Annotated in this window: 52 protein-coding genes and 3 pseudogenes; 20 read left to right on the top strand and 35 right to left on the bottom strand. The window is 60.9% G+C overall.

Translation table 11 applies throughout. From position 1 onward, the window contains the following. The 4 genes and pseudogenes from DBO86_RS24445 to purM form a co-directional block, all read right to left on the bottom strand. A pseudogene (locus DBO86_RS24445) lies at positions 1–182 on the bottom strand (transposase); the annotation flags it as partial. A gap of 243 nt (positions 183–425) precedes the next feature. Further along, the gene (locus DBO86_RS24450) at positions 426–1,142 is read right to left on the bottom strand and encodes a DUF3108 domain-containing protein (RefSeq protein WP_104729490.1); all 717 of its coding nucleotides are present in this window, start codon (positions 1,140–1,142) and stop codon (positions 426–428) included. A gap of 8 nt (positions 1,143–1,150) precedes the next feature. Next, on the bottom strand, positions 1,151–1,795 hold the full coding sequence (gene purN, locus DBO86_RS24455; RefSeq protein ID WP_084342005.1) for a phosphoribosylglycinamide formyltransferase: 645 nt from the start codon (positions 1,793–1,795) through the stop codon (positions 1,151–1,153). After that, positions 1,795–2,853, bottom strand: coding sequence for a phosphoribosylformylglycinamidine cyclo-ligase (gene purM, locus DBO86_RS24460; RefSeq protein ID WP_104729489.1), 1,059 nt, complete (start codon positions 2,851–2,853; stop codon positions 1,795–1,797). Before purM ends, purN begins: the two co-directional genes overlap by 1 nt. A gap of 239 nt (positions 2,854–3,092) precedes the next feature. Between purM and DBO86_RS24465 the strand changes: the two genes are divergently transcribed. Together DBO86_RS24465 and DBO86_RS24470 are read left to right on the top strand one after the other, a co-directional pair. Continuing rightward, entirely contained in the window at positions 3,093–4,133 is a 1,041-nt protein-coding gene (locus tag DBO86_RS24465; protein WP_108235117.1) for a DUF2066 domain-containing protein, read from the top strand. 73 nt (positions 4,134–4,206) lie between these two features. Then, positions 4,207–5,277 carry an AI-2E family transporter gene (locus tag DBO86_RS24470; protein ID WP_108235118.1) on the top strand — a complete coding sequence of 357 codons (1,071 nt, stop codon included), beginning with the start codon at positions 4,207–4,209 and terminating at the stop codon, positions 5,275–5,277. Here DBO86_RS24470 and DBO86_RS24475 read toward each other — a convergent pair. The 13 genes from DBO86_RS24475 to DBO86_RS24530 all read right to left on the bottom strand — a co-directional run bounded on the left by DBO86_RS24475 (position 5,250) and on the right by DBO86_RS24530 (position 13,366). Next, positions 5,250–6,308, bottom strand: coding sequence for a phage integrase (locus DBO86_RS24475; protein ID WP_108235119.1), 1,059 nt, complete (start codon positions 6,306–6,308; stop codon positions 5,250–5,252). The two genes, DBO86_RS24470 and DBO86_RS24475, sit on opposite strands and share 28 nt — an antisense overlap. Continuing rightward, positions 6,308–7,603: a hypothetical protein gene (locus DBO86_RS24480; protein ID WP_108235120.1), complete on the bottom strand. Its 1,296-nt coding sequence runs from the start codon at positions 7,601–7,603 to the stop codon at positions 6,308–6,310. The genes DBO86_RS24475 and DBO86_RS24480 overlap by 1 nt, the downstream gene beginning before the upstream one ends. Before the next feature lie 149 nt (positions 7,604–7,752). Further along, positions 7,753–8,925: a zonular occludens toxin domain-containing protein gene (locus tag DBO86_RS24485; protein WP_108235121.1), complete on the bottom strand. Its 1,173-nt coding sequence runs from the start codon at positions 8,923–8,925 to the stop codon at positions 7,753–7,755. Continuing rightward, the gene (locus tag DBO86_RS24490) at positions 8,926–9,243 is read right to left on the bottom strand and encodes a DUF2523 domain-containing protein (RefSeq protein ID WP_108235122.1); all 318 of its coding nucleotides are present in this window, start codon (positions 9,241–9,243) and stop codon (positions 8,926–8,928) included. A gap of 1 nt (position 9,244) precedes the next feature. Next, a complete protein-coding gene (locus DBO86_RS26140) occupies positions 9,245–10,600 on the bottom strand; it encodes a virulence factor TspB C-terminal domain-related protein (RefSeq protein WP_167399161.1) in 1,356 nt (451 codons plus the stop codon). A gap of 137 nt (positions 10,601–10,737) precedes the next feature. Beyond that, positions 10,738–10,944 (bottom strand): major capsid protein, encoded by a 207-nt coding sequence (locus tag DBO86_RS24500; protein ID WP_108235123.1) that lies wholly within the window; start codon positions 10,942–10,944, stop codon positions 10,738–10,740. 11 nt (positions 10,945–10,955) lie between these two features. After that, the gene (locus DBO86_RS24505; protein WP_108235124.1) at positions 10,956–11,159 is read right to left on the bottom strand and encodes a hypothetical protein; all 204 of its coding nucleotides are present in this window, start codon (positions 11,157–11,159) and stop codon (positions 10,956–10,958) included. Between the two features lie 9 nt (positions 11,160–11,168). Further along, a complete protein-coding gene (locus tag DBO86_RS24510; RefSeq protein ID WP_108235125.1) occupies positions 11,169–11,348 on the bottom strand; it encodes a hypothetical protein in 180 nt (59 codons plus the stop codon). Positions 11,349–11,363: 15 nt separating this feature from the next. Beyond that, complete coding sequence (locus DBO86_RS24515; RefSeq protein ID WP_108235126.1) at positions 11,364–11,744, bottom strand: DNA-binding protein; 381 nt, start codon at positions 11,742–11,744, stop codon at positions 11,364–11,366. Positions 11,745–11,925: 181 nt separating this feature from the next. Next, positions 11,926–12,321 carry a hypothetical protein gene (locus DBO86_RS26360; protein ID WP_208630563.1) on the bottom strand — a complete coding sequence of 132 codons (396 nt, stop codon included), beginning with the start codon at positions 12,319–12,321 and terminating at the stop codon, positions 11,926–11,928. Further along, on the bottom strand, positions 12,318–12,530 hold the full coding sequence (locus DBO86_RS24520; RefSeq protein ID WP_108235127.1) for a hypothetical protein: 213 nt from the start codon (positions 12,528–12,530) through the stop codon (positions 12,318–12,320). The genes DBO86_RS26360 and DBO86_RS24520 overlap by 4 nt, the downstream gene beginning before the upstream one ends. Then, positions 12,527–12,823, bottom strand: a complete 297-nt coding sequence (gene pflM, locus DBO86_RS24525; protein ID WP_108235128.1) for a lysogeny maintenance protein PflM — start codon at positions 12,821–12,823, stop codon at positions 12,527–12,529. Before pflM ends, DBO86_RS24520 begins: the two co-directional genes overlap by 4 nt. Before the next feature lie 318 nt (positions 12,824–13,141). Continuing rightward, a complete protein-coding gene (locus DBO86_RS24530; protein ID WP_425266822.1) occupies positions 13,142–13,366 on the bottom strand; it encodes a DNA-binding protein in 225 nt (74 codons plus the stop codon). Between the two features lie 434 nt (positions 13,367–13,800). Here DBO86_RS24530 and DBO86_RS24540 point away from each other — a divergent pair, with 434 nt between their 5' ends. Together DBO86_RS24540 and hda are read left to right on the top strand one after the other, a co-directional pair. Then, entirely contained in the window at positions 13,801–14,190 is a 390-nt protein-coding gene (locus DBO86_RS24540; protein ID WP_108235131.1) for a hypothetical protein, read from the top strand. A gap of 170 nt (positions 14,191–14,360) precedes the next feature. Further along, positions 14,361–15,065, top strand: coding sequence for a DnaA regulatory inactivator Hda (gene hda / locus DBO86_RS24545; protein WP_108235132.1), 705 nt, complete (start codon positions 14,361–14,363; stop codon positions 15,063–15,065). 96 nt (positions 15,066–15,161) lie between these two features. Here the strand turns inward: hda and DBO86_RS24550 are convergent, their stop codons facing one another. The 3 genes from DBO86_RS24550 to arsC are packed head-to-tail and all read right to left on the bottom strand — an operon-like array spanning position 15,162 to position 16,518. After that, positions 15,162–15,569: a DUF2069 domain-containing protein gene (locus DBO86_RS24550; protein WP_072425414.1), complete on the bottom strand. Its 408-nt coding sequence runs from the start codon at positions 15,567–15,569 to the stop codon at positions 15,162–15,164. Between the two features lie 2 nt (positions 15,570–15,571). Beyond that, positions 15,572–16,168, bottom strand: coding sequence for an NAD(P)H:quinone oxidoreductase (gene wrbA / locus DBO86_RS24555; protein WP_045735176.1), 597 nt, complete (start codon positions 16,166–16,168; stop codon positions 15,572–15,574). After that, positions 16,165–16,518 (bottom strand): arsenate reductase (glutaredoxin), encoded by a 354-nt coding sequence (arsC, locus tag DBO86_RS24560; protein WP_039964772.1) that lies wholly within the window; start codon positions 16,516–16,518, stop codon positions 16,165–16,167. The genes wrbA and arsC overlap by 4 nt, the downstream gene beginning before the upstream one ends. 142 nt (positions 16,519–16,660) lie before the next feature. Here arsC and DBO86_RS24565 point away from each other — a divergent pair, with 142 nt between their 5' ends. Next, the gene (locus DBO86_RS24565) at positions 16,661–17,878 is read left to right on the top strand and encodes a YihY family inner membrane protein (RefSeq protein WP_074860680.1); all 1,218 of its coding nucleotides are present in this window, start codon (positions 16,661–16,663) and stop codon (positions 17,876–17,878) included. 225 nt (positions 17,879–18,103) lie between these two features. Next, the gene (locus DBO86_RS26945) at positions 18,104–18,304 is read left to right on the top strand and encodes a hypothetical protein (RefSeq protein WP_074860691.1); all 201 of its coding nucleotides are present in this window, start codon (positions 18,104–18,106) and stop codon (positions 18,302–18,304) included. Positions 18,305–18,352: 48 nt separating this feature from the next. Here DBO86_RS26945 and DBO86_RS24575 read toward each other — a convergent pair whose 3' ends face one another. Both DBO86_RS24575 and DBO86_RS24580 read right to left on the bottom strand, forming a co-directional pair. Further along, positions 18,353–18,745, bottom strand: a complete 393-nt coding sequence (locus DBO86_RS24575; RefSeq protein WP_108235133.1) for a hypothetical protein — start codon at positions 18,743–18,745, stop codon at positions 18,353–18,355. A gap of 114 nt (positions 18,746–18,859) precedes the next feature. Then, on the bottom strand, positions 18,860–20,263 hold the full coding sequence (locus DBO86_RS24580) for a pilus assembly protein PilZ (RefSeq protein WP_108235134.1): 1,404 nt from the start codon (positions 20,261–20,263) through the stop codon (positions 18,860–18,862). A gap of 30 nt (positions 20,264–20,293) precedes the next feature. On the opposite strand from DBO86_RS24580, the gene DBO86_RS24585 reads away from it, so the two are divergent. Further along, positions 20,294–20,770, top strand: a complete 477-nt coding sequence (locus DBO86_RS24585; RefSeq protein WP_104729484.1) for a TlpA disulfide reductase family protein — start codon at positions 20,294–20,296, stop codon at positions 20,768–20,770. Positions 20,771–20,812: 42 nt separating this feature from the next. Here the strand turns inward: DBO86_RS24585 and DBO86_RS24590 are convergent, their stop codons facing one another. Genes DBO86_RS24590 through napE form a run of 5 tightly spaced genes read right to left on the bottom strand, consistent with a single transcriptional unit; the run spans position 20,813 to position 24,875 of the window. Beyond that, positions 20,813–21,409, bottom strand: a complete 597-nt coding sequence (locus DBO86_RS24590; RefSeq protein ID WP_003461527.1) for a cytochrome c3 family protein — start codon at positions 21,407–21,409, stop codon at positions 20,813–20,815. 11 nt (positions 21,410–21,420) lie between these two features. Next, positions 21,421–21,906 carry a nitrate reductase cytochrome c-type subunit gene (locus DBO86_RS24595; protein ID WP_108235135.1) on the bottom strand — a complete coding sequence of 162 codons (486 nt, stop codon included), beginning with the start codon at positions 21,904–21,906 and terminating at the stop codon, positions 21,421–21,423. A gap of 11 nt (positions 21,907–21,917) precedes the next feature. Then, positions 21,918–24,422, bottom strand: coding sequence for a nitrate reductase catalytic subunit NapA (gene napA / locus DBO86_RS24600; protein WP_108235136.1), 2,505 nt, complete (start codon positions 24,420–24,422; stop codon positions 21,918–21,920). Next, positions 24,419–24,679: a chaperone NapD gene (locus DBO86_RS24605; protein WP_108235137.1), complete on the bottom strand. Its 261-nt coding sequence runs from the start codon at positions 24,677–24,679 to the stop codon at positions 24,419–24,421. The genes napA and DBO86_RS24605 overlap by 4 nt, the downstream gene beginning before the upstream one ends. A gap of 28 nt (positions 24,680–24,707) precedes the next feature. Next, complete coding sequence (napE, locus tag DBO86_RS24610) at positions 24,708–24,875, bottom strand: periplasmic nitrate reductase, NapE protein (protein WP_039964770.1); 168 nt, start codon at positions 24,873–24,875, stop codon at positions 24,708–24,710. 235 nt (positions 24,876–25,110) lie between these two features. On the opposite strand from napE, the gene DBO86_RS24615 reads away from it, so the two are divergent. The 4 genes from DBO86_RS24615 to DBO86_RS24630 all read left to right on the top strand — a co-directional run bounded on the left by DBO86_RS24615 (position 25,111) and on the right by DBO86_RS24630 (position 29,266). Then, positions 25,111–26,283 (top strand): MFS transporter, encoded by a 1,173-nt coding sequence (locus tag DBO86_RS24615; RefSeq protein WP_108235138.1) that lies wholly within the window; start codon positions 25,111–25,113, stop codon positions 26,281–26,283. A 112-nt stretch (positions 26,284–26,395) separates the two neighbouring features. Next, positions 26,396–27,001 carry an outer membrane beta-barrel protein gene (locus tag DBO86_RS24620; protein ID WP_108235139.1) on the top strand — a complete coding sequence of 202 codons (606 nt, stop codon included), beginning with the start codon at positions 26,396–26,398 and terminating at the stop codon, positions 26,999–27,001. A 208-nt stretch (positions 27,002–27,209) separates the two neighbouring features. Beyond that, positions 27,210–27,887 carry a response regulator transcription factor gene (locus tag DBO86_RS24625; RefSeq protein ID WP_003461521.1) on the top strand — a complete coding sequence of 226 codons (678 nt, stop codon included), beginning with the start codon at positions 27,210–27,212 and terminating at the stop codon, positions 27,885–27,887. After that, the gene (locus tag DBO86_RS24630; protein ID WP_108235140.1) at positions 27,884–29,266 is read left to right on the top strand and encodes an ATP-binding protein; all 1,383 of its coding nucleotides are present in this window, start codon (positions 27,884–27,886) and stop codon (positions 29,264–29,266) included. Before DBO86_RS24625 ends, DBO86_RS24630 begins: the two co-directional genes overlap by 4 nt. Positions 29,267–29,524: 258 nt before the next feature. On the opposite strand, the gene DBO86_RS24635 is transcribed toward DBO86_RS24630, so the two are convergent. The 3 genes from DBO86_RS24635 to DBO86_RS24645 form a co-directional block, all read right to left on the bottom strand. Further along, the gene (locus DBO86_RS24635; RefSeq protein WP_108235141.1) at positions 29,525–29,815 is read right to left on the bottom strand and encodes a type II toxin-antitoxin system RelE/ParE family toxin; all 291 of its coding nucleotides are present in this window, start codon (positions 29,813–29,815) and stop codon (positions 29,525–29,527) included. Further along, positions 29,812–30,084 (bottom strand): CopG family ribbon-helix-helix protein, encoded by a 273-nt coding sequence (locus tag DBO86_RS24640; protein ID WP_108235142.1) that lies wholly within the window; start codon positions 30,082–30,084, stop codon positions 29,812–29,814. Before DBO86_RS24640 ends, DBO86_RS24635 begins: the two co-directional genes overlap by 4 nt. A 252-nt stretch (positions 30,085–30,336) precedes the next feature. Further along, the gene (locus tag DBO86_RS24645; RefSeq protein WP_039964767.1) at positions 30,337–31,335 is read right to left on the bottom strand and encodes an AraC family transcriptional regulator; all 999 of its coding nucleotides are present in this window, start codon (positions 31,333–31,335) and stop codon (positions 30,337–30,339) included. Between the two features lie 163 nt (positions 31,336–31,498). On the opposite strand from DBO86_RS24645, the gene DBO86_RS24650 reads away from it, so the two are divergent. From DBO86_RS24650 to DBO86_RS24660, 5 genes and pseudogenes are all read left to right on the top strand, one after another. Beyond that, complete coding sequence (locus DBO86_RS24650; protein WP_003461515.1) at positions 31,499–32,638, top strand: acyl-CoA dehydrogenase family protein; 1,140 nt, start codon at positions 31,499–31,501, stop codon at positions 32,636–32,638. Between the two features lie 108 nt (positions 32,639–32,746). Continuing rightward, positions 32,747–33,277, top strand: a pseudogene (locus DBO86_RS26950) (AMP-binding protein); the annotation flags it as partial. Positions 33,278–33,482: 205 nt separating this feature from the next. Further along, the gene (locus tag DBO86_RS26955) at positions 33,483–33,620 is read left to right on the top strand and encodes a hypothetical protein (RefSeq protein WP_231976634.1); all 138 of its coding nucleotides are present in this window, start codon (positions 33,483–33,485) and stop codon (positions 33,618–33,620) included. Next, the gene (locus tag DBO86_RS26960) at positions 33,607–34,056 is read left to right on the top strand and encodes an acyl-CoA synthetase family protein (protein ID WP_003461513.1); all 450 of its coding nucleotides are present in this window, start codon (positions 33,607–33,609) and stop codon (positions 34,054–34,056) included. Before DBO86_RS26955 ends, DBO86_RS26960 begins: the two co-directional genes overlap by 14 nt. An 80-nt stretch (positions 34,057–34,136) precedes the next feature. Further along, positions 34,137–35,318, top strand: a complete 1,182-nt coding sequence (locus DBO86_RS24660) for a CaiB/BaiF CoA transferase family protein (protein WP_074861331.1) — start codon at positions 34,137–34,139, stop codon at positions 35,316–35,318. A 111-nt stretch (positions 35,319–35,429) separates the two neighbouring features. On the opposite strand, the gene DBO86_RS24665 is transcribed toward DBO86_RS24660, so the two are convergent. The 3 genes from DBO86_RS24665 to DBO86_RS24675 form a co-directional block, all read right to left on the bottom strand. After that, complete coding sequence (locus DBO86_RS24665; protein WP_074861328.1) at positions 35,430–35,924, bottom strand: SprT family zinc-dependent metalloprotease; 495 nt, start codon at positions 35,922–35,924, stop codon at positions 35,430–35,432. Between the two features lie 112 nt (positions 35,925–36,036). Then, complete coding sequence (locus tag DBO86_RS24670; protein WP_003461508.1) at positions 36,037–36,636, bottom strand: Yip1 family protein; 600 nt, start codon at positions 36,634–36,636, stop codon at positions 36,037–36,039. Positions 36,637–36,802: 166 nt separating this feature from the next. Then, entirely contained in the window at positions 36,803–37,396 is a 594-nt protein-coding gene (locus DBO86_RS24675) for a DNA-J related domain-containing protein (RefSeq protein WP_074861326.1), read from the bottom strand. A gap of 100 nt (positions 37,397–37,496) precedes the next feature. Between DBO86_RS24675 and ttcA the strand changes: the two genes are divergently transcribed. From ttcA to DBO86_RS24690, 4 genes are all read left to right on the top strand, one after another. Then, positions 37,497–38,321, top strand: coding sequence for a tRNA 2-thiocytidine(32) synthetase TtcA (ttcA, locus tag DBO86_RS24680; protein ID WP_108235143.1), 825 nt, complete (start codon positions 37,497–37,499; stop codon positions 38,319–38,321). Positions 38,322–38,440: 119 nt separating this feature from the next. After that, complete coding sequence (locus DBO86_RS27125; protein ID WP_255311643.1) at positions 38,441–38,572, top strand: hypothetical protein; 132 nt, start codon at positions 38,441–38,443, stop codon at positions 38,570–38,572. Positions 38,573–38,837: 265 nt separating this feature from the next. Continuing rightward, positions 38,838–39,896, top strand: a complete 1,059-nt coding sequence (locus DBO86_RS24685) for a 3-deoxy-7-phosphoheptulonate synthase (protein WP_074861323.1) — start codon at positions 38,838–38,840, stop codon at positions 39,894–39,896. Positions 39,897–40,065: 169 nt separating this feature from the next. Continuing rightward, complete coding sequence (locus DBO86_RS24690) at positions 40,066–40,869, top strand: DNA-3-methyladenine glycosylase I (protein ID WP_003461501.1); 804 nt, start codon at positions 40,066–40,068, stop codon at positions 40,867–40,869. Here the strand turns inward: DBO86_RS24690 and DBO86_RS24695 are convergent. Then, the gene (locus tag DBO86_RS24695) at positions 40,859–41,110 is read right to left on the bottom strand and encodes a YheU family protein (protein WP_039964765.1); all 252 of its coding nucleotides are present in this window, start codon (positions 41,108–41,110) and stop codon (positions 40,859–40,861) included. The genes DBO86_RS24690 and DBO86_RS24695 overlap by 11 nt on opposite strands. Positions 41,111–41,206: 96 nt before the next feature. Continuing rightward, positions 41,207–41,646, bottom strand: a pseudogene (locus tag DBO86_RS24700) (IS1595-like element ISAchd1 family transposase); the annotation flags it as partial.

Raw genomic sequence — 41,646 nt, forward strand, 5'->3', positions numbered from 1 at the left:
GTTTATAGACCTTATTCCAGTTCCCGAACGCTTCGGGTAGATCTCTCCAGGGGCATCCCGTGCACATGCTACAGCATGCCCTCCACGGTCATTCGTAGATCACGCTTGTGGTAGATGGCCTTGCGCAGCAGAATTTCCCGCAGCTTCGACCAATGCTCATCACTGAGCAATAATCGGGGCATTGTAAACTCGTATCGATGTTGGACTAGAGCTTCAACGATGCGAGTTTTCTCTTATATATCAACTGGTTAGGGAAAAACGGCAACAGCCTCTAGTGGTTACGGGCCCTAGAAGCAAAAAACCAGCGGAGATATTTTCTGCTGGGGATTTTTGTTTTTTGTCTTTCAGATCATGGCGTTAGCGATCTGCATCAACAGATTAAGCCAACACCTTGGCAATGGCCCGGTTTTTTATTTGGTTGCAGATCAGTCGCGACGACCTTCCACCGGCTTGCCGGCGACGGTGCCGTCCTTGAGCATGATCTGGTATTCCTTGCCGTCGGTTTCCACCTGATGCAGGCGTACCAGCAGGTGGCCCCAGTCCTTGGCGAACCACAGCACGGTCTTGCGGGTGCTTTGTGTGGGGTCACGCACGCGCTCGACCTTGATCGCATCGATCAGGCCAGCCTTGGTGCGTACCACTTCTTCGCCCAGTACACGGAAGTCATAGGTTTCGATTTCGTCACCGTCGACCACCTGGTAACTCACGCTCTTTTTGCCCGCCGCGACGTCCTGCTGCAGGGCGACCTGATAGGTTGACTTGTCCAGCAGGCCACGGTTGAGCGGAAAGGTCACGGCATCGCCACGGTCATTGCCGATGACTTGTTTCTGCTCCCAGTCGAAGTCCTGCTCGACCTTCTTGCCTTTACCCAGGCCGCTGCGGTTGAGGCGGTAGGTCAAGGGCAGCAGGGCACCGTTGTCGACGCGGAAGGTGCTTTCTTCGGTAAGGCTGGCAACCAGCATCGAAGCTTCGAAGTTGAGGGTCCAGCGGCCGTCTTCCTCACGCTTGAGGCTGCGTTCGGCGCTGCCGCTGACCGGCAGTTGCTTCCAGTCCGCCGTGTAGCTGGCGGAGAAAGGCTGCAGATCCTCGGCAAGGGCTGGCAGGGCGAACAGGGTCAGGGCGAACAGCAGGGCGCGACGCATAGAGTCTCCTAGGTTCGAATCAGGTGGCCGCTGGCGGGCAGCGGCTGGCCATCCAGCATTGCGCCTTGAGCGCCAAGACGCAAGCGGCCTTCGGCAAACCAGCGTACAGCCAGAGGATAGATCTGGTGTTCCTGCTGATGCACGCGGCGCGCAAGGCTTTCGGCCGTGTCATCGGCCATTACGGGCAGCACTGCTTGTACGACCAGGGGGCCACCATCGAGTTCCTCGGTGACGAAGTGCACGCTGCAGCCGTGTTCGCTGTCGCCGGCTTCGATAGCTCGTTGATGAGTGTGCAGGCCTTTGTGCTTGGGCAGCAGTGACGGGTGGATATTCAGCAGGCGGCCTGCATAGTGCTGAACGAAGCCAGGCGTGAGGATGCGCATGAAACCGGCCAGCACCACCAGGTCAGGCTGGTGGGCATCGATGGCCTGGATCAGGGCGGCATCGAAGGCTTCGCGGCCGTCGAACTGCTTGTGATCAAGCAGTTCGGTGGCGATCCCGGCCTGTTTCGCCCGCTCCAGGCCGTGGGCACCGGCGCGGTTGCAGATAACCGCGGCGATGCGGGCCGGATTGCCGTCGTGGGCGACGCTGTCGATCAGCGCTTGCAGATTGCTGCCTGAGCCGGAGATCAGGACGACGACATTGCAGGGCATCAGTGGGCTTTCAGGTTGTTCAGCTGCACCTGGGCTGCGCCTTCGGCTGCTTCGGTGATCTGACCGATGACCCAAGGTTGCTCGCCGCTGGCGCGCAGGTTGGCCAGGGCGGCTTCGACCTGATCCTGTGCCACGCAGATGACCATGCCGACGCCACAGTTGAGTACGCGGTGCATCTCGTGCTCGTCGACGTTGCCTTGTGCCTGCAGCCAGTCGAACACGGCCGGGCGATTCCAGCTGGCCACGTCGATCACCGCCTGGGCGCCTTGCGGCAGTACGCGCGGGATGTTGTCCAGCAGGCCGCCGCCAGTGATGTGGGCCATGGCCTTGACCGCGCCGGTGTCCTTGATCAGCTTGAGCAGCGGCTTGACGTAGATACGGGTCGGTGCCATCAGCAGGTCGGCCAGGGCCTTGCCATCCAGTTGCACCTGCTCGATATCGGCGCCGGAGACTTCGATGATCTTGCGGATCAGCGAGTAGCCGTTGGAGTGCGGGCCGGAGGAGGGCAGGGCGATCAGCGCGTCACCGGTAACGACCTTGGAGCCGTCGATGATTTCGCTCTTTTCCACCACGCCGACGCAGAAACCGGCCAGGTCGTAGTCTTCGCCTTCGTACATGCCCGGCATCTCGGCGGTTTCGCCGCCGACCAGGGAGCAGCCGGCCAGCTCGCAGCCGGCGCCGATGCCGGTGACCACGGTGGCGGCGACGTCGACGTTGAGCTTGCCGGTGGCGTAGTAGTCGAGGAAGAACAGCGGCTCGGCGCCACAGACCACCAGGTCGTTGACGCACATGGCGACCAGGTCCTGGCCGATGCTGTCGTGCTTGTTCAGGTTCAGCGCCAGGCGCAGCTTGGTGCCGACGCCGTCGGTGCCGGATACCAGCACCGGTTGTTTGTAGCCGGCCGGGATCTCGCACAGGGCGCCGAAGCCACCCAGGCCACCCATGACTTCCGGACGCGCAGTGCGCTTGGCGACGCCTTTGATGCGTTCGACCAGGGCTTCACCGGCATCGATGTCGACGCCTGCGTCCTTGTAGCTGATGGAGGGTTGCTTGCTCATAGATCCGGGCCTTTGGATGGGGAGTTCGTGTAGGCGCCGACGTGGCGCAGGCTCATTCAGGGAACCTGGCGCGCGTACCGGCTGGCGAAGGCGCGCGATTTTATCAGGCTTGCCCGGTAGCGGCCACTCGCGTGCATGCGCTTCGTCGCAGGCGCTGGTTGCCGGGGCGGGGGCGGCTGTTTAAGGTATAGGCCTTTGTGCCCCGCCGCCGTGCAGCCATCCCTTGCGAGAGTCCCCCGATGCGTTTTTCCATCCGCCTGTTGTTCGTCTGTCTGTCGCTTCTGAGCCTGCCGGCATTGGCCGCGCCGGTTGCCGGTCTGTACCAGGTGCGTGAGCCTGTGGCTGACCAACAGCCGGAAAGTCGCGATGCTGCCATGCAAAAAGCCCTGCAGACTCTGGTGTTGCGCCTGACCGGCGACGCCAAGGCGTTGCAGAACCCGGCGCTGGACGGCCTGCGCAAGGAACCGCAGCAGATCGTCAGCCAGTTTGGTTTCGAGGGCGATGCGTTGCTGGTCGAATTCGATCCGGCCAGCACGGATCAACAGCTGCGCCAGGCTGGCCTGGCCCTGTGGGGCGCCAATCGACCGGCGATTCTCGTCTGGTGGCTCAACGAAGCGCCAGAAGGCAGCCAGCTGGTCGGCGAGAGTCAGAGTGCGTCGGCGCTGCTGCGCGAGGCGGCTCAGCACCGCGGCCTGCCGCTGCGTTTGCCTCTGGCTGATTTGAGCGAGCAGGCACTGGGCAATGCCGATGTGCTGCTGGCCAACGATCCACAGGCGCTACGTGAGGCCTCCGAGCGTTATGGCGCCGATGCCTTGCTGGCCGTGCAGGCGACCGAAAGCGGCGGCAGTTGGCAGGCGACCTGGCGCCTGTGGCTGGGCGACGAGCGTGAACAGGGCAAGGCTGAGGGCGCCGATCAGGCTGCGCTGGCCGATGCAGTGCTGCTGGCCGTGGCCGAGCGCCTGGCGCCGCGGTTCGTCGTCAAGCCTGGCGCGGCGCACAGCCTGACGCTGGTTATCGAAGGGGCTGACCTGGGGCGTTTCGCGGCGCTGGAGCGCTTGCTCGAACCCTTCGCCGCGCGTTTGCAGGAGATCGACGGTCAGCGTCTGGTCTATCAGGTCAGCGCCAGCCCGGAGCAGCTGCGCGCGCAGCTGGCACTGGGGCAGTTGCAGGAAGTCAGCGAGCCGCTCGACGCCGCAGCGCCGGTAGAGGCTCCTGAAACGGGCGCAACCGAGGCTCCGCAGGTGAAACCGCGCACCGATCAGTTGCGCTTTCGCTGGTAGAATTGGCGCCGGCTGGATCACAGCCCAGTTACGCGGCGCCTTCCTGGCGCCGTTTCGCATCGAGGACGCGAGCATGACCGATTCCACCCGCTGGCTATGGATGGCTGGGCTGTTTCTGCTCGGCTGGCTGCTGTACCTGTTGCACCCGATTCTTTCCCCGTTCCTGATCGGCATCCTGTTGGCCTACATGGGCGACCCGCTGGTCGACCGTCTCGAGCGGCATCGCTTGTCGCGTACCGGTGGTGTGGTGGTGGTGTTCACCCTGTTTGCGCTGGTGCTGCTGGTTCTCGTGCTGGTGCTGGTGCCGATGCTGGGGCGGCAACTGGTGCGTTTGTATCAACTGGCGCCGGAGGTGATCGACTGGCTGCAGGGCACGGCATTGCCTTGGTCGCAGTCGCATCTGGGGCTGCAGGATGACCTGCTGCAGGTCGACCAGCTCAAGCAGGTCTTTACCGACAACATTGGCAAGACCACCGACGTGCTCAAGGCGGTACTGGCCCAGGCGACATCCTCGGGGTTGGCACTGCTGGCCTGGCTCGGCAACCTGATGCTGATTCCGGTGGTGAGCTTTTACCTGATGCGCGACTGGGATGTGCTGGTCGAGCAGGTGCGGCGCCTGCTGCCGCGTCAACGCGAGGGGTTGGTGGTCAAGCTGGCAGGCGAATGCCATGAGGTGCTCGGCGCCTTCCTGCGTGGCCAGCTACTGGTGATGCTGGCGCTGAGCATCATTTATGCCTCGGGCCTGATGCTGGTGGGGCTGGAGCTGGGATTGCTGATTGGCGTGCTGGCGGGGTTGGCGAGCATCGTGCCCTATATGGGCTTTATCGTCGGCATCGGTGCGGCGTTGACCGCCGCGCTGTTCCAGTTCGGCCTCGAACCCTATCCCCTGATCGGCATCGCTGTGGTGTTCATGATCGGCCAGATGCTCGAGGGCATGGTGCTGACGCCCATGTTGGTGGGCGATCGCATCGGCCTGCACCCGGTCGCGGTGATCTTCGCCATCCTCGCTGGCGGCCAGCTGTTTGGCTTCACCGGCGTGCTGTTGGCCTTGCCGGTAGCAGCGGTGATCATGGTTCTGCTGCGCCATGCCCATGATTTGTATAAACTTTCCGGTCTTTACGGTGAATCGCCATCAAGTGACTGATTTTTAAGGGTTTTCTTTCGACTCTTTTTGCGGGGTGTCGAAGAAGTGTCGAAACCATCAAGCGGATTGAAGCGCACAGCATCACGCAGGTGAGACGGTGAGAGGTGCGCATAGCGCATTGTCACCGTCAGGGATGAATGCCCAAGAATCTCTTTAAGCGCCAGGATGCCACCGCCGTTCATGACAAAATGACTGGCGAACGTGTGGCGCAACACGTGGCTTGCCTGCCCCCTTGGCAGCTTGATGCCACTCCCCTTGAGGGCAATCCTAAAGGCCCGCAGGCAACTGGCGAAACGTGAGTTGGCCTCGAAATGGGCTGCAAGACGCTTGGCCAAGTCAGGGGTGATAGGAACCGTGCGAACGCGCTTAGACTTTGTGTTCACGAATGTCACGGTGTCGTTCCTGACAAGCTCAGGCCGAAGGCCTTCAGCCTCTGACCACCTAGCACCCGTAGCAAGGCATAGCTCTGCAACGAGGCGGACGCTTTTAGAGCGACTGCCCTCGAGAGCATCGAGCAATTGCTTAATCTGATTAACAGTCAGATAGGTTAGCTGGGCTTCTTGAAACTTGAGGGGCTTGAGATTGGCAAGCGGATTTGAGTAGTCGATATCGCCAAGGCGGTACAGTTCGTTGAAAACCGTCTTGAGGTAGGAAAGGCGGTTATTGATCGACTTAGGCTTAGCGCCCGACTCCAGTTCACGGCGACGCAAATCTACGACAGCAGAGCCGGTTAACTTGCGCGCTATTGGATCACCCAGGCGCTTAGCCATGAGCTTGAGCGCATTAGTCCGACGCAGGCCGCTGGTAATGGCATGGCCGTGCAGGTCATACCAGCGTTGTATGACTTCGCTGAGCCGACGATTGTCCTTGGGCTTGGGATTCCAGTCGCGTGGCTGAATGCATTCAGTACGGCACTTAGCCTCAAAGCGCTGAGCCTCAGCCTTGGTATTTAGCGTCTTACGAAAACGCTTGCCTTTAACCGGCTCGACATCGACTTTCCAGCGACCGTCAGGGAGTTGTTCGATAGCCATTAGACGGCACGCCCCCACCTGATAACCCGTTCCTCCAGGCGTTCACCAACCATGGCGCGGATGTCCTGCCCAGTCATTCCCTTGTCACGGTAGTAGGTGCGAATCAGCGGCCAAAAGGGCAGGGTTTTGAGCGCCTTATAAGCCTTTTTTGGATCGACCCCTTGCCGTGCAAACAGCGAAATGGCGTTGCCGACCATTAGGTCAATGTTCTTTCCGCTGAAACCCGTAGCCGTCTTGTATTTACGCCTGTACTCGGTCTTATCGACAAGGGAAGTGACACCCGTTTGCACACGAACATCGTCACGAATCAACTGCCAGAACGCATCGAGCAAACCAGGGCGAGCCAGCAGACGAAAATTCGTCAGGCCGTAGCGCCAAAGGCCATCGAGGTGCGGAGCGAACTCAGCGAAGGTGCGCGTTTCAATGAACTGGCCAGACTCGACCGAGCAGCTTCCGGCAGCGAATTGGTTGACCACGGAATGATGATAGCGAAGCTCACAGCGCCAAACCGGCTGTTCAGGGTCATAGTTGCCAGCATCGTCGGCATCAAACGGATTGTCACGGCGACGCCATACCGTTTCCCACCAGTCGAGTTTATCGATGGACTTGGCCTGAAGCGTTTTGTTGTAGATACCGAGCTGGCAGGCACCGGCAGAGCCGAACATGTATGACTGACCACGGCCATAGGTGGCCGACTTGTCTGCCCACTCAAAACTGCTGATGCCGTCAAAACGGCGCTGGGCAGTGGCTTTGCAGTGAAGGCGGGCAGTTATGTCGTCTGGAGGCGTCCAGCCCTGAAAATCAAGCGCAAGGTGCACGGCGCATTGCTTTGGCTCGACGGCTGTCATGCATTCGCTGGCAAGACGATCCATAACGGACTGGAGGCGGTCAGGCTCATGGGCGTCAATGGCATGGGGCGATACTTCGATCTTTAGATGAGGGCCGATCACATCGACCTTGCAGTTAAAATTCTTGATCAGCAGGATCAGCCCCAGGTCAGCATTCTGAAGCTTGAACTGGTAGCCGGAATCTCGACCAACGCGGGACGCGTGGAAGCGGTAGCCCGCAAAATCGACCATGCCGGGCTTGTCACCGAACAGCGACAGGAAGTCAGGACGCAAAAGGCCAGCATAGAGCTGGCGGACGGTATCGACACCGCAGCGGAGCAGGCGAACGCCTGACAGGTCGGTGAACTTGGCAAGATGCTGGTCAAAGAAGTGGCGACCCTTGGGACTTTCCTCGACTTGACCGTCAACACCAAACAAAACCCGAATCTGATCTTTTGACTTAGACATGAAATAACCTTACTGACCCGTTATTGACCGTTTTCACTGTTCTTTTATTGACGTGCTACAGGGACGTCAGCGCCCGCGCGACGGCGCACACGCGCGCTCGTGCCTCACGCGCAACCGCGCCGCCGCGCATGGCGTAGACGTGTGCACATTCACAACGAACCCTCATAACCAGCCACGGAAGGCCAGGCTGAATGACCAGGCGCATTTTTGGGGACTTGCGGGGTGACGGGTGAAGTTGTTACAGCTTGCTGTTCTGCCGGAGGCAAAAGCTCGTTGTTAGGTAGCGGATCAGGTTTGGCCGGATCGAAAGCACCTTCGTTCACGTAAGCCATGCAACCGTCAAAGGAAACGACCGCTCGGGTGCCTTGCTGAGTATTGCAGCGACAGCCGTACAAACGGCCCTCACGGAAGCCAACGACAAAACGTTTATGGTTACGCTGGATCAGGTCGGTATCGGCGGTATACATACAGGACAACTTCGGGTAGGTCACAGCGCGAGTAACTTCGTCATAGATAGGCGCGGAGCTAGGTACATCTGGAATCCTGGGAGTTCTGAGCGCGAGGTAATCGGATTCGCTCAGGGGCGGGCGCGTTGATTGTAATGTTTGTTGAGCCGGTACAGTGTTCGATTGAAAAGCCTCAGTCTGAGAAATGGGGTCAGGCTCCGGGTTGCTGGTAGCAATGCGACGCTCATAAATGCCATAACCAAAATATGAAACGCCTATTAAGCAGATGATAAAAACGAATAGCGCCCGAGGCGGCTTGAACTTCATGTGATGTTCTGAGCCTTCAGCAACGGACTGATAGACACCGAAATATTTTTTATCGAGTAAAACGCGGGTGGCTTGGCCGTCGCTGAAATCGTTCTTTTTTTCAACGTCCATGTTTACGCGCTCGAATTGCCAGCGCTTGATAACCTTACCTTTATGGCCTCGAACGTAGTGGATATGCGAGTTGCAGAGCTTGCGAAAGTGCGTGTCGAGTAGACCAGGGTTTTGAGTTATGCAATGTAACTCGTGCCCTCGATGGCGCATTGTTTCCAGGGCGCTGGCATAAGGCGGAACAGTAGAGCCGACAGGACGAACTCGAAAAAAGGTCTGAGCCTCATCGATAACAATAATGGCGTTCTGTGGCAGTTCGTACCATTTAAGAGGATCGTCGAATTCTTGCCAGACGGCTTCAAGGACTTCGGCATTAGGATCGAAGCCGCGAATGTTATGGTAGTAGACCGGGCGACCTTCTTTAGCCGCTTTTAAATCTACTTCTTTAATCGTGTTTAAAGTCTTGCCGTTACCTTGCAAACCAGTGCGTAGAACGAACATTTAACCGCCCACCTTATTAAGCAGAGCAAGGCCTGTGATGGTGCCCGTGACTTTATCCATGCCAGCCAAAAGCAGACGAGCAATGACAGCGGCCAAGATAATATTGATTGCCACATCGAGCTTAGCCATACCAAGAATAGCGGCAGCTTGAGGCGGAACGGCGCCAAACAATGTTTTGACGTAACCATCGACCTGATCTATCAGATGCCCAATGCCCACATAACTGACATAGGCAAAACCGAGCGAGGCAAGCGCTCGAAATACAAGGCCAGAAACAATAGAACCCAAGAAAGTGGCAATAATCGGAAGTATCGGCATATTAAGACCCCTTCAAAGCACGGCCAATGTAAACAGCGAAAAAGATCGAAGCCAAGGCAACGATAATAGGCCCCATTGCAGTGGCAAACCGACAAAGCGGCTCCCAGCTAAACGAATATGTATTACCCATGACATTGATAGTTTGAGGCGCTGGGCAAGTTTGCGGAAGCCAACGACCTTTATTCAAAGCCTCAGTAAAGAAACCGCTCACAGGAATATTAGTTTCCTGAAGTTGGTAAGCCTCACCGGAAAGTTCGTCAGCAATCTGCTGTTTTACGTTGGCGTCATACGTCCACTGGCAAACCTGCTCTTTATTTTTGCGCAGAATAGCGCACTGAATAGCGTCGCCCTCGCAGACCAGGTCAACATTGCAGGACTCACCGCCAACGCTGGACTGGCCACATTTGTTAGGATCAGTAGACGGATCGCACTGGCCTTCACCATCGCCACCATCGCCACCACCGGTATCGCCACCGCCAGTATCACCGCCACCACCGGTATCGCCACCGCCAGTATCACCGCCACCACCGGTATCGCCACCGCCAGTATCACCGCCACCACCGGTATCGCCACCGCCAGTATCACCGCCACCACCGGTATCGCCACCGCCAGTATCACCACCGCCAGTATCACCGCCGCCAGTATCGCCGCCATCGGTTTTAACGCACGTGGTGCCAGACCAGGCCCAGCCAGACGGGCAGCCGGGATCGTCGGGATCGGATGGTGGTACATCGGGAGTCTGGGGTGGGTTCAACGAGTCGCCGGACTGGGCAAACTCGTAACTGTCAGCGCCGCAACTTCCACCGGTGGACTTTAGGACATAGTTACAAAAACCAGTATCTGTTGAGCCGTTTACAAAATAGCAGCTAGATGCTGGGGTGTAATCGCCTCCGTTATATGTGCATTGGTTATAGCAGATGGATGGCGGGCCACCGTCCAAAACATAGTTTCGACCGGCAGAATTAATAACGGGACCATTAGACCCTTTTGCAGGAAACAAATCACCAATCGGGCATTCAGGAGGAACCTCACATTGACCGGTAGTCTTGTTTACAGTGTGGCCAGAAGGGCATACATCGCGCGCTATTTGCCAAACAGCAACAGTGGCATAAGTAGTATAAGCATCGCAAAATTTCTGTGTTTCAGGGTTTGCAGGGTCATTTCTAAGCCGCCAATAAACATCGGAGCCAGGGTGATACTTTTGTTGCATATACAGACAGAGCGACTCAGGATAATAAGCGCGCGTATCCGGATCACCCTGCAAGAACCAATAATAACCTTCAGCTCTAACTGCCTGAGAGCAGAGCAAAGAAAGCAATAAAAAAGCCAGGGCAGACCGGAGTTTAAAAGTCTTCATCTCAAACCCGCCCAAAAAATAAAGCCCAGAACGCCATAACAATAATGATAGTGGTCAACATATTGGCGTCCATGGGAAAGCCCTTATGTGAAAAAGCCCGATAACGAGTTACCGGGCTGGTTTTGGAACAGCCGGCCTTACAGCGCGCGACGCAGATACTTGAAGGCCGCGATAGCGATAATCACGCCAAGCACGATACCCGCGATCTCGACGCCATCGACCTGCGCATCAGTAAGGGCAGTGGTGACGCCAGCAGGCAGAGCGGCATGGGCTTGCTGTACGGCCAGCAGGCCAACAGCGCCGACGGCACCGAACGAGCGGGCCAGGGTTTTCAGTTGTTGCATAGGTGTATCTCCTACAAGTTGAGTGCCTTTTTCAGCACGAGAGCGCCGAAGACTATTGCGAACAAAATCAGGGCTTGTTCCCGTATTTCTGCATGTTCTTCAGCAGTTAGCCCGGTCGGGCTTATCTCACTGAGCGCGACGGTGGAGAGGGTGCCGACACAAACCGGGGTCTGGCCTGCGCTCTCCCATACGCCGTCGCACACAATGAAATTCATGGCGCCCCCTTACTCGGCCAAGCTGGGGTCACGGATGACCTCGGCCATGGCGATGCAGTCGGGGCAAATCACGAGGTCGGGCGCCTTGTTAAGATCAGGCAACAGGTCGGACTGGGGTGCAGGCTGGTTGTAGAGCTGGCCCATAGCCCGCCCGCAGCAGTCGCACAGCACGCGATCAACGATCAGCACGGCGGCGCCCTCCTGTCAGGCCTTGGCGGCGTCAGACGGCTGCGATGCAGGCTTACCGCCCTGCGGAGCCGCTTGGCGCTGCTGCTGGTCAACGATAACTTTGGTCAGAACCTGGGTATTTGTGGTGCGGCCAAAGCGGTCGGTAACGGGGCGAATCTGGCTTTCGAATTTGACCGATACGGGGCCCTGGGTCAGATCGACCTGATCGAGAACCGAGGCGTCAGCGCGGTACTCAGTGACCTCATAGCCCTTAGCGTTGCCTTGAGCACCGGCAGGAATTGGCGACAGTGCTTGAACAGTCGCCATAACTTCGCCGGTATCTTTTTTTGTATAGTAGTCCGTTTTAGTGACGAACAGGGAAGTAATAGAAGTTGCAGCCGGAATAGCGAAAGACATGGTTATTACCTCTTACAGTTGTGCGCTTAGTTGCGCGTTAGTTGTCTGCTTTAGCGTTTTTCGGCGTGCAGAGGCTCATGACCCTTAATTGGCCTTGTTCGCTTTCGCAGACTTGTTTACTTCGGTCTTACTTTTACAACTTATCGGGCAAGCCCTTCGGGCCGGGCTCTACTCGCTACGCTCACCAAGCCAAACGGTGAAGCGTGTTTGTCTTGGCCCTTCGGGTAACGATCCCTCTTGCAACACCAAGGGCGCTGCCCTTGTCATCCCGCTCTCGCCGCCGAGGGCTCGGGAGCTGGGGCGGAAAAGCTGCCCCAACTCCCCAGCCGAGGCTTGCTTGGTCGGGCGGGCGTTCAAGGGTACGCTTCGCCCGTGCTTCCGTTCGCCGGAACGGTGAAGCGTGTTCCGACGAGCCGGGAGCGCGGCCCTTGACCTGTTCAAAACCGGCGGCGTTGGCGAGGGCGAAAAAGCAAAGTCCTGGCCGCAGTTGGGCGAGCGCGCCATGGGCCAGCCAGTTAGCAAGCCGCAGGCCCATGGCGCGCTTCGCCAGAAGCACCACTGCGGCCAGGACGATCATTGTCCGACCTCTTTACGGCGTTCGATCTGGTCAGGGCAACCAGCCTCCAACCAGCTTTGGATCACAGCACCACCCAGGCGCCAGGCATCGACACAGCGGCTAACAGCTTCAGCTTGCAGCGCGACGACGACAGAGGCGGGCGCCATGACGTGGAAGCGGCGCTCTTTGTCTTCAATATCGCTGATGTCTTTACGGGCTGGGATGGTCATAACAATTCACCTTGCTCAAATGGTTCGCGCAGCGGGACGAAAGGCGTTGGCTTGCCGATGTTGCTCACAACGTACCAATACCGAGGCGGACGGGCGCCGGGCTTGTGTGTCGCGCAGTACGAGGGGGGCACGACATTCAGACGGCCATTGACCGTGGAGACGTGACCGGGGTGGCATTGGCTGCATAGTTGCCACAGGCTTTGCACTATCGGGACTTCCCGTTTCGTCCAGCAGACAGAGCAGTCGCAGCTCAGGGCGTGAGGTTGGCGCAGGTACTGGCTCAGGCTTTTCATTGGCCGAGTCCTGCGCTTGGGGCTTTGCTAGGCGTGCTTTGACCTCTAGAGCGGTTTTGTGACGATCCCACCAAACGACGATAGGCATGCAAGGGCCTGCATTTTCCTCGCACGGGAACGGATGTCGCGCATGGTTTGCAGCGTTACCGAGAATGTCACGCAACAAACTTGCTTGCTCATACGTCAGAACGCCGCTGACCTCAGCAGCCCTCAACATGCCAAGCACATAGGAATAAGAGTGACCGTCCCCAAAGCCGAATTTACGCAGATCGACGAGGGAAGTAAGCAGAACAGACAGGAATGCTTTCAGTTGATCGTTCACGATACCCACTCCAATTCAGCAAGGTGCTGACGCCACAGCACGCAATTGACCATGCGACGCTTGCCGACCTTGACTGACGGGAGAACGGCCTTTTTGACCCAATTGCGGGCCATATCAGGCGTTACGCCGTTGCGTGCGGCCCAGACTTCAGGCAGTTCGACGTCAGCCAGGGGCGCCGCTTGGGTTTGATCAAGGTTTTCCGTTTCCATTGTCTGGGTCATTCCGGCACTATTTAGGGTCATTGGCGGTCTATTCCATATGGAATAAATCCATATGGACAGTATCCATAATCAAGTTGATTATGGCAATAGTCCATAAAATTGTTTTTTTAAATGAGCCTAAAATGCTTGATAGAGCGCTTCAATTGCTGGAGAAAACGAGCCTGAAAGACCTAGCGGCCGTGAACAGCAAGGAGTACGTGAGATGGCAGAGCATAAAAAGAGGGAAAGCCAGAATTACCGCAGAGGAGATAGAACAGCTAGGGAAGGTATATCCACAATACCGATGGTGGCTAATGACTGGCGAAGTAATGCCCGACAAAGGCCAGACAAGCCCTGAATATGACGAAGCACATTCAAAATTGCCCAGTCAAAGAGCGGAATCGAACTAACAAAGAAAGTTGCCGAACGCTGGTTTAGGCAAAGGAGTGCAGACGATGAATGAACAACTAAAAAGCCTGAAGTTAGACATGGATGAAGAGATAAGACAGCCCATCTTCTACAAGCGCGAACGGAGCAGCGCAGAGCTTTTCGGCATTATCTTTCTAGCTGTATTACTAGGAATACTAGCGGCAGACGGCGCAAGACTTGTGATCATTAACGCATGGGCAAACTATCAGCTAGAAAGAATTAGCCAAAGTATGCGAGCAGAAAGCGCCAAAGCAGAGCAGAGAATAAATGCAACGCGAGAGGCACAAGCCGCACAGGCACGGCAGCGCGCCTATGATGAGAAATTCAATAGCCCGGAGTGCAAATTCTGGAGAGACATGAACGCACAGAACCCCGGCGAGAAAACCCGAAAAGGCATAGCCCAACATTGCCCGTGAGTGTCGAAATAGTGTCGAAAACACTGGCCCAGATCGAACCGTAATCGAACCAGCAGATTCGCCTAAGCCCTTGAATTGACACGAAATAGACCCGCAATGACACGAATTGACGAAGGGTATAAACTTTCCGGCCTTTACGGAGAGTCCAGCGGTTCCGACGAGCCCCTTGCATGAAACCAATCCAGCTGCCTCTGGGGGTGCGTCTGCGTGATGACGCCACCTTCGCCAACTACTACCCCGGCGCCAATGCCGCTGCGCTCGGCTATGTCGAGCGTCTGTGCGAAGCCGATGCCGGCTGGACGGAAAGCCTGATCTACCTGTGGGGCGCCGACGGTGTCGGGCGCAGCCATTTGCTGCAGGCGGCCTGCCTGCGTTTTGAGCAGCGTGGCGAGGCGGTGGTCTATCTGCCGCTCAGCGAAGTGGTGCAGCACGGCCCGGAGCTGCTCGACAACCTTGAGCTGTGCGAGCTGGTCTGCCTCGATGATCTCGATGCAGTGGCTGGCCGCAGCGACTGGGAAGAGGGTTTGTTCCACCTGTTCAACCGTCTGCGTGACAGCGGCCGGCGTCTTTTGCTGGCTGGCACCATGTCGCCGCGTGAGCTGCCCATTCAACTGCCCGATCTGAAGTCGCGATTGACCCTGGCGCTGGTCTTCCAGCTGCATGAACTGTCCGATGAGGACAAGCTGCGCGCCCTGCAGCTGCGCGCCTCGCGTCGTGGCCTGCAGATGAGCGATGAGGTCGGCCGCTTCATCCTTACCCGTGGCGAACGCAGCATGAGCGCGTTGTTCGAGCTGCTGGAACGCCTGGATCAGGCCTCGCTACAAGCCCAGCGCAAGCTGACCATTCCCTTTCTCAAGGAAACCTTGGGCTGGTAGCTGCTTCGGGAGCTCATGTGTAGGAGCGAGCTCTGCTCGCGAATTTTTAGCTGCACAAGCGCTTCGCGAGCAGAGCTCGCTCCCACATCAGGACGTTTATTCACCTGCGAGTTTACGGTCGTACTGAAAGCGCCAGCGGGTGTAGAGCAGGGCGCAACAGAACAGGCCGAAGCTGATCACCGCCTCCAACGCGCCGAACAGTGCGCGCGCCGGGTCGATGGCGGCCAGTACGCCCTGGATGAAGTAGATGTTGACGACGAAACAGGTCCAGGCATGGGCACGGGCGTTGCCTAGCAACATGCCGGGGGCGAGTAGCGCCAGTGGCAACAGTTGAATGGCCAGCACCACGCCGACCCGCGCGCCATGCAGATCGGCGAAGGCCAGGTTCCACACCAGCAGCAGGGTCAGCAGGGCGATGAAACTGAACAGGCTCAGTGCTCGACTGAGTTTGACCCGTGGCTCCAGCCATTCAAGGCTGGGCAGGGGCTTCTTCGCTCGGGCCACGTTCAGCGCTCCAGTTTGCTGGCGGTTTGCGCCAGGCGTTGACCCAGTGCACGGCACAGGGCGATTTCATGTTCGTCCAGCGCGCGTTTGCCGTCGCCGCCAGCATGGTGGCTGGGGCCGTAGGGCGTACCACCGCCGCGGGTTTCGAGCAGGGCCGATTCGCTATAGGGCAGGCCGCAGACCAGCATGCCGTGGTGCAACAGAGGCAGCATCATCGACAGCAGGGTGGTCTCCTGGCCGCCATGCAGGCTGGCGGTGGAGGTGAACACGCCTGCCGGCTTGCCGACCAGTTCGCCGGTCAGCCACAGGTTGCTGGTGCCATCGATGAAGTACTTGAGTGGTGCGGCCATGTTGCCGAAACGGGTCGGGCTGCCCAAGGCCAGGCCCGAGCAGTTCTTCAGATCATCCAGGGTGGCGTACATGGCGCCGTCCTCCGGCACGCTCGGCGCAACGGCCTCGCATTCGCTGGATACCGCCGGCACTGTGCGCAGGCGTGCTTCCAAACCAGCCAGCTCGACGCCACGGGCAATCTGTTTGGCCATCTGCGCGGTGGCGCCATGGCGGCTGTAGTAGAGCACGAGGATGTAGGGCGCGCTCATGCCAGCAGCTCCAGTACTTTTTCCGGTGGTCGGCCGATCACGGCCTTGTCGCCAGCGATGAGGATCGGGCGCTCGATCAGCTTGGGATGCTTAGCCATGGCCTCGATCAGCTGCGCCTCACTCAAGCTGGCATCGCTCAGGCCCAGCGTCTTGTATTCGTCCTCGCCGCTACGCAGCAGGTCGCGTGCGGAGATACCCAGCTTGCCGAGCAGGCTCTTGAGCTCCCTGGCGCTGGGTGGCGTTTCCAGATAGCGCACGACGTGCGGTTGCAGGCCGCGGGCTTGCAGCAGCTCCAGAGCGGCGCGGGATTTTGAGCAGCGCGGGTTGTGGTAGAGGGTCAGGTCGGTCATGGTGGCTCGCATCCGGCTTGAAGTGGCGGCTATTCTAACCGCCTGATGCACGGATGCACGCAAACCGCTGGGGCGGCTTTGCTGCGACCTTTTTACGCGGCGCATTGTCTGTCTGTTTAGGTTTGAGGGCTAAGGAGAGGTCATGCTGCGTCGTTTGAAGGACTGGATGGGGTTCTGGCTCAGCCTGTATCAGCGTTTCGTGGATAACCGCGGCGCAGGCAACGCAGCGGCGTTGACCTACACCACCTTGTTCGCCGTGGTGCCGATGATGACCGTGACCTTCGCCATGCTGTCGGCAATTCCGGCGTTCCAGGGTGTAGGCGAGGAAATCCAGGGGTTCATCTTCAACAACTTCGTACCCTCCACGGGCGAGACGGTGCAGGAGTATCTGCGTGAGTTCACCACGCAGGCGCGGCAGCTGACCTGGTTTGGCGTGGGGCTGCTGGCCGTCACCGCCTTCCTGATGCTGGTGACTATCGAGAAGACCTTCAACGTGATCTGGCGGGTGCGCCAGCCGCGCCGCGGGATGTCCAGCTTCCTGCTGTACTGGGCGATTCTCAGCCTCGGACCGCTGCTGCTGGGGGCCGGTTTTGCGGTCAGTACCTATATCGCCTCGCTGTCACTGATCTCCGGGCCGGATGCAGTAATCGGCGCCAAGACGCTGCTTGCTTTCACGCCGTTGTTATCGAGCATCGCGGCCTTTACCTTGCTGTATGCCGCGGTCCCCAACACTCGTGTGCCGTTGTCTCATGCTCTGTTGGGCGGCCTGTTCAGCGCCGTGCTGTTCGAAGTGGCCAAGGCGCTGTTCGGCCTCTATGTGCGGCTTTTTCCCGGTTATCACCTGATCTACGGCGCCTTCGCCACGGTGCCGCTGTTTCTGGTGTGGATCTATCTGTCCTGGTTGATCGTGCTGCTGGGCGCCGAGCTGGTATATGGCCTGTCGCAACCGCGGCACTGGCGCCGCGAGCCTATCCCCAAGGGGCTGATTGTGCTGGTGGTGTTGCGGCTTTTGCTCAAACGTCAGCAGAAGGGCGAGGCTCTGCATTATGGCGACATGCAACGTGCGGGCTGGCGGTTGCCCGAAGACGAGTGGACGCAGGTGATGGATTTTCTCGAGCGCGAGCACCTGGCATGCAAGGCCAATGGCGGAGGGTGGGTGCTGTGCCGCGATCTGCACAACTTCTCCCTGTATCAATTGCTCGAGTGCAGTCCCTGGCCATTACCGAGTTTGTCGCAACTGCCCGCTCAGCTCGACGAACCCTGGTATCCGGCATTGCGCGAGGGACTGGAGCGCCTGCAGGCGGAGCGCGAGGAGCAGTTCGGAGTCAGTCTGGCGGATTGGTTACCGGGCAAGGGCTGAGCAAACTTGCGCGACATTGTGGGCGACGGTGAATGAGAGAAGGCGCCGAAAATGGGTGACAAAAAGCGTCAGTTTCAGGCGTTGTCTAGTCCTGCCGTGGCCTGGACGCAAGGGGTAGGCGCCAAGGAATGCGTTGTACAAGGGCTGGCACGCTTCTAGCTACTGCAGGAGCAGTTGCTATCGAACTGCCAGCAGGGGCAGGGATCGCTGAGGACGCAGGCAGTAATGACGGTAAAAAACAGGGTAATCCACCTTCATCGACGCGATCCGCAGGAAGCGCTGGCGCGGCTCAACCGAATCACTGGGCTGGAGTTCGCGCGTTGGCCGGAGTCGCTGCTCGAACACGTGGTTGCCGAAAACCTGCAGCCAGACGCTGACGGTTCAATCCCGCGGGCTGCGCCCAGCCCCGGAGTTTCCTCTGGCTGAAAGCAAAACCCCGCGTCACTGCGCGGGGTTCGATGTTGCCGTTCTGGTTCAGGCCATGGCCTGGCGGGTCTCGCTGTTGGCCAATTCGACGGCTTGAACGAAGAATTCCTCGACCACCAGACTCTGCGCCGGCACAGCTGAGCGCAGGCGTACCTGCATGTCTTCGATCTTCATCCGCACTGGCATGCGAGCGATCCCGGAGAGCAGGATCTTGCCATGGGCATTGACCTTGCCATGGTCGACATTCACCTCGCGGCGCTTGTCCCCGTCGCGATAACTCACCAGCAGCGATACCGGCAGGTTGGCCAGCCCCGGCAATTGCAGCCAGGTGGCGACGTTGTATTCGGCCACGCGCCCCTCGTAGGGAGTGACCAGCAGGCGGGCGCCGTCGACGATGCGCGAGGGCACGGAGCCAATCAGCTTGTCTTGCGCTTGGGACATGGTGAAATTCCAGGCAGGGTGAGACTTGAGTGCCTGGAATTATAAGCAGCCACCTGTTGGCGAAACTGTGTACTCGGCGGACAGGCCGCGTGACTGGAGTCGCAGTTTTGTATATCAGGCCAGGCGTAGCGGGTGGCGGGTAACCGATGAGGTCTGCAGGTTACTGTCGGGCAGCGGCAAAATCGCTTGGTTATGCACGCTGGCCAATTGCAGCCAAAGATGCTCGCCGGAGCTGAACTGGCCGTTGGGCAACCACAGGCCGTGGTGCCAACCGTTGCCCGGTGCCGGGGTGCTTTGCAGTACGCCAGGGTGAGTCTGCGCATTGGGTGCACGCCGCAGCCAGACCGGCCGCGGCAGGCCTTTCAGATAGCGCAGCCCGAGGTGCAGGCCTTCGCTATTGAGATGACGCCAACGCACCAGTGCCAGGGTCGGTGTGGCATTGGTCAGCAGCAGAACCAGTTGCCCGACCTGCAGTTGTCCACCCTCGTTGGCGTTGCACAGCAGGCGCGCGCCGCCCGGGCTGGCGTCGAGAATCTGCGCCTCGGTACGCTGCGGCAGTTTATCCAGCAGCTGCGCATGAATGGCCGGCAGACCCACCACCAGGCTGCATTGGCCTTCCAGTTCGGCACGTTCATGGCGACGTTGCTGGCGGCCCAGCCAGTGCTGGCGTACCCGTTCGAGTAATTGGCGTTCCTGCATGCTTTGCAGTGGTGCCGGCTCATGCAGGGCGATCAGCAGCGCGCCCAGTTCGAAGCGGCGCAGGTTGGCGGCTTCGCCTTCGATACGCTGTTCGAAACTGAGGCAAGCCTGTGATTCGCTGAGGTCGACTACCGGGCCTTCGGCATCGTCTTCCTCGTCCCAGGCTTGCAGCCTGGCCAGCGCCGCCAGAGGTGCCAGCGCGCTGAACAGAGTCAGGCATTCGCCTTCATCGAGATGGAAGGGGTTGCTCAGGGCCAAGAGCAGCATCTGCTGGTAGAGGCCGCGCAGGGTGCTGGCCGGTTTCGGCTCGAAGGCCGCCGCGACTGGTTCGTCCAGGCACTGCTGATGCTCGCCGATCCAGTACAGCAGGTGGCTGTCGCGCCACAGTGCTGGCGGGGGTTCCTGATAAAGGTGGTAGTGGCGCAGCAACTGCTGGGCAAGGAAATGCTGGGCCATGTACAGGCACCAGGCCAGATGCGGCAGCGATGGCTGGCGGCCCTGCAGGATCTGCAGCAGCAGGCGCTTGAAACCGCTGGCCAGCTCGCTGCACAGGCGCACGAACAGTGTGCTGGGTGGGTGGGGATTGGCGAAGCTGGCGTAATGCCGATACTCGTCACTGAAGCTTTGCAGCGCACGCTGCCTTTCCAGTAAGGTCAGATGGCTGCGATTGAGCGAAAACAACAGGCTCAGTACGTGCTGCAGGCCATGCTCCGGTTCCAGCAGGCGGGCCGCCGCGAGTTGCTGGGCGACCTCCGCCGGTGTTACGCGGTTGTCCTCGCGGATTTCCGGAACCTCCAGGCGCAGGGCATCTGGCGTCATATCAACCCCGAGTGGACGAGGAACGAGTACATGGGCTTAGGGCTCCGCAAGGTCGGCAAGGCTGTCTTGGTTATCTGCGCCGGTTTGCTGCTAACGGCTTGCGCCGAAGATTTCGGCCCTGACCAGCATGGACGAAAGGTAACGGCTGACAGCCTCGATGGCCAGTGGCTGATCATCAATTATTGGGCCGAATGGTGCGCGCCGTGCCGCACCGAGATTCCCGAGCTCAACGCGCTGGAAGAAACGCTGAAAAACCAGTCGGCGCGGGTGATTGGCGTCAACTTCGATGCCTTGCAGGGCGATGACCTCAAGCGTGCGGCGGACAGCTTCGACATCCGCTTCACCGTGCTGGCGCAGAACCCGGCGGCACGCTTCGAACTGCCACGCACCGATGTCTTGCCGGTCACCTACATTGTCGATGCCGAGGGCAAACTGCGTGAGCGCCTGGTCGGTGAGCAGACATCCGCCGGGCTGCTCGCACATCTCGAACGCCTGCGCGGCGAATAGACCAGCGCAAGAGCGGAGCACCGCGAACAAGCGGTGCCTGTCTTACCAACCCGGCACCCCACTCATGTCCGGCAACTGGTGGGCGATGCCCTTGTGGCAATCGATGCAGGTGGCTGCGCCGCTGGCCAGGGCGCTGGAGTGCATCTGGCGGGCGCGTGGGCTCTGTTTGGTGAAGTCCATGTAGTCGAAGTTGTGGCAGTTGCGGCATTCCAGCGAATCGTTGGCCTTGAGCCGTGCCCATTCGTGTTCGGCCAGTTCGCGACGCTTTTCCAGAAACTTCTCGCGGGTGCTGATGGTGCCGAAGATCTTGCCCCAGACCTCCTTCGACGCCTGCATCTTGCGCGCGATCTTGTCCGTCCACTGGTGCGGTACGTGGCAGTCCGGGCAGGTGGCGCGCACCCCGGAGCGGTTGCTGTAGTGAATGGTGTCCTGCAGCTCGACGTACACGTTGTCACGCATCTCATGGCAGGAGATGCAGAACTGCTCGGTATTGGTGGCCTCCAGCGCGGTGTTGAAACCGCCCCAGAAAATGATGCCGGCGATGAAGCCGCCAAGCGTGAGAAAACCCAGGCTGTAATGCACGCTTGGGCGGCGCAGGATGCCCCAGTACTCCTTGAGCAGGGCCATTAACGACTTCATGAAAGGCCTCCTCAGGGTTTTGCCGTGCCGGCTGCTTCGTCGCCGAGCAACTGGTCGATATTGCGGAAGGCGTTGCCGACCAGAGGTTTGACCTCCTGCTGGGTGACGTGGCACTGGGTACAGAAGTAGCGCCGCGGCGACACGGCTGCCAGGGCCTGGCCGTCGCGATCCATGTAATGAGTGATGCTGATCATCGGCGCCTGGCTGCGGGCGCTGCCGGCGCGGCTGTGGCAGGTCAGGCACTTGTTGCCGTTGGCGTCGACCTGATAGCCGCGAATGCTGTGCGGGATGGTCGGTGGCTGTTCCGGGTAGTTGCGCTCGCGGCGCAGGTCCTTGTTCTCCTCGTTGCCCAGCACCGGTGCCGGCAGGGTCTGACTGAGGGTGCCGCCGGGGCGGCGGCCGTCCGGCGCGGGGGCGTCGAGTGGGTAATCGAGCTCGTCGGCGATGGCCAGGCCGAAGGCGGCGAGCAGTAACAGAGGCAGAAAGCGCAGAGTCATGACGGTTCTCCTCAGGCCAGGCTGACCAGTTCGATCTTCACCGCACACTTCTTGTAGTCGGTCTGCTTGGAGATCGGGTCGGTGGCGTCCAGGGTGACCTTGTTGATCAGTTTGTTGGCGTCGAAGAAGGGCACGAACACCAGGCCGCGCGGCGGCTTGTTACGACCACGGGTTTCGATGCGTGCGCGGATTTCCCCGCGTCGGCTGATCACCTTGACCTCGCTGCCGCGTCGCGCCTTGAGTGCCCTGGCATCGTCCGGGTGCATGTACACCAGGGCATCGGGTACCGCGCCGTGCAGCTCCTCGACGCGCTGGGTCATGCTGCCGGTGTGCCAGTGTTCGAGCACGCGGCCAGTGCTGAGCCAGAACGGGAAGTCGTCATCCGGCGCCTCGGCTGGCGGCTCATAGGGCAGGGCGAAGATCAGCGCACGTTTGTCCGGGTAGCCGTAGAACTGCACGCCGCTGCCTTTTTCCACGTAGGGGTCGAGGCCTTCGCGATAGCGCCAGCGCGTTTCCTTGCCGTCAACCACCGGCCAGCGCAGGCCACGCTCGGCGTGATAGCTGTCGAAGGGCGCCAGGTCATGGGCATGGCCGCGACCGAACTGGGCATATTCCTCGAACAAGCCCTTCTGCAGGTAAAAGCCAAAGGCCTCGGCCTCGTCGTTGGCATAGCCGGCCTCGATCTGTTCGCGGGGGAACTGGTCGACCTGGCCGTTGGCGAACAGCACCTGGTAGAGCGTCTTGCCCTTGTATTCCGGGGCCTTGGCCAGCAGTTCGGCAGGCCAGACTTCGTCGGTGGTAAAGCGCTTGGAAAATTCCACCAGTTGCCACAGGTCGGACTTGGCCTCGCCCGGTGCCTTGACCAGTTGGTGCCAGAACTGCGTGCGGCGCTCGGCATTGCCGTAGGCGCCTTCCTTCTCCACCCACATGGCGCTGGGCAGGATCAGGTCGGCAGCCTGGGCCGAGACGGTGGGGTAGACATCGGAGACGATGACGAAGGCCTGCGGGTTGCGCCAACCGGGGAGGATCTCCTGCATCACGTTGGGGCCGGCCTGCATGTTGTTGCTGACCTGGGTCCAGTAGACCTTGAGTACGCCGTCCTTGAGCTTGCGGCTCTGTTCCACGGCATGAAAGCCGGGTTTTTCCTGGATGGTGCCGGCCGGCAGCTTCCAGATCTTCTCGGCGGTTGCACGGTGCTTGGGGTTGGCCACCAGCATGTCGGCGGGCAGACGATGGGAGAAAGTGCCCACCTCGCGCGCGGTGCCGCAGGCCGATGGCTGGCCGGTGAGGGAGAAGGGGCTGTTGCCCGGTTCGCTGATCTTGCCGGTGAGCAGGTGCAGGTTGTAGATCAGGTTATTGGCCCAGACACCGCGGGTGTGCTGGTTGAAACCCATGGTCCAGAACGACATGACCTTGCGCTTGGGGTCGGCGTACAGCTCGGCCAGGGCCTTGAGGCGCTCGGCCGCCACGCCGCTTTCCTTGGCGGTGCGCTCCAGTGTGTAGGGTTTGACGAAGGCGGCGAACTGCTCGAAGGATATGTCCTCCCAGGTGTTGGCCTTGGCCGCGTTCTTGGCCTGCATCTCCAGTGGGTTGTCGGCGCGCAGGCCGTAGCCGATGTCGTCGGCGCCGCGGGCGAACTTGGTGTGCTTGCCGACGAAGTCCTTGTTAACCGCGCCGCTTGCGATGATGTGGTTGGCGATGTAGTTGAGTATCAGCAGGTCGGTCTGCGGTTTGAATACCAGCGGGATGTCGGCGAGGTCGAAGCTGCGGTGCTCGAAGGTGGAAAGCACGGCGACCTTGGTGTTCGGATGGCTGAGGCGACGATCAGTGACCCGGCTCCAGAGGATGGGGTGCATTTCGGCCATGTTCGAGCCCCACAGCACGAAGGCGTCGGCGGCCTCGATGTCGTCGTAGCAGCCCATCGGCTCGTCCATGCCGAAGGTACGCATGAAGCCCATCACCGCCGAAGCCATGCAGTGGCGCGCGTTGGGGTCGATGTTGTTGGAGCGGAAACCGGCCTTCATCAGCTTGTTGGCGGCGTAGCCTTCCCACACCGTCCATTGCCCTGAACCGAACATGCCGACGGCCTCGGGGCCATGCTCGCGCAGCGCCTCCTTGGTCTTCTGTTCCATGATGTCGAAGGCCTGCTCCCAGCTCACCGGCTGGAATTCACCCTGCTTGTCGTACACGCCATTCTTCATGCGCAGCAGCGGTTGGTTGAGGCGGTCGACGCCGTACATGATTTTCGACAGGAAGTAGCCCTTGACGCAGTTCAGGCCGCGATTGACCTCGGCCTTGACGTCACCGTGGGTGGCCACCACGCGGTTGTCGCGGGTGGCGACCATCACGCTGCAGCCGGTACCGCAGAAGCGGCAGGGCGCCTTGTTCCAGTCCAGGCGGGTCATGTCCGCTTCGGTGATCAGGTTGCTGGCGGTCGTAACCAACGGCAGACCGGCGGCAGCGGCGGCAATGGCAGCAGCGTTGGCCTTGGCAAATTCACGGCGGGAAAGCTTCATTCTGAGTCTCCTTCTGTGTCGAGGAGTTCGTGGTAAACCAGAGCGGCATTGAGCACGCCTGGCAACGCGTTGATCTGTTCGAGGCGGGCGAGGATGTGGCGCTCGTTTTCGGTTTCCAGCACCACCACCAGCTTGCCTTGCGGGCTTTCCTGATGCAGTTCGAGGCCTTCCAGCTGGCGCAGGTTGGCTTTCACCGCAGCCAGCCATTCGGGCCGTACGTGCACCAGCAGACTGGAAATATGCATAGAGGCGGCCATGTTCCGTGGCTCCGTAGGTAAGGAAGGATCAGGTGGGTGGGCCAGGTGGGCCCAGCAGCATCTGCATGAACCAGATGATGAATCCGTAGCCGCCGACCAGCGCGACCGAAAGGATGGGGAACAGGCAGACCACGAGAAAGACGAACAGGCGAGTTTCCTTGCCTTTCATGGCGCTGCGCTCGGGCGGGGTAGCCATTCGCTCTTCTCCGTTGCGTTCGCAATTGAGTCTAGACCCTAACGTTAGTAAGGGCAAAGTCTGTTGAGCTGGATCAAGGAAAAGGAATTGCACGAGCGCTAATGGCACGCGCTCGCGATTATCGATAGCGTGCTAATATTTCGTCTGGTTTCATTCACCTGCAGGCGTCACCCGGTTCGGTCTTGCGGCATGTTCCGGCTATCGCTTGCATCCAGCTTCGTGAGCCAGTCCATCCATGTCCGTGACTCATCTGAGCCGTGGCAGCGCCGGTTATCGGCGTGCCACCCTGGCGCTGTTCTGCGCCGGTTTCGCCACCTTCGCCATGCTTTACTGCGTGCAACCTCTGCTGCCGTTGTTGGCCGCGCACTTTCGCGTGTCTGCGGCCAGCAGCAGCCTGGCGCTTTCGCTGACTACCCTGAGCCTGGCCCTGTGCCTGCTGGTATCCGGTGCACTGGCCGAGAGCTGGGGGCGCAAGCCGGTGATGGTCGCGGCGCTGGGCCTGGCCGCGCTACTGGGGATCGCCTGCGCACTGGTGGAGCAGTGGAGCAGCCTGCTGATTTTGCGTGCGCTGCTGGGGCTGGCGCTGAGCGGTTTGCCGGCGCTGGCCATGGCCTATGTCGGTGAGGAGTTCGACCCTGAAGCGCTACCGGCAGCGATGGGGTTGTATATCGGTGGCACGGCGCTGGGTGGCCTGCTCGGGCGTTTGCTGGCCGGTTTGCTCAGCGACCTGGGCGGTTGGCCCTGGGCCCTGGGCGGCATTGCCGGGCTGGGTTTGCTGGCGCTGGGGCTGTTCATCTGGTTGCTGCCGCCGTCGCGGCATTTTACCGCCCAGCCGCTGTCGGTGCGCGGGCTGCTGGGCAACTTCGCCCTGCACCTGAAGAACCCGCGTTTGCGCGTGCTGTTCGCCCTGGGCTTTCTGCTTATGGGCGGTTTCGTTGCACTGTTCAACTATGTCGGCTTTCGCCTGGCGGGTGCGCCATTCAACCTGTCGGCGACGGTCATCGGCCTGCTGTTCACCGTATACCTGCTCGGCATTCTCAGTGCTGGCTGGGCCGGGCGCCTGGTGCCACGCTTTGGCGCGCGTCAGGTGCTCAATGGCGGCATCGGCCTGATGCTGCTAGGCGTAGCGCTGTGCGCTGCGCCCTGGCTGAGCGCGGCGGTGGTCGGCCTGGCGCTGTTCACCCTGGGCTTCTTCTCGGCCCATGCGGTGGCCAGCGGGCAGGTCGGCATCCATGCGCAGGGCGCCAAGGCGCAGGCATCGGCGCTGTACCTGTGCGCCTATTATCTGGGCTCCAGCCTGGTGGGCTATGTCGGCGGTTACGTCTGGGAGCATGCCGGCTGGCTGGCATTGCTCGGCGTTCTGGCTGCGCTGTTTGTCGTTGCGGGTGCTCTGGTGCAGCGTATCTAGCCTGTTTGCCGCTCGTTCAGTGCAGGTTCAAGGAGGGTTCAGCGGGGATTCAGTCGTCTTCCGGCAGACTCGTTGCCAAGTTGATCAAAACCGCAACGAGAGGAATGACGCCATGAAAATCCCCCTGAACCGTATCGCCTTCGCTACCTGCCTGGTCCTGGGCGCAACCGCTGCCCAGGCCAACGACAATTTCGTCGGCCTGACCTGGGGTCAGACCGACAACAACATCCAGAAGTCCAACGCGCTGAATGCCAACCTCGGCAATCCGAAGCTGGACAAGGTGATCGATGACGAAGGCACCTGGGGTATCCGTGCCGGCCAGACGACCGCTGACGGCCGCTACTACGCGACCTACGAGAATGTCTCGGACAGTCACAATGGCTACAAGCTGCGTCAGCAGAATCTGCTGGGCAGCTACGACATGTTCGTACCGCTGGGCAGCAACAACACCAAGCTGTTCGGCGGCGTGACGGCCGGCCTGGTCAAGCTCGAACAGGAGAGCCGTGGCTTCTCCCGTGACAGTGACATCGGTTTTGCCGCAGGCCTGCAGGCCGGTATTCTGCAGGAACTGAACAGCAACACCTCGATAGAAGCCGGCTATCGTTACCTGCGTACCAATGCCAGCACGGAAATGGCGCCGCATGGTGCAGGCAAGGCCGGGTCGCTGGATCTGCACAGCAGCTCGCAGCTCTACCTCGGCGCCAACTTCGCCTTCTAATGGCGGCATAGCGTTACCAGGCCGGGCATCAGTCCGAGTGAAAACGTAGCGAGCGAAGGTCAGGCAAGGTAAAAGCCGGCGAAGAAGCGCAGTTTACGACTTGTAAATGAGCATTCTGAGCCGGGTTTTAACGCAGCATGGCCGAGCGCAGTAGTTTTCACGCTGACTGATTTGCCCGGCCTTCGCACAACTTAATAGGGGGAGTCTCATGAAATTGCTGGTGGTGGAGGATGAGGCGCTGCTGCGTCACCATCTGTTCACTCGCCTCAGCGAAAACGGGCATGTGGTGGATGCCGTGCGCACCGCCGAAGAAGCACTGTACCGAGCTGAGTCCTTCAATCATGACCTGGCCCTGGTCGACCTCGGTCTGCCTGGTATGAGCGGTATCGACCTGATCCGCGAGCTGCGCAGCCAGGACAAGAACTTTCCGATCCTGATACTCACCGCACGCGGTAACTGGCAGGACAAGGTCGAAGGGCTTTCCTGCGGTGCCGACGACTATGTGGTCAAACCGTTCCAGTTCGAGGAGCTGGAAGCACGTCTGAACGCGCTGCTGCGACGTTCTTCCGGGTTCACCAAGTCGACCATCGAAGCGGGCTCCCTGGTGCTGTACCTCAATCGCAAGCAGGCCACGGTGGATGAACAGTCGCTGCAGCTGACCGCCTACGAGTACCGCATCCTCGAGTACCTCATGCTGCACCATCAGCAGGTGGTGGCCAAGGAGCGCCTGATGGAACAGCTCTATCCGGGCGACGACGAGCGTGATCCCAACGTCATAGAAGTGCTGGTAGGTCGTCTGCGGCGCAAGCTGGAGGCAGTGCTGGGCGGCAAACCGATAGAAACCGTGCGTGGCCAGGGCTACATGTTCAACGAGCGCTGCAAGTGAGTCGAGCGCGCGCCGTTCTACGCAAGCTGCGTATGCGTTTCGCCTCCCTGCGGCTGCGTTTGATGCTGGCCAGCGCCGCGCTGGCGATGCTGTTCATGCTGCTGTTGATGCCGGTGCTGCAGGGCGTGTTTCTCATGGCCCTGGAGCAGACCATCGAAAAGCGCCTGGCCTCCGACGCGGCAGCGCTGATATCCGCCGCGCGTATCGACGACGGCCAGTTGCACATGCCGGAGAAGATGCCGGACGAAGAATTCGACAACCTCGACTCGCACCTGCTGGGCTTCATCTTCGACCGTGAAGGCCAGATGCTCTGGCGCTCGCGCTCATCCATCGACGAACTGGTGCGCTACCTGCCGCGTTATGACGGTCGCGGCCACGAGTTCGTGCGCATTCGCGACGAAAACGGCCAGGAATACTTTGTCTATGACATCGAAGTAGACCTGCTGCGCGGCGATCAAACCGCGCTGAGCATCGTCACCATGCAGCCGACCCGCGAATACCAGGGGCTGTTCAACGGTTTCGCCTGGCAACTGCGCCTGTGGCTGGGCATCGCCCTGCTGGTGCTGCTGGGCCTGCTCTGGTTCGGCCTGACCTGGGGCTTTCGCAGCCTGCGTGGCCTCAGCGACGAGCTCGACGGCGTAGAGGCCGGCACCCGCCTGCGCCTGAGTGACGAACACCCGCGCGAATTGCTGCGCCTGACCAACTCCCTCAACCGCCTGCTCGACAGCGAACGGCGTCAGCGCGAGCGCTACCGCGACTCGCTGGAAGACCTCGCCCACAGCCTGAAAACACCACTCAGCGTGTTGCAGGGCATTGGTGAAAGCCTGGCTGTGCAGCCGGACAATCGCGAACAGGCGCAACTGATGCAGGCGCAGATCGAACGCATGAGCCAGCAGGTCGGCTATCAACTGCAACGCGCCAGCCTGCGCCGCAGCGGCCTGGTACGCCATCGCGAGCAGGTCTGGCCGGTGCTCGACGGCTTGTGCCGCTCGCTGGACAAGGTCTACCGCGACAAGCGCGTCGAAGCGACACTGGAAGTGCCCGAGCACAGCCAGATCACCATGGAACGTGGCGCGCTGATGGAACTGCTCGGCAACCTGCTGGAAAACGCCTACCGCTTGTGCCTGCAACAGGTGCGTGTGAGGCTGCAACCCCTGACCGACGGCTGCCTGCTGACCATCGAAGACGACGGCCCCGGCGTGCCCCCGCACCAGCGTGAGCGGGTGCTGCAGCGCGGCGAACGACTGGATGCACAGAACCCGGGGCAGGGCATCGGCCTGGCGGTGGTGGAAGATATCGTCGACAGCTACGACGGCGAGCTAAGCCTGGAAGATTCGGAACTGGGCGGCGCCTGTTTCAGGGTGCGGTTGTACGACTGAGCCTTGCTGTCAGGCATGTTCTTTCGATTCTTGTATGGAAGCGATCCGCTGCCGGACCAGGCGAGTCCTGCAGCGGAACAAGGTCAATACCAAATGTGAGCCCTGATCGATTGAACGCTTCGCCCTCGCGGCGCGAACTACGGAATGGCCAGGGCGCAAAGGCCCAGAACAGGCCGGATATACGAATGTCATCGCGCTGGTGACAGGTGCAAAAGCGAAGCTTTGCTCACTACTTGTGGGGAGAGTCCATGTTAGTTGTTAGATGCTTGGTGTACGGTCTTCGTTGTGGTGCCATATACGAAGAATGACGATAGTTTCTGTGTGGGCTGAATAGCGGACTATATATTTTCCGAAAACTGCGTCTCGAATGGCTTTTGGGCTTGGAGCAAGCTCAACAGCGCGGCCCATTTCTGGATATAGACAAAGATTCTCGATGCGAGAAAGGAGCTCTGCTGCAACGCGTGCAGCAGCAAGAGGATCGTTCTCTGCTATGAATTCGCGCAGGCGAACGAGGTCTGCCACCGCGTTTTCTGAGTAGGCCAGTCTCACTGACCAGCCTTTGGTGGGGATAGCTCATTGTCGGTGCCCCAGCTTTGCAGCCAGGCAGTCACAGCTTCGCCGGATACAACTCGGCCCTGCGCCACTGACTCCATCGCTTGCAGTGTTTCTTGCCAGCGGTTCTGCTCTAGCTCCTGGCGCTCAAAGAACTCTCTAAGTGCTTGATTAATAAGCCAACTTTTACTTCTCTGAAGCTTCTCGGCCATAGCGCCAAGATTTTCTTCGAGTTCCGGTTGAAGCCGGACGGTTGTGACGCTCATGGATATGCCTCCATACTTTTGAATGCAATGTATTACACAGTATTCATGCGGGCAAGCAGGCTCGGCGCGCGAGTGCGCGTGTTGCACTCAGCTCCTGCAACCGCCCGCGACAGCACCCAGGATGAAAAGCGACATGAAGAACGGCAAGCCTATCGCCTCTGGCGCATTGCCAGCAGGCTTGGGTCAGAACCTAGTGCATATCCGCCTGACCTGTCCATCCACGAAGCCCGATGCACAGGCAGCCATGCTGCCTTACCCCTCCTGTGCCCGATACGCCCCCGGTGTCAGCCCCGTCCATTTCTTGAACGCGCGATGAAAGGCCGAGGGTTCGGAGAAGCCGAGTTGTTCGGCGATGTCCTGAATCGCCAGTTCGTCGCGGCCCAGGTGGTAGATGGCGAGGTCGCGGCGCAGGTGGTCCTTGAGTTCCTGGAAGCTGGTGCCTTCTTCGCGCAGGTGGCGGCGCAGGGTTTGTGGGCTGGTGTGCAGGTGCTGGGCGACCTGTTCCAGGTCCGGCCAGGTGCGGCAGTCGCGGCCGAGCAGGCGACGAATCTGGCTGATCAGGCTGTCGCCGCCGTCGGGACGGGCCAGCAGATCGGCGGGGGAGTGTTGGAGGAATTGCTTGAGCGTGCGTTCGTCCTGCAGCAGCGGCATGGCCAGGTAGCGGGCGTGGAACAGCAGGCTGGTTTGTCCGGCGGCAAAGCGCCGGCTGCAGGGGAACAGCAGTTCGTACTCGGCGGCATGCGCGGGTTCGGGGTAGGCGAAGGTGGCTTCTTCCAGGCGGATGCGCTGGCCGATCAGCCAGCTACCCAGGCGATGCCAGATCACCAGCAGACTTTCGACCAGAAAATGGTCCGGATCCCACAGCGTGCTGTCGTCGACGCTCAGCCGCGCCCAGTCGCCTTCGCGTTGCAGGCTGATGCCTGGCGCGTCGGGAAACAGGCCGTAGAACATCGCGCCACGACTCAGGGCTTTTTCCAGGCTGCGGCAGTGGATGATGGCGTGGCTCATCATGGCGAAGGTGCCGCGTTTGCTCGGCTGGCGGCCGAAACCCAGGTATTCGTCGTCCAGCGCTTCCCACAGCAGTTGCATCAGCCGGGAGAATTGCTCCGGGGCGATGCGTGCGCGCGGCTCGACCAGCACGGCGCTCTGGATGCCAGCCTGGCGCAGTATCGGGTCGCAGGCCAGGCCGTGGCGGTCCGCACCGCGCAGGGCGGCGCGGACGAAGTGGCTGGCAATGGTGCGTTCGCGCATGCTGGGTTTCCGAAATCGAGGGTGGTCGATGGTAGGCAGTTGCTCCCAGCCAGGGCAAGCCAACCGAGCGATTGGGTCAACCGAGGCTGAGCGCATGGGTCATTGAGGGGCGGCGGGGCGGCCCTTAACCTCAAGGACATAACAACAGCGGAGGACCCGCCCCATGCAACGCAACCATTTCGACACCGAGCACAACCTGTTCCGCGACGCCTTCGCTGCGTTTCTCGATAAAGAGGTGGTGCCGCATCAGGAAGCCTGGGAAGAGGCTGGTGTGGTGGATCGCAGCGTGTGGCGCAAAGCCGGCGAGATGGGTTTTCTGTTGCCCTGGGCGGACGAGGAGTACGGCGGAGCGGGGCTCAAGGACTTTCGTTACGAGCAGATCATGTGCGAGGAGCTGGCGCGCATCAACGAACCGGGTTTCATGATCCCGCTACACTCGGCGCTGTGCGGCCCCTATATCGCCGAGTACGGCAATGCCGAGCAGAAGGCGCGCCTGCTGCCGGGCATCATCAGCGGTGAAACCATCCTGGCGGTGGCGATGACCGAGCCGTCTGCCGGCTCCGATCTGGCCGGCATGCGCACCACGGCCGTGGACAAGGGCGATCACTGGTTGCTCAACGGTTCCAAGGTGTTCATCTCCAACGGCTACCTGGCTGATGTAGTGATCGTCGCAGCCAAGACCGACCCGGCCAACAAGCACGCCATGGGGCTGTTTCTGGTGGAGCGGGGCATGCCCGGCTTCGAGCGCGGCAAGAAGCTGAAGAAGCTCGGCATGCACAGCCAGGACACTGCCGAGCTGTTCTTCAACGACGTTAAGGTGCCCAAGGAGAACCTCTTGGGCGATGCCAAGGGCGGCTTCTTCTACCTGATGAATATGCTCGCCCAGGAGCGCCTGACCAATGCCTGTGGCGCTGTGGCCGGCGCCGAGGCGGCGCTGCAGACCACCATCGAGTACGTCAAGGAACGCCAGGCCTTTGGCCGCCCGGTGGCGCATTTTCAGAACACCCGTTTCAAGCTGGCCGAGATGCGCACCCAGATCGACGTGGCCCAGGTGTTCACCGACCGCTGCGTGATGGACCACAACCAGAAGAAGCTCACTCCCGAAGTGGCCGCCGAGGCCAAGCTGTTCACCACCGAACTGCTCGGCAAGGTGGTGGACGAGGGCGTGCAACTGCACGGCGGCTGGGGCTACATGTGGGAGTATCCGATCTGCAAGATGTACGCGAATGCGCGCATCCAGCGCATCTTCGCCGGTACGTCGGAGATCATGAAGGAGATCATCAGTCGCGGGATGAAGCTGTAGGATTGTGCAGGCTTCATCCGTAGGGCGGGTGCAACCCGCCATCGGCGCTCTGGCGGGTTGCACCCGCCCTACGGGCAGCTACCTATAACAAAAACCAAGGTCAGCGCGATGAGTCAATCTCTGCAACTGCCTCTCGAACGCTTCAACCATTGGCTGCATCGGCAGCCCGATGCCATCTGGCTGCGCCAGCCTGTAGAGGGCGTCTGGCATGATTACAGCTGGCGCCAGGTCGACGACCAGGCGCGTCGCCTGGCCAGCGCGCTGCTGGCGCTGGGCTGCGTGCCGGGCGAGCGCGTTGCGCTGCTGGCGAAGAACTGCGCCGAATGGTTTATCAGCGACCTGGCGATCCAGCTCGCCGGACTGGTCAGCGTGCCGCTGCATCCGCTGCAGGCGCCGGAACAGATCGCCTATGTGCTGGAGCAGGCGGGCTGCAAGGTAATCCTGGTTGGCAAGCTGGATGAGCCGGACAAGCTGGCCACCGGTATCGCGGCGCATATCACCCGCATCGCCATGCCTTATCCGACCATGCCTGCCGAGCACCAGTGGCAGGCCTTGCTGGCGGCGCATGAGTCGCTGCTCGGCGCGCATCTGCAACGCGGCGAGGATCTGCTGTCGATCCTCTATACCTCCTGCACCACCGGGCAGCTCAAGGGCGTGATGCTCTCGGCCCACGCCATGGCGTTCTCTGCGGCTCACGCCACGGCGGAGCTGAACATGACGCCGCAGATCAGTTCTTTTCCTACCTGCCGCTGTCGCATGCCGCCGAGCGCTTTCTGGTCGAATTCAACAGCCTCTACTGCGGCGCACCGGTGGCCTTTGTCGAGTCGCTGGAGACCTTCGCCAGGTGCGTCCCACTGTGTTCTTCTCGGTGCCACGGTTGTGGACGCGCTTTCAGCAGGGCGTGCTGGAGAAATTGCCGGCGCACAAGCTCGAGAGCCTGCTGCGTATCCCGCTGCTGGGGCGGCTGGTTGCACACCGGTGACCGCAGCCAGCTGGACGAGGCGGGCTACCTGCGCATCACCGGGCGGGTCAAGGACATCTTCAAGACCAGCAAGGGCAAATACGTCGCGCCAGCGCCCATCGAGGGCAAGATCGCCAAGACTCATTGGGTCGAACAGGTGTGCCTGATGGGCAGCAACCTGGATCAACCGTTGGCGCTGGTCGAGCTGTCACCCGCCGCTCGCCAGCAACCGCGTGAGTTGCTCGGCCAGTCACTTGCCGAGCATCTGCATGCAGTCAATCAACGACTGGAGGCGCACGAGCGTGTCAGCCATTTCTACCTGGTCAGCGAGGCCTGGACAGTGGATAACGGCAGCATGACGCCGACCATGAAGATTCGCCGCAACGTGCTGGAAATGCGCTATGCCGAGGTCATTGCCGGCCTGCCAGGCGAGCAGGTCATTGTCTGGGAAGATTAACTCATCGTCCGGGTGCAAGCCGGCAAGCGTCATGCCCACTTGCACCCTGGCCAACTCGAACACGCCATCTGGGAGTCACCATGTCTGGCCCGTTGTCATCACTGAAGATTCTCGATTTCTCCACCCTGCTGCCGGGGCCGTTCGCCTCGCTGCTGCTGGCCGATATGGGCGCCGAGGTGCTGCGGGTGGAGTCGCCCACGCGTATGGATCTGATCCGCGTGCTGCCGCCGCACGACGGCGGCGCCTCCACCAGCCACGCCTACCTCAACCGCAACAAGCGCAGCATCGCCCTCGATCTCAAACGCCCCGAGGCGGTCGAGGTGGTCAAGCGCCTGGTCAGTGAGTACGACATCGTGCTCGAACAGTTTCGCCCCGGTGTGATGGACAAGCTGGGCGTCGGCTATGCCGCGCTCAAGGCGATCAACCCACGGCTGATCTATGTGTCGATCACGGGTTACGGGCAGAGCGGGCCATACCGTGACCGCGCGGGGCATGACATCAACTACCTGGCGCTGGCCGGGATCGCCAGCTACACCGGGCGTCGCGACAGCGGGCCATTGCCGCTTGGCGTGCAACTGGCCGACCTGGCCGGCGGCTCGCTGCATGGCGTGATCGGCCTGCTCGCGGCCGTGGTGCAGCGCCAGGCCACCGGTGTGGGGCAGCAGGTCGACGTGAGCATCACCGACTGCGCGTTCAGCCTGCACGGCATGGCGGGGGCTGGTTACCTCGGCGCCGGCGTCGAGCCGGGCATGGAAAACCAGGCGCTCAACGGCGGCAGCTTTTATGATTACTACCGCACCCGTGATGGGCGCTGGTTCTCCGTGGGTAGTCTGGAGCCGCAGTTCATGCAGCAGTTCTGCGCCGCCATTGGCCGGCCTGAACTGGCGGCGCGCGGCCTGTCGCTCAAGCCTGAAGATCAGCAAGCGCTCAAGCGCGAGATCGAAATCGAGTTCGAGAAGCGTGATTTCGCCCAGTGGTGCGAAGTGTTCGCCGGCATCGACGCTTGCGTCGAGCCCATGCTGCCACTGTCCGAGGCGGTCGAGCATCCGCAGGTCAAGGCGCGTGGGCTGGTTGTCGAGGTGCCGCGCGAAGGCTTGCCGGCGCAGCCGCAGCTGGCCTGCCCGCTGAAGTTCTCCGAGGGCTTGCCGCCGCCCCGGCATGTCGGAGCGGCGGTTGGCGCGCATACCGCCGAAGTGTTGACGGAGCTGGGTTATGACGCCGAACAGATCACGGCATTGAGGAAGGCTGGGGCGCTGAGTTGAGTCGCAAGGCTCACTGTCTGGCAACGTCGCTGCGTACACCCCCACCCTAGGTGGCTTCGATACGGGCGTAGGGTGCGCCGCGCGCACCGAGGCGTTTAAGGAGTTTCCCCATCACTCCCGGCGCTGCTCGCCACTGAAGGTCAGCGTCACCTTGCAACGCCGGCAGTAGTAGCGTCGCCCTTTGGCCACCAGCGCATGACGCTGGGCCGAGAAGGGGAACTCGCCATCCACGCAACTGCAGCGGTAGATGAAGCGGTTGACTTTGCGGCGTTCGACTTCATAGCTGTGGCAACGATGCGGCGGCAGTTCGTAGACGCCGCGCATGATCAGTTGCCATTCCTCGCCATGCGGCTGAATGCGTGGGCCGAATAGCTGATGGGCGACCATGTGGGCGACTTCGTGCGGCACTGTCTGGCGCAGGAAGTCTTCCTGGTTGGCCCGGTACAGCTGCAGATTGAAGCGCAGCTTGTTTTCCGTCAGGTGCGCGACCCCCGCCTTCTGCCCACGCAGCTTGAAGCTGATCTCGGGGCGGGCAAAGCGTTGCTTGAAGAAGGCTTCGGCCTGCTGGTAGCAGGCTTCGACGCGGGCGTGAATCTGTTCGGGCATAGGCGGGGGAGAGCAGGGGCTGGCTGAGCGCTGATTATGCCGTAAGCCGGCAGCCCGTGCCGCTGCCAATGAAAAGGCCGCCCGAGGGCGGCCATGTCGATACCTCAACTATTCAACTGGTGTAGACCGGGCCGATGCCCATGCCCCAGAGAATGACCGAGCTGGCAATCATGGCCACCAGCACCACCAGGCCTACCGCCAGCACTGAACTGGAGAACATGAAGCCTTCGTCCTCGGGAATGTTCATGAAGGTCGGTATGCCGACGTAGAGCAGGTAAACCGTGTAGCAGATGGCGACCGTGCCGACGATCATGCCCAGCCACAGGTGGGGGTACAGCGCTGCAAGACCTCCGATGAACAGCGGGGTGGCGGTGTAGGCGGCGAACACGACGCACTGGGTCAGACTCGGGTTGGCATCGTAGGTGCGCGCCATCCAGTGGATGAAAGCGCCCATCACGGCTACCCCTGCGAGCATCGCCAGGTAGGACATGATGGCCATCACCATCGCACTGCCTTCGGTCAGCATCACCGGCGCTCGGTCGCCGATGGCCCAGCCGACCTGGGTGGTGCCGATGTAAGCCGAGACGGCAGGAATCGCCGCGAGAATCAGTACGTGGGTCAGGTACATGTGGCTGATGGTTTCTTCCTCGCCACGAATTTCTTGCCATTCTTGGTCGGGATGGGTGAAGAGCCCCCAAACGTGGTGGATCATGCCAGACACCTCCTTTTCTTATGACAGTCGCCCCCCGGCGGAGGCCCGGTGCGCATGGACAGCGTTACCGGGTATCAGGCCAAATCGTTGCGACCTTATGTCGCAGTATAGGCAGAGCCTGAAGCCGGCGTGATGCCTGGCTTTAGAGCAAATTGCTCTGTGCCGGTCAGCGGTAATAGCGCTCTAGAATTTCCATGGCCAGGTTGATCGACTGCAGCCGCTCTGTGCTGCCGCCTCTGTCCGGGTGATGCAGGCTGACCATTTGTCGGTAGCGCTGCTTGATGCGTGACAAGTCGAGGGTTTGTTCGTGGTTCAGCTCGAACAGCTCCAGCGCGGCCTGTTTTTCGTCACCGCCCTGCATGCGTGTCCAGAAGCTGGTGAGCAGGCGCTCGACGTCGCGTTCGTCGGTATCGCGCAGCTGGCTCATGTCCAGGTAGTAGTCGCGCAGCTCGTCGCGCTCGCTCAGTGCAGCTGTGCCGGGCTGATAGGGCAGCAGGCGAATGCACAGCGGGCTGATTTCGAGCAGATGCGTCTGCGCCTGCCGGAGCTGATCGCGCAGGCGGTAAAGGGCGTTGAACAGCAGAAAGTGGGTGCGAAACAGCACCAGCTTGTCGGTCAGCGGCAGGTTGGGCAGGTGGCCGCTATGGCGGGCCTTGAGCTGCTGGATCAGGGCGTATTCGGCCAGCCCGTCCGGAGCGGCCTGCAGCAGTTGCAGTACCTGGTCGGCGAGATCCTGGCTGGGGTCGAGGTCGTCATTCATCGGCCGAGCCTAGCATTTAACCGCCGATGGGGTAGGGGCGCGGCGCCTTTGTGCGTAAAATGTCGCGCTTTCGTTCTCACCCCTCGGATTTCGACGCACCATGGGCACCCTTTCGGTCAACCAGAACAAACTGCAGAAGCGCATTCGCCGCCTGGCCGGCGAAGCCATCACCGACTTCAACATGATCGAGGATGGCGACAAGGTGATGGTCTGCCTGTCCGGCGGCAAGGACAGCTACACCATGCTCGACGTGCTGCTGTACCTGCAGAAGGTGGCGCCGATCCAGTTCGAGATCGTCGCGGTGAACATGGATCAGAAGCAGCCCGGTTTCCCCGAGCATGTGCTGCCGGCCTATCTGGAATCCATTGGTGTGCAGTACCACATCATCGAGAAGGACACCTACTCGGTGGTGAAAGAGAAGATCCCCGAGGGCAAGACCACCTGCTCGCTGTGCTCGCGCCTGCGTCGTGGCACCCTGTACACCTACGCCGACGAGATCGGTGCGACCAAGATGGCGCTGGGGCACCACCGCGAAGACATTCTGGAAACCTTCTTCCTCAACATGTTCTACGGCGGCACGCTCAAGGCCATGCCGCCCAAGCTGCTCTCCGACGATGGCCGCAACGTGGTGATCCGCCCGCTGGCCTATTGCGCCGAGGCCGATATCGAGGCCTACAGCCAGCTCAAGGAATTTCCCATCATCCCCTGCAACCTGTGCGGTTCGCAGGAGAACCTGCAGCGCCAGGTGGTCAAGGAGATGCTGCAGGAGTGGGAGCGCAAGAGCCCCGGTCGCGTCGAGATCATGTTCCGCGCCCTGCAGAACGTGCACCCCTCGCAACTGGCCGACCGCAACCTGTTCGACTTCAAGAGCCTGAAGATCGACGACAGCGCCACGCCGCGCTTCCTCGATGTGATGAGCCTGTAAGCCATCGCGGCTAAAGCCCCTCCCACGGCTCGCGTCGCATGTGGGAGCGGCTTTAGTCGCGACGCTTGCCAGGCCGCAAAGGCCTGGAGTATGGTTCGGCCATCGCTTTGGAGAATCTCATGTCCGCCAGCCTCAACCTTCTGTCCATGCTGCAAGCCGGTGCCTCACGCGCCGCGTTGGCGCGTGCGCAGTTGGTCGTGGCGGCGGCGTATTACTTCTTTGGGTATTGGTTTAGCCACAGGCGCGCCTGATACCCCACAGGCGGCCTGAGACACCAGGGTCGCCACCAGATACGTTTTCCAGAAAACCCCCGGTCGGCAACCCGACCGGGGGTTTTGTTTTTTCCGGCCGAAAAACGGCCAACCACTTAGAGGATGTGCAGATGAACCGTTACCAGAACTATTACCGCAACGACTGGCGATTTAGCAGCGTCACCACCGCCCTGACACCTTTGCCACGAACACTCAGTTAGCGCCGCCGCGGTATAGACCGCGCCGGCCAAGGAACCGCCAGATCATGAACAGCTCCGCTCAACTCGCTTCTACCGTTACCACCATCGCCCGCCGCAGCGCCCAGCCGCTGCCCAGTCCCGCCGTATTGCGCCAGCGCTTACCGCTATCCGCCGCACTTGCCGAACGTATCGCCGCCGACCGTGAGGCCATCCGCGCCGTGCTCGATGGCCGTGATTCGCGCCTGTTGGTGGTGGTCGGCCCCTGTTCCCTGCATGACCGCAGCAGCGCCCTCGAATATGCCGAGCGCCTCGCCGAGCTGGCCCCGCAGGTCGACGACCAGCTGCTGCTGGTGATGCGCGCCTACGTGGAGAAACCGCGTACCACCGTGGGCTGGAAGGGGCTGCTGTACGACCCGCATCTGGATGGCAGCGGCGACATGGCCGAAGGCCTGCGCCTGTCGCGCCAGCTGATGCTGGAAATTCTCGAGCGCGGCCTGCCGCTGGCCAGCGAGCTGCTGCAGCCGATGGCCGCCGGTTACTTCGATGATCTGCTCGGCTGGGCGGCAATTGGCGCACGCACCAGCGAGTCGCAGGTGCACCGCGAGATGGTCAGCGGCCTGGATCTGCCGGTGGGCTTCAAGAATGGCACCGACGGCAGCATCGGCATCGCCTGCGATGCCATGCGTTCGGCAGCGCACCCGCACCAGCATTTCGGCATCGACGATCTTGGCCACCCGGCGCTGCTGCATACCGCCGGCAACCCGGACACCCATCTGGTGCTGCGCGGCGGTCATGGCGCGCCGAACCATGATGCCGCCAGCGTCGCCGCCGCGCGCCAGGCGCTCGAGCGCCAGGGTATCGCGCCGCGGATCATGGTCGACTGCAGCCATGCCAACAGCGGCAAGGACCCGCTGCGCCAGCCCGCGGTGCTGGACAGCGTGATCGACCAGCGCCTGGCCGGCGACAGCAGCCTGCGCGGGGTGATGCTGGAGAGCCACCTGTTCGATGGTTGCCAGGCGCTGTCCGGCGAGCTGCGCTATGGCGTGTCGATCACCGACGGCTGTCTGGGCTGGAGTGGTACCGAGGCTGCGTTGCGCCGGGCCGCCGAGCGTTTGCGTGGGTGAGAGTAGGCAGGCGGCGCTTTGCTGTAGGCGCCGCGCCTCGCGGCGAATGTGCTCAGGCCCCAGGCGCCGAGGCAAAACGCTTCGCCCCGGGGCGGGGCTCCCACAGGACTTGAACTGTGACGCTTACTCCGTGCAGGCTTCGTCGTTCGTTTCATGAAGGATTCGATTCATGCGTGATTACAAGTGGCTGCACGAGTTCTGCCTCAACCGTTTCGGCTCGGCGAAGGCGCTGGAGGCCAGGTTGCCGCAGCCGCGTAGCGATGCCGAACTGCGGGCGCTGAGCGATGATCGCTACCTGTCGCTGATCAGCCTGCGCATCTTCCGCGCCGGGCTCAAGCACAGTCTGGTGGACGCCAAATGGCCGGCGTTCGAGGAAGTATTCTTCGGTTTCGACCCGGAGAAGGTGGTGCTGATGGGCGCCGAGCGCCTGGAGAACCTGATGCAGGATGCGCGGCTGATTCGCCACCTGGGCAAGCTGAAAAGCGTGCCGCGCAACGCTCAGTTCATTCTTGATGTGCGGGCTGGACGCTTACAAGGCAGTCCCTCATCCGGCGCTGCGCGCCACCTTGATCCACAGGGATGTGGTGAATGCAGGACTCCCGCCGGGAGCGGGAGCTGCCTCCCAGAGGGAGAAGGGCATCAGGCTCGACCTGCGGCCGATTTTTCTTTTGGCACCCTGATCGCCGATTGGCCGGTGAGCGATATCGTCGGGTTGTGGAAGTATCTGGCCAAGCATGGCAGTCAGCTTGGCGGTCTGTCGGCGCCGCGCTTCCTGCGTATGGTGGGCAAGGACACCTTCGTCCCTACCGATGACATGGTCGCCGCGCTCAAGGCGCAGGACGTGATCGACAAGGCGCCGACCAGCTTGAAAGACCTGGCCGCGGTGCAGGCGGCGTTCAACCAGTGGCAGGCCGAAAGCGGCCGACCGCTGTGTCAGCTATCGGTGATGCTGGCGCATACGGTCAATCACTGAGCGATTGCTGCAAGGCCTCCAGCCATTCCTTGGGCACGTCACGCTTCATCGCCAACTGGCATTGCTGGCTGTCAGGGTCGAAGACGATAACCGCCTCGCCCTTGTCCAGGGCGCGGCGTACGCGCTGCACGCGGGTTTCCAGCGGGGTTTCATCGCCGTTGTCGGTGCCGTCGCGGGTGACGAAATCTTCGATCAGGGCGGTGAGGGTATCGGCTTGCAGCAGGTGAGCGGGGATCAGCACAGCGAATCGACTCCATTTGTTGGCAGCCATGATAGAGCTAGAGGGCGCTCAACTGCGAGAGCGTTCAGGAGCGATTGCCGGGGCGTTTCAAAAAAGCTATGTCTGAGTTAACTGTTGCATATCCCTATACCCCAACGCCTCTTTCAAGCAAATCAATGGGTTGAGCTGTGTTTTGTAGCGCTCAAGCAGGCGGCGCCAGCCCAGATAGTTCGTTAGGTACTTGGTGGCCACACCATGAAAAGGAATCATCCAGCTCTTGAGTCGGCTGTCGTAGGCATTCACGTTCTGGATGTGGAAAGCACCATCAACCCGTCGATTCTGGCTCGGGTTAATCGGTCGGTGAGTGATGCCTTCAACCTTGGCGAAATGGGCGTAGACACCTGCGCTGTCAGTACAGAGAATCGCATCCGCGTCTATCAGCGGGCGTAGCCGCTCCCCTATGTGCTGTGCATCCAGCTTTTCCAACTTGAAGTCTGCCTGCTGACCACTGCGATCTCTTACCACCAGCACAGGAATTTGCTCGGCAGACAGTCCGC

This window comes from Ectopseudomonas oleovorans, from assembly GCF_003052605.1.
GTDB classification, from domain to species: Bacteria; Pseudomonadota; Gammaproteobacteria; order Pseudomonadales; family Pseudomonadaceae; genus Aquipseudomonas; species Aquipseudomonas oleovorans_A.

Coding starts and splice junctions, on each gene's coding strand:
- DBO86_RS24565 (WP_074860680.1), top strand. CDS start 16,661: ATGCTGCGTCGTTTGAAGGACTGGATGGGGTTCTGGCTCAGCCTGTAT.
- DBO86_RS24595 (WP_108235135.1), bottom strand. CDS start 21,906: ATGACTCTGCGCTTTCTGCCTCTGTTACTGCTCGCCGCCTTCGGCCTG.
- DBO86_RS24490 (WP_108235122.1), bottom strand. CDS start 9,243: ATGCCGATACTTCCGATTATTGCCACTTTCTTGGGTTCTATTGTTTCT.
- DBO86_RS24480 (WP_108235120.1), bottom strand. CDS start 7,603: ATGTCTAAGTCAAAAGATCAGATTCGGGTTTTGTTTGGTGTTGACGGT.
- DBO86_RS24675 (WP_074861326.1), bottom strand. CDS start 37,396: ATGAATGACGACCTCGACCCCAGCCAGGATCTCGCCGACCAGGTACTG.
- pflM (WP_108235128.1), bottom strand. CDS start 12,823: ATGAAAAGCCTGAGCCAGTACCTGCGCCAACCTCACGCCCTGAGCTGC.
- DBO86_RS24590 (WP_003461527.1), bottom strand. CDS start 21,409: ATGAAGTCGTTAATGGCCCTGCTCAAGGAGTACTGGGGCATCCTGCGC.
- DBO86_RS24690 (WP_003461501.1), top strand. CDS start 40,066: ATGCGTGATTACAAGTGGCTGCACGAGTTCTGCCTCAACCGTTTCGGC.
- DBO86_RS26945 (WP_074860691.1), top strand. CDS start 18,104: ATGACGGTAAAAAACAGGGTAATCCACCTTCATCGACGCGATCCGCAG.
- DBO86_RS24620 (WP_108235139.1), top strand. CDS start 26,396: ATGAAAATCCCCCTGAACCGTATCGCCTTCGCTACCTGCCTGGTCCTG.
- DBO86_RS24665 (WP_074861328.1), bottom strand. CDS start 35,924: ATGCCCGAACAGATTCACGCCCGCGTCGAAGCCTGCTACCAGCAGGCC.
- DBO86_RS24585 (WP_104729484.1), top strand. CDS start 20,294: ATGGGCTTAGGGCTCCGCAAGGTCGGCAAGGCTGTCTTGGTTATCTGC.
- DBO86_RS24605 (WP_108235137.1), bottom strand. CDS start 24,679: ATGGCCGCCTCTATGCATATTTCCAGTCTGCTGGTGCACGTACGGCCC.
- DBO86_RS24470 (WP_108235118.1), top strand. CDS start 4,207: ATGACCGATTCCACCCGCTGGCTATGGATGGCTGGGCTGTTTCTGCTC.
- DBO86_RS24485 (WP_108235121.1), bottom strand. CDS start 8,925: ATGTTCGTTCTACGCACTGGTTTGCAAGGTAACGGCAAGACTTTAAAC.
- wrbA (WP_045735176.1), bottom strand. CDS start 16,168: ATGAGCGCGCCCTACATCCTCGTGCTCTACTACAGCCGCCATGGCGCC.
- DBO86_RS24515 (WP_108235126.1), bottom strand. CDS start 11,744: ATGTCTTTCGCTATTCCGGCTGCAACTTCTATTACTTCCCTGTTCGTC.
- DBO86_RS24450 (WP_104729490.1), bottom strand. CDS start 1,142: ATGCGTCGCGCCCTGCTGTTCGCCCTGACCCTGTTCGCCCTGCCAGCC.
- DBO86_RS24615 (WP_108235138.1), top strand. CDS start 25,111: ATGTCCGTGACTCATCTGAGCCGTGGCAGCGCCGGTTATCGGCGTGCC.
- ttcA (WP_108235143.1), top strand. CDS start 37,497: ATGGGCACCCTTTCGGTCAACCAGAACAAACTGCAGAAGCGCATTCGC.
- DBO86_RS24540 (WP_108235131.1), top strand. CDS start 13,801: ATGAATGAACAACTAAAAAGCCTGAAGTTAGACATGGATGAAGAGATA.
- DBO86_RS24670 (WP_003461508.1), bottom strand. CDS start 36,636: ATGATCCACCACGTTTGGGGGCTCTTCACCCATCCCGACCAAGAATGG.
- DBO86_RS26360 (WP_208630563.1), bottom strand. CDS start 12,321: ATGATCGTCCTGGCCGCAGTGGTGCTTCTGGCGAAGCGCGCCATGGGC.
- DBO86_RS24465 (WP_108235117.1), top strand. CDS start 3,093: ATGCGTTTTTCCATCCGCCTGTTGTTCGTCTGTCTGTCGCTTCTGAGC.
- napE (WP_039964770.1), bottom strand. CDS start 24,875: ATGGCTACCCCGCCCGAGCGCAGCGCCATGAAAGGCAAGGAAACTCGC.
- DBO86_RS24625 (WP_003461521.1), top strand. CDS start 27,210: ATGAAATTGCTGGTGGTGGAGGATGAGGCGCTGCTGCGTCACCATCTG.
- DBO86_RS24640 (WP_108235142.1), bottom strand. CDS start 30,084: ATGAGCGTCACAACCGTCCGGCTTCAACCGGAACTCGAAGAAAATCTT.
- purN (WP_084342005.1), bottom strand. CDS start 1,795: ATGCCCTGCAATGTCGTCGTCCTGATCTCCGGCTCAGGCAGCAATCTG.
- DBO86_RS27125 (WP_255311643.1), top strand. CDS start 38,441: ATGTCCGCCAGCCTCAACCTTCTGTCCATGCTGCAAGCCGGTGCCTCA.
- DBO86_RS26140 (WP_167399161.1), bottom strand. CDS start 10,600: ATGAAGACTTTTAAACTCCGGTCTGCCCTGGCTTTTTTATTGCTTTCT.
- DBO86_RS24505 (WP_108235124.1), bottom strand. CDS start 11,159: ATGAATTTCATTGTGTGCGACGGCGTATGGGAGAGCGCAGGCCAGACC.
- DBO86_RS24530 (WP_425266822.1), bottom strand. CDS start 13,366: ATGACCCAGACAATGGAAACGGAAAACCTTGATCAAACCCAAGCGGCG.
- DBO86_RS24645 (WP_039964767.1), bottom strand. CDS start 31,335: ATGCGCGAACGCACCATTGCCAGCCACTTCGTCCGCGCCGCCCTGCGC.
- DBO86_RS24650 (WP_003461515.1), top strand. CDS start 31,499: ATGCAACGCAACCATTTCGACACCGAGCACAACCTGTTCCGCGACGCC.
- DBO86_RS24660 (WP_074861331.1), top strand. CDS start 34,137: ATGTCTGGCCCGTTGTCATCACTGAAGATTCTCGATTTCTCCACCCTG.
- DBO86_RS24520 (WP_108235127.1), bottom strand. CDS start 12,530: ATGACCATCCCAGCCCGTAAAGACATCAGCGATATTGAAGACAAAGAG.
- DBO86_RS24500 (WP_108235123.1), bottom strand. CDS start 10,944: ATGCAACAACTGAAAACCCTGGCCCGCTCGTTCGGTGCCGTCGGCGCT.
- DBO86_RS24685 (WP_074861323.1), top strand. CDS start 38,838: ATGAACAGCTCCGCTCAACTCGCTTCTACCGTTACCACCATCGCCCGC.
- purM (WP_104729489.1), bottom strand. CDS start 2,853: ATGAGCAAGCAACCCTCCATCAGCTACAAGGACGCAGGCGTCGACATC.
- arsC (WP_039964772.1), bottom strand. CDS start 16,518: ATGACCGACCTGACCCTCTACCACAACCCGCGCTGCTCAAAATCCCGC.
- DBO86_RS24580 (WP_108235134.1), bottom strand. CDS start 20,263: ATGACGCCAGATGCCCTGCGCCTGGAGGTTCCGGAAATCCGCGAGGAC.
- hda (WP_108235132.1), top strand. CDS start 14,361: ATGAAACCAATCCAGCTGCCTCTGGGGGTGCGTCTGCGTGATGACGCC.
- napA (WP_108235136.1), bottom strand. CDS start 24,422: ATGAAGCTTTCCCGCCGTGAATTTGCCAAGGCCAACGCTGCTGCCATT.
- DBO86_RS24575 (WP_108235133.1), bottom strand. CDS start 18,745: ATGTCCCAAGCGCAAGACAAGCTGATTGGCTCCGTGCCCTCGCGCATC.
- DBO86_RS24475 (WP_108235119.1), bottom strand. CDS start 6,308: ATGGCTATCGAACAACTCCCTGACGGTCGCTGGAAAGTCGATGTCGAG.